The sequence below is a fragment of the Nonomuraea sp. NPDC050310 genome (assembly GCF_040655795.1).
In the GTDB taxonomy this organism is placed as follows: Bacteria; Actinomycetota; Actinomycetes; order Streptosporangiales; family Streptosporangiaceae; genus Nonomuraea.
Map to the genome: position 1 here is coordinate 389792 of NZ_JBFAKP010000001.1, position 56314 is coordinate 446105.

Genomic DNA, 56314 nt, shown 5'->3' on the forward strand with positions numbered 1-56314 from the left:
CGTAGTTGAGACCGCCCAGGGCCCGGCTGGGCGCGATGCCGCACATCTCGGTGAAGGTGCTCACCCCGATGCCGAGCTGGACGGGGTCGCCGCGGTCTCGCCGGTCGGCCTGTTCGGCGCGGAGCTTGTCGTAGCCGAACAACGACAGGGCCCGGTCGGTGGCGGCCTCGTAGTTGCCCGAGTCGTACTCCAGCCCCACGATCGTGGTGTACGGGAACTCCTCGTGCTTGATCCAGTTGCGCCGCCGTACCTCGATGGGGTCGATCTTCAGCTCGTGGGCCAGCTCGTCCATCAGGCGCTCGATGGCGTAGGTCGCCTCGGGGCGGCCGGCGCCGCGGTAGGCGTCGGTGGGCATCTTGGTGGTGAAGACGCCGGTGCAGGAGAAGTCGTAGGCGTCCATCTTGTAGATGCCGTTGTACATCAGCGCGCCGAGCAGCGGCACGCCCGGCGTGATCAGCATCAGGTAGGCGCCCATGTCGGCGAGCAGCTCCACCCGCACGCCGCGGATGCGGCCGTCGGCCTCGGCGGCCAGCGAGACGTGCTGGATCTGGTCGCGGCCGTGGTGCACGGTGAGGTTGCCCTCGGAGCGGCTCTCGGTCCACTTGACCGGCTTGCCGAGCTTGCGGGTGAGCAGGAGGCAGAGCACCTCCTCGGCGGTGACCTGCAGCTTCGAGCCGAAACCGCCGCCGACGTCGGGGGCGATGACGCGCAGCCGGTGCTCGGGGATGCCGGTGGTCAGGGCCAGCATGACCCGCAGGACGTGCGGGATCTGGGTGGCCGACCACAGGGTGAAGCTCTCGCCGTCGGTGGTGGCGACCACCGCGCGCGGCTCCATCGCGGTGGGGATCAGCCGCTGCTGGACGTAGGTCCGGTCGACGACCACCGGCGCGTCGCGGAAGGCGGCGTCGATGTCGCCCACGCCGAGCTTCCAGGTGTAGGCCCGGTTGCCCGCCTCGTGCACCTTGGGGCTGCCCTCGGCCAGCGCGTCGTTCATGTCGAGCACCGGCGGCAGTGGTTCCCAGTCGACCTCGATGGCCTCCAGCGCGTCGGCGGCCTGGTAGCGGTCGGTGGCGATCACGCAGGCCACCGCCTCGCCCACGTACCGCACCTCGTCGACGGCCATCGCCGGGTGGTCGGGGATGACGATGTCCTCGCTGACCGGCCAGGCGCAGGGCAGGCTGCCCTGCTCGGCGGCGAAGTCGCGCCCGGAGAAGGCGGCCACCACGCCCGGCAGTTCCAGCGCGCCGGAGACGTCCACGCGGCCGATCCGCGCATGGGCCATCGGGCTGCGCAGGAACGCGACGTGCAGCAGGCCGGGGAGCTGGATGTTGTCGGTCCACTGGGTGCGGCCGGTGAGCAGCCGGGCGTCCTCCTTGCGGCGCCGGGCCCGGCCCACCTCGTGGCCGTTCTGCTTCTGCTCGCCGGTGACCTCTATCTGCTCGGCGATCAGGCCGGCGTCGAGCTCGCTCACGGGGTGTTCACCGCCCTGTCGGCCTTGCTCATCTCCTGGGCGCCCCGGCGGACGGCCCGCACGATGTTGCAGTAGCCCGTGCACCGGCACAGGTTGCCCTCGAGGCCCTCCCGGATGGCCTCCTCGGACGGGTCTGGATCGTCCCGCAGGATGTCGATGGCGGCCATGACCATGCCGGGGGTGCAGTAGCCGCACTGCAGGGCGTGTTCTTCGTGGAAGGCCTGCTGCATCGGGTGCAGCGAGCCGTTGCTCGCCAGCCCCTCGATGGTGACCACGTCGCTCCCGTCGGCCTGGACCGCCAGGACCGAGCAGCTCTTCACGCTCTTGCCGTCGAGGAGCACCGTGCAGGCGCCGCAGTTGCTGGTGTCGCAGCCGATCGGGGTGCCGGTCTTGCCCAGCCGCTCACGTAGGAGATGGACGAGCAGGAGCCGCGGCTCGCACTGCTGCTCGTACTTGATGCCGTCGACAGTGACGGTAACTAGGGGCATACGTCCTCCCTTGAAGGGATATGGCGGACAGATGCCAAGCTACGCCGGGGGAACCGGAGGTCAAGGGTCACTTACCTCCGGATTGCCTGCACGGCCTACTTTCCGCGCACCAGCCGGGCGATCACCGCCACCACCCCGGCGATCCCCAGCCCGCCGACCGTCACCGCGGTCAGCACGATCCAGTCGCGCAGCTCCCCGGTGACCACCAGGATGCCCAGGACGATGAAGAGCAGGCCGCTGAGCAGGGCCATCCAGTCGGTACGGTGCACCCGCCGGGGGCGCTCCTCCATCTCACGCCGCACGCCGCACCACCACGTCGCCGACGCCGCCCTTGATCCGCAGCACGATCGTGGCCGCCGCGCCCTCCGGGGGCGTCTCCGGCTGCAGCACCCTGTTCACCTCGATGTCCGTGCCGTCGATGACGGAGTGGTCCACCCGGATCTCACCGATCCGGGCGGTGGCGTGCACCTCCACCTGGACGGTGGGCGGCAGCACCACGATCAGCTCGCCGATGGTCACCGACGCGTTGAAGGTCGTCCGCGACCCGGCCGCCAGCGGCAGCCGCGTCAGGTCGAGCGTCGCCTCGCCCAGGCCGACCTGGTAGGGGTCGGCCACCTCGGCCATGCTCGTCGGCGTCCACACGGTGTCGGTCAGCCGCTTGGGCACGCCGCCGAGCACCAGGCCGGCGGAGATGGTCAGCGCCAGGACGGTGCCCAGCGCGACCAGGCCGGCGCCCCTTCCCCACCAGGTCGCCACCAGCAGGCCGGCGCCTACGGTGATCAGCATCGCGCCGCCGACGACGGTCAGGCTCGGCATGCCGGACGCGGACGTGATCTGGCCGGCCACGACGACGCCTCCAATGAATAGAGCGAGCAGGAAGGTGAGCACGCCGATGTACGACCTCGGCCGCTTGGCCGGGCGGCGCGGGCGGATGATCGTCTCGCCGGGGTGGAGGCCCGGGTCGTGACCGGCGCGCCGGCGCGGGTCCAGCGGCTGGTAGGGGCCGTGCGGGGCGAACGGCTCGCCGTAGGCGAGGTTCGGGTGGGGTCGCGTCACGTACGGCGAAGCCCCCGGCTCGGCTTCTGCGGCCACCGGCTCGTCGATCGGCTCGGCCCTTGCGGCCACCGGCTCGTCGATCGGCTCGGTCAGCGGCTCCGGCTCAGGCTGCGGACGGGCGGCCTGGGGGCTCGGCTGGGCCGCGGGCGGCGGCGCGGGCCGGTAGGCCGGGGCCGGCTCGTACGCGCGGGTGTCGAAGGGCGCGGCGGGGGTGCCGAAAGGAGTGGCACCGGTGTCGAAGGACGTGAACGGCTCGTACGGCGGCGCCGGAGCCACCGGAGGCTGCCGGGTCGCCGCCCGCCGGCGGTTGAGCCGCTCCGGCATGGACCGCGCGATCCCTAGCAGATCCACCCCGTTGGCGTGCGCGGCCAGCAGCCCCACCGCCATCAGGATGGCCACCACCAGGGTCCCGGTCCCGAACGCGACGGTCGCCAGGTTGACGGTGAGCCCGAACCCCAGCACCGCGGTCAGCAGGGCGAACACCGTGTCACCGGAGAAGTCCCGCCGGGTCCACTGCTCGACGTACCCCGGCCCGCCCCGCGGCGCCTTCATCAGCAGGAAGGCGGCAAGATAGAGGTAGACCCCCACGCCGGAGCCCAGCACCAGCACCGCGAAGGCCGCACGGAAGACCACCGGGTCGATGCCGGTGTAGCGGCCCAGCCCGGCGCTGACTCCGGTGAGGATGCGTCCCTCGGAGCTGCGGGCCAGGGGCCGGAGTGGCGGCGGCGGTGCTGCTGTCATAGGACCATCGTGGCGTGAGCGCGCCTCGCCCGCATCGGGGACTCCCCTGAGCCGACCCCTAGGCGGCGGTGTCGGGACAGCTCAGGGGATATCCCTGATGTCCCGCACACCGGGCCCGTGTGACGATTCAGGCTGCACGAACGTTGTACTAGCGTCGAGAGGACCACAGATGCAGGGTTCGATTCGGCGTGATGAGGTGAGTTCCGTCGACAAGGACGTAGCCGAGCCGTTCCACCGGATGATGCGGCCGATGGACGGCCGCCTCGTGGGCGGGGTCGCCCACGGGCTGGCCCGCCAGCTCCGGCTCGACCCGGTGGTGATCCGGCTGGCCTTCCTGCTGCTGAGCGCGGTGGAGGGCGTCGGCCTGGTGGTCTACGCCGTCCTGTGGATGATCACACCGCGGGAGCCGTACGAAGGGCCGTCGCCGGCGCGCGACTGGAGCCAGCTCAGCGCGTTCACCGCCATCGGCATCGCGGTCCTGGCCTTCGGCTGGCTCACCGGCGCCTCGCGGGGCGGGGTGGCGATGTTGCCGTTCGCGGTCTGCGGCATCGGCGCGCTGATCCTCTGGCAGCAGGCCGATCCCGACCGGCGCACGAACTGGGTCAGCGGCGCCACCAAGGGCATGCGCAAGCACCGGGTGCGGACCCTGCTCGGCGTCATCCTGGTGATCGGCGGCGCGATCGGCTTCCTGGTGACGCAGGACGCCCTGGAGGCGGCGCGCAACGGCCTCATCTTCACCCTGGTCGTCGTGGGCGGCCTCATCTTCATCGCCACCCCGTGGCTGGCCGGCCTGTGGAAGGAACTGCAGCTCGAACGGCGTGAGCGCATCCGCCAGGAGGAGAAGGCCGAGATCGCCGCGATGGTGCACGACTCGGTGCTGCACACCCTGACGCTGATCCAGCGGGTCGCGCACGACCCGCGCGAGGTCACCAGGCTGGCCCGCGCGCAGGAGCGGGAGTTGCGCAACTGGCTCTACCAGCCGGCCCAGGACGCCGACTCGACCTTCGCGGCGGCCGTGCGCCGGATCGCCGCCGAGGAGGAGGACGCGCACGGCGTCTCGGTCGAGATCGTCTGCGTCGGCGACACCGCGCTCGACCCCAAGCTCGACGCGATGCTCAAGGCCTTCCGGCAGGCCATGGTCAACGCCGGCAAGTACTCCGAGAGCCCGGTCATCTCGGTCTACGCCGAGGTGGAGGGCGAGGAGGTCTTCATCTCGGTCAAGGATCGGGGCAAGGGCTTCGACCTCGACGAGGTCCCGCTGGACCGGATGGGCATCCGGGAGTCCATCATTGGCAGGATGGAACGGCACGGCGGGACCGCGCGGGTGCGCAGCGAGCCGGGCGAGGGCACGGAAGTGATGCTGACCATGAAGGTGGAGAGATGATTCGGGTACTGATCGTCGACGATCACCGGCTGTTCCGTTCCGGCGTCCGGGCCGAGCTCGGCGACTCCATCCAGGTGGTGGGCGAGGCCGAGGACGTGGAGTCGGCGGTCAAGGCGATCGCCGAGCTCACCCCCGACGTGGTGCTGCTGGACGTGCACATGCCCGGCGGCGGCGGCCAGGAGGTGCTGCGCCGCGTCCTCGGGTCGGGCTCGCAGGTGCGCTTCCTCGCGCTGTCGGTCTCCGACGCGGCCGAGGACGTCATCGGCGTCATCCGCGGCGGCGCGCGGGGCTACGTGACCAAGAACATCAGCGGCCGGGAGCTGACCGACGCCATCCGCCGGGTGTCGGAGGGCGACGCGGTCTTCTCGCCGCGGCTGGCCGGGTTCGTGCTCGACGCCTTCGCCTCCTCCGAGGCCCCGCCGATCGACCCCGAGCTCGACTCGCTCACCCAGCGGGAGCGCGAGGTGCTGCGGCTGATCGCGCGGGGCTACGCCTACAAGGAGATCGCCAAGGAGCTGTTCATCTCGGTCAAGACGGTCGAGACGCACGTGTCGAGCGTGCTGCGCAAGCTCCAGCTCTCCAACCGGCACGAGCTCTCCCGCTGGGCGACCGCCCGCCGCCTGGTCTGACCCCTTTTGGTACGGCAGGCGCACCGTCTGACCTTGTACGGCGAGCGGTCGCGGCCCGGGTTCAGGCCGGTTCCGGGGCGCGACGCCAGGCCGCGGCCACGATCAGGCCCGCCACGGCCAGGCCCGCGCCCAGCCACACCGCCCCGGAGGCGGACAGCGCGTCCACGGCCACCCCGCCGAGCACCGAGCCGAGCGCGATGGCCAGGTTGAACACCATCGTGAGCAACGCCAGCCCCGCCTCACGCACCCGGGCGCCCGCCTCGAACACCCACAACTGCACCGCGACCCCCACCCCGCCATAGGCCAGGCCCCACGCCAGCAGCGCCGGCCAGCCGAGCACCGCGGTCAGCGGGGCGGTCACCGCGATCCCGGCCGCCATCACCAGCAGCACGCGCCGCGCGCCCCCGGCCGCCCGCGGCCCGAGCACGAAGTTCCCCAGGATGCCCGCCGCGCCGTACGCCAGCAGCAGCAGGCTCGGGTCGAGGTCGGAGACCCCGGACAACACCGGCCGGACGTAGGTGTAGGCGGCGAAGTGCCCCGCGATCAGCAACCCGGTGACGATCATGATGGGCCGCAGCGCCCGCGAGCGCAGCGCGTCCCGCAGCCGGGCGCCGCCGTCGGCGGGCAGCGAGGGCAACAGAGCGGCGAGCGCGACGAGCACGAGCGCGGCGACGATCGCCATGGCGCCGAAGGCCCACCGCCAGTCGAACCGGTCGGCGAGGAAGGTGCCCGCCGGCACGCCGAGCACCGAGGCCACCGCCACCCCGCCGGTCACGATGGCCACCGCCCGCCCGGCCGCCGACGGAGGCACCAGGCGGGGTCCGACGCTGCCGGCCAGCGCCCAGAACCCGCCGATCGCCACCCCCACCAGCACCCGGGCGGCCAGCAACACGGCGAACGACGGGGCGAGCGCGGCGGCCGCGTTCGCCACGATCAGCAAGCCGGCCAGGCTCAGCAACACGGTCCGGCGGTCCACCCGGCCGGCCGCGGCGGGCAACGAGGCGGCGGCCAAGGCGGCGACCAGGCCGGGCACGCCGACCATCAGCCCCGCCGTGCCCTCGCTCACCCCCAGGTCGCGGGCGATCGGGGTGAGCAGGCCGACGGGCAACATCTCGCTGGTGACGACGGTGAAGGTGCCCACCGCCACGGTGAACACGGCGGGCCAACGGGCGGTACGGGATCCGGGAGGAGTCTGTAGAGCAACCATGCAGCTCAGCCTGCTTCGTGCGGAATCGCGGAACAATGACGAAGCTCGAAGGCTTGCATTAGTCGGGCTAAACGATCGCGACGGAGGTGGCCATGGAGTTCCGGCAGATCGAGTGCTTCGTCGTGCTGAGCGAGGAGCTGCACTTCGCGAGGGCGGCCGAGCGGCTCTACCTGTCGCCGGGCCGGGTCAGCCAGTTGCTCAAGGAGCTGGAGCTGAGCATCGGCGGGCGCCTGGTGGACAGGACCAGCCGGCGGGTGGCGCTGACCCCGCTCGGGCGCGGGCTGCTGGCGGAGCTGCGCCCGGCCTACGACGCGTTGCTGGCGGCGGTCGAGGGGGCCAAGGCCGCCGCGCGCAAGGTCGACGGCACGCTGCGGGTGGGTTTCCACGGCGCGCCGACGCGGCTGGCGGTGGCCGGGTTGCGCACCTTCCAGGAGCGGTACCCCGAGTGCGAGGTGGAGCTGGTGGAGGTGCCGCTGTCCGATCCCTACGGGGCGTTGCGGCGCGGCGAGGTGGACGTGGTGTTCACCGTGCTGCCGACGGGGGAGAGCGACCTGGAGGAGGGCGCCGAGCTCAACCGCGAGCCGTACCAGCTCGCGTTGCCGGTGCGGCATCCGCTGGCCGGGCGGGAGGTCATCCAGGCCGAGGAGCTGGCGGGGGTGTCGCTCATCGGGCTGCCGCCGAGCGCGCCGCGCGGCTGGCGGGAGCGGTCTGCTCCGCCGTACACGCCGCTGGGGGTGCCGATCCCGCGCGGCGCCCAGGTGTCGACCAGCCAGGAGGGGCTCACGCTGGTGGCGCTGGGGCGCGGGGCGATGTTGCTCTGCCGGCCGTCGGCGCTGTTGCACCGGCGGCCGGACGTGCGGTTCGTGCTGGTGGAGGGGCTGCCGGCCTCCTCGCTTGGGCTGGTGTGGCGGGCCGGGGAGCGGACCGCGAGGCTGCGGGCGTTCGCCGACACGGTGGCCGAGCAGGCCGCGCCGCGGCTGGCCGCAGTTTCCTGATCCTCTTGGCAGGCGCGCGTCCCCGTGGGACATTCCCGATATGGGCAGGGACGTGCCAGTCGTCGTGTTCAGTCGAGAAGACCGCCGGAAATATCGGGAGAAGGTGCGCGGCTGCCTGGACGTCTTCGCCCGGATGCTCCGCGAGGCCCGCTTCGAGTTCGACCGCCCGCAGGCCGGGCTGGAGATCGAGCTCAACATCACCGACGAGCACGGCGAGGCCGCCATGCGCAACGCCGAGGTGCTGGAGGCGATCGAGCGGCCCGACTGGGCCACCGAGCTGGGCCAGTTCAACGTGGAGATCAACGTCCAGCCGCAGAGCCTGGCCGGCCAGGGCGCGCTGCACCTGGAGAACGACGTCCGCACCCGGCTCAACCACGCCGAGGAACGGGCCCGCTCGGTGGGCGGGCACCTGCTGATGATCGGCATCCTGCCGACGATCCGCGAGTCCGACCTGGTCGCGGGCAACCTGTCGGCCAACCCCCGCTACGCGCTGCTCAACGAGCAGATCTTCGCCGCCCGCGGCGAGGACCTGCACCTGCGCATCGAGGGCGTCGAGCACCTCGACACCTACGCCGACAGCGTCGCCCCCGAGGCCGCCTGCACCAGCGTCCAGCTCCACCTCCAGGTCTCGCCCGAGCAGTTCGCCGCGCACTGGAACGCCGCCCAGGCCATCGCCGGGCCGCAGGTCGCCCTGGCCGCCAACGCGCCCTACCTGTTCGGCCGCGAGCTGCACCAGGAGACCCGGATCGACCTGTTCACCCAGGCCACCGACACCCGCCCGAACGAGCTCAAGGAGCAGGGCGTGCGGCCCCGGGTGTGGTTCGGGGAACGCTGGATCACCAGCGTCTTCGACCTGTTCGAGGAGAACGTCCGCTACTTCCCGGCGCTGCTGCCGCTCTGCTCCGACGAGGACCCGCGCGAGTCGCTCGACCGGGGCGAGATCCCCGACCTCGACGAGCTCACCCTGCACAACGGCACGATCTACCGCTGGAACCGGCCGGTGTACGCGGTCGTGGACGGCACCCCGCACCTGCGGGTGGAGAATCGCGTCCTGCCCGCCGGGCCGTCGGTGCTCGACGTCGCCGCCAACGCCGCCTTCTACTACGGCCTGATGCGCGTGCTCCCGCACCTGGAACGGCCGATCTGGAGCCGGATGTCGTTCGCCGCCGCCGAGGAGAACCTCAACGCCGCCGCGCGGCACGGCATCGACGCCCGGCTGTACTGGCCGGGCATGGGCGAGGTGCCCGCCACCGAACTCGTGCTGCGCCGCCTGCTGCCGCTCGCCTACGAGGGGCTGCGGGAGTGGAACGTCGACTCCGACGTGGCCGCGCGGCTGCTCGGCGTCATCGAGGGCCGCTGCCTGACCCACCGCACCGGCGCGACCTGGCAGGTGGAGCGGGTGCGCGCGGAGAAGGGCGCCGACCGGCACGAGGCGTTGCGCCGGATGACCCTCGACTACATGGAGCTCATGCACACCAACGAACCGGTGCACACCTGGTCGGTCTGACCGCGCCGGCGGGGCCTCCCGGTGGTGTACGGGCGTGTCCATCCGCAGGATGATGCGCGCGCGGGCCGCTGGTCCTAGCGTTGAGCCATGGGAATCGCCGACGAGGCCGACTGGCTGCGCAGGGGGGCATGCCGGTCAAGTGATCCGGAGCTGTTCTTCCCGCTCGCCCCCTCTCGCCTGCAGGAGGTGCAGGCCAAGGCGGTCTGCGGCCGGTGCCCGGTGCTCACCGAGTGCCGCGAGTACGCGTTGCGCGCGGGGGAGTCGGAGGGCATCTGGGGCGGGCTCACCCCGGACGAACGCCGCCGCCTGCGCTTCCCCGCAGGCTGGCGCACACCCGCGGCGTCGTAGTCTGCAGGGGTGCCACGGTCATCGCCTTCGCCTTCGCCTGAGCCCTCCTCGCGGCCGCTCGCGGTGCTGGGCGCGTCCGTGGCGGTGCTCGCCGCGGCCAACGTGCTCAACAACCGCCTCGCCCGCCGCTGGGCGCCGCTCACCTCGGCCGCCGCCACCGGCGCGCTGGTCGCGATGGCCCGCCGCAGCGGCCTGACCTGGGCCGAGCTCGGCTTCGAGCACGGCCGCCGCGGCGCAATCGCGGGCGGCGCGCTCGCCTTCGGCGTCGCCGCCGTCTACGGCGCCGGCATCTCCGTCCCCCGCACCCGCGCCCTGTTCCGCGACGAGCGGGCGCTGTCCCTGACCCGGGCGCGGGCCTTCGAGGAGGCCCTACTCCAGGTGCCCGTCGGCACCGTCCTGCTGGAGGAGGCCGGTTTCCGCGGCGCGCTGTACGGCATGCTCCGCCGGCAGTACGGCACGCCGTGGGCCACCGCCGTGTCCTCCACGCTGTTCGGCCTCTGGCACATCCTCCCCGCGATGGACATGGCCCGCGCCAACCCCGCGCTGGCCGCGGTGACCGCAGGCGAGGAGAGTCCCGGCCGGGCCGACACCGCCCGGATCGTCGCCGGCAGCGTGGTCTCGACGGCGGCGGCCGGCGTGCTCTTCTGCGAGCTGCGCCGGCGCGGCGGCCTGCTCACCCCGTCGCTGCTGCACTTCGCGACGAACTCGCTCGGCTACCTCTTCGCCCGGATCGCCCCCAAAGACGACACTCAGGCCGTCGGAACGACCTGGAAGCCCTCGGCGTAGTGCCCGTCGGGCAGGCCGGCGCGCCTGCCCCACTCCTGGAAGCGGGCGCGGATGTTCTCCTCGAACCCCTCGACGTGCGCGACCTGGCTGGTGTGCGAGAGCAGCGCCTTGATCTTGCGGTCGGCGGCGTCGGTGACGTCCACGAAGTGGTCGGGCGTCGGACCGCTGGTCAGCCAGACCTCGCGGACCGTCCACGCCTCCAGCCCCTCCTCCAGGAAGAGCTCGGGAAAGGCGTAGGGGTTGCGCGCGTCGGGATACACGGCGTCCAGCGCCGCGCCGCCCACGGCCCGGTGGTCCGGGTGCGAGGGCGCGATGAACTGGTAGTTGCGGTCGGGGTGATGCGTGATCACCAGGTCGGGACGGACCTGCCGGATCACCCGGGCGATGTCGCGGCGCAGCTCCAGGGAGGGCACGACGGTGCCGTCGGAGTAGCCGAGGAAGCGCACGTCCGTGACGCCCACGTGGCGGGCGGCGGCGATCTGCTCGGCGCGGCGGAGCTCGGCCATGCCGCCGTTGTCGAGGGTGCGCTCGTTGCCTCCGGCGTCCCCGTCCGTCACCACGAGGTAGATCACCTCGACGCCCCGGTCGGTGAACCCGGCGACCGTCCCGGCTGCGCCGAAGTCGATGTCGTCGGGGTGGGCGGTGACGGTCAGCACGCGCTTGATCTCGTTCTCCGGAAGCATGTTCGTATCAACCGTCGCCGTCTGGCGCACATTCCGTCGGTGGCGGGTCTTACCCTAGGGGCGTGCCGACCCAAGTCTCGATAGACAACCCCTTGCTCGACGGTCTCAACGCCCAGCAGCGCGAGGCCGTGATCCACCATGGCAGCCCGCTGCTCATCGTCGCGGGGGCGGGGTCGGGCAAGACGAGGGTGCTGACGCACCGCATCGCCTACCTCCTGGCCGAGCGCGACGCGCACCCGGGGGAGATCCTCGCGATCACCTTCACCAACAAGGCCGCGCGGGAGATGAAGGAGCGCATCGACAAGCTGGTCGGGCCGCGCTCCAAGGCGATGTGGATCATGACTTTCCACAGCGCGTGCATGCGGATCCTGCGCCGGGAGGCCAAGCGGCTGGGCTTCCCGTCGAGCTTCTCCATCTACGACCAGGCCGACTCGCAGCGGCTGATGGCGATGGTCTGCCGCGAGATGGAGCTCGACCCCAAGCGCTACCCGCCGCGCTCGTTCTCCGCCCAGGTCAGCAACTTCAAGAACGAGCTGATCGACTACGAGACCGCCGTCGAGCGGGCCGGGTCGCACCTGGAGCGCACCCTCGCCGAGGCCTACAAGTCGTACCAGCTCAAGCTGACCGAGGCCGGCGCGATGGACTTCGACGACATCATCATGAACACGGTGACGTTGTTCCAGCTCTTCCCCGACGTCGCCGAGCACTACCGCATGCGCTTCCGGCACGTGATGGTCGACGAGTACCAGGACACCAACCACGCCCAGTACATCCTCATCAGGGAGCTGGTCGGCCGGCCGTCCCTGCACACCGCCGACGGCGAGCTGGTTCGCTCCGGCGCCGACCAGTCCGAGCTGTGCGTGGTCGGTGACGCCGACCAGTCGATCTACGCCTTCCGCGGGGCGACGATCCGCAACATCCTGGAGTTCGAGCGCGACTACCCCGACGCGCGCACGATCCTGCTCGAACAGAACTACCGCTCGACCCAGAACATCCTCAACGCCGCCAACGCCGTCATCTCCCGCAACGAGGGGCGCAAGCCCAAGAACCTCTGGTCGGAGCAGGGCGACGGGCCGCTGATCGTGGGCTACGTCGCCGACAACGAGCACGACGAGGCGGTCTTCGTCGCGCAGGAGGTCGACCGGCTCCACGACGAGGAGCAGGTGCGGCCCGGCGACGTCGCGGTCTTCTACCGCACCAACGCCGCCTCCCGCGTCTTCGAGGAGATCTTCATCCGCACCGGCCTGCCGTACAAGGTGGTCGGCGGGGTGCGCTTCTACGAGCGCAAGGAGGTCAAGGACCTGCTGGCCTACCTGCGGGTGGTGGCCAACCCCAACGACGTGGTCTCGCTGCGGCGCATCCTCAACGTGCCCAAGCGCGGCATCGGCGACCGGGCCGAGTCGATGCTGGAGGCGTTCGCCGCGCAGCAGCGCATCCCGTTCTGGGAGGCGCTGAAGCGGGCCGAGGAGGCGTACGGCCTGGCCGCGCGCTCGCTCAACGCCATCCGCGAGTTCGTCGCGCTGATGCAAGACCTCATCGGCAAGGCCGAGGGCATGCCGCCCTCCGCGCTGGCCGAGGAGATCCTGGTCTCGACCGGCTACCGCGCCGAGCTGGAGACCTCCCAGGACCCGCAGGACGAGTCGCGCCTGGAGAACCTCAACGAGCTCATCTCGGTCGCCTCCGAGTTCGAGGAGGCCAACCCCGAGGGCACGCTGGTGGAGTTCCTGGAGCAGATCTCCCTGGTCGCCGACGCCGACCAGATCCCCGAGGCGGACGGCGGGCAGGGCGTGGTCACCCTGATGACCCTGCACACCGCCAAGGGCCTGGAGTTCCCGGTGGTCTTCCTCACCGCGATGGAGGACGGCGTCTTCCCGCACGTACGCTCCCTCGGCGAGCCCAAGGAGCTGGAGGAGGAGCGGCGGCTGGCCTACGTGGGCATCACCCGGGCGCAGAAGCGGCTCTACCTCACCCGGGCCGCCGTGCGCAGCTCGTGGGGCGCGCCCTCGTTCAACCCCGCCTCCCGCTTCGTCAGCGAGGTGCCCGGCCACCTCCTGGAGTGGCGTACCGATCCCGACAAGTCCGCCTGGTCGGCGGCGACCAAGCGCGAGAGCGCCGTCGCCGCCCCGGCCGCCAAGAAGAGCGGCAGGACCGTCCCGTCCCTCTCGCCCGGCGACCGGGTCTCCCACGACGCCTTCGGCCTCGGCACCGTCGTGTCGGTGGACGGGGTGGCGGAGAAGACCAAGGTCAAGATCGACTTCGGCACGGGCGGCGAGAAGACCTTGCTCCTCGCCTACGCACCGCTGGAGAAGCTCTAGCCGGGCGCATGATCGGAACTCGGCCCCGAGCAGGTTGGGTAGGGTGCCGATGTGCGCGTACTGATAACGGGTGGAGCGGGTTACATCGGCAGCACGGTCGCCTCGGCGTGTGAGGAGGCCGGGATCGTTCCGGTCATCCTCGACAGCCTGGTGACCGGGCGGCGGGAGTTCGCCGAGGGGCGGGAGTTCTACGAGGGCGACATCGCCGACGGCGAGCTGATCGACCGGATCTTCCGGGAGCACCCGGACATCGAGGCGGTCGTGCACTGCGCCGCGCTGATCGTGGTGCCGGACTCGGTGGCCGACCCGATCGGCTACTACGAGGCGAACGTGGTCAAGACGCTCGACCTGGTCAAGCACCTGATCAGGAACGGCTGCGAGCGCATGATCTTCAGCTCGTCGGCGTCGATCTACGCGCCCGGTGACGACCTGACCGTGGACGAGGGCTCCGCGCTCGACCCGCAGAGCCCCTACGCCCGGACCAAAGCCGTGTGCGAGGGCATGTTCGCCGACATCGCCGCGACGCAGCCGATCCGGGTGCTGTCCCTGCGGTACTTCAACCCGATCGGGGCCGACCCCAAGATGCGCACCGGGCTGCAGCTCGCCCGGCCCTCGCACGCGCTGGGCAAGATGATCCAGGCCTACGAGGAGGGCGTGCCGTTCGAGCTCACCGGGGTCGACTACGCGACCCCCGACGGGTCGGGGATCCGCGACTACATCCACGTGTGGGACCTGGCCGAGGCGCACGTCGCGGCGCTGCGGCGGTTCGACGAGCTCGACGTGTCGGTGATCAACCTCGGCACCGGGCAGGGCACGACCGTGCGCGAGCTCGCGGAGCTGTTCAACGAGGTCGCCGACCGGCCGATCGAGATCGTCGAGCGGGACCGGCGGCCGGGTGACGTCATCGGCTCCTACACCCGGGTCGAGCTGGCCGAGCGCGTGCTGGGGTGGAAGGCCCGCTACTCGGTGGCCGACGGGATCCGGCACTCGCTGGAGTGGCGCGAGCTGCGCGCCGAGCGCCTGGGTGCCTGAGCCCTCCAGGCAGGTCAACGTCGCCGCGGTTCAGGAGACGACGGCGCCCGCCTGGATGACGTGCCGCAGGTGGCGCTCCGGGCGGGTCAGCACGGACAGATCGGCCAGCGGGTCGCCGTCGAGGACGAGCAGGTCGGCGTGCGCACCGGGCGCTAGGGTGCCGAGCCGGCCCTCCTGGCCGAGCAGCCGCGCCGCCGTGCTGGTGGCCGAGCGGAGCACCGCGGCGGCCGGCTGCACCCGGGCGCGCAGGGTGAACTCCTGGAGCTGCGCCACCCGCATGGGTCCGAGCAGGTCGGAGCCGTAGACCAGGTTGACCCCGGCGCGGTGCGCCCGGTCGAGCGCGGCGAACCCGGCCTCGCGCACCTCCACGATCTTCCGGTACGAGCCCTCGGCGAGCCCGGCCTCCCGGCCGCGTTCGGCGAGCTGCTCGTAGGTGACCAGCGTGGGCACCAGGTAGGCGTCCCGGTCGAGGAGCAGCTTGAGCGTGGTGTCGTCGAGCAGGTTGCCGTGCTCGACGCAGCGCGCTCCGGCCTCCAGCGCCCGGTTGATGGCCTTCGCGCCGTAGGCGTGCACGGTCACGTACCGGCCGGCGTTGCCGGCCTCGGTGACCGCCGCGGTGATCTCCTCCAGCGTGTACTGCACCGCGGACACCTCGTCGTGGGGCGAGGCCACCCCGCCGGAGACGGTGAGCTTGAGGTGGGCCGCGCCCTTGCGCAGCTCGTCGCGGGCGGCCAGCCGTACTTCCTCCACGCCGTCGGCGATGCGGGCGAAGCCGGGCTGGTGGCCGCAGCACGGCCGGCCGTCCTCCGACAGCGGCCGGAGGTCGCCGTGCCCGCCGGTCTGGGAGAGCGCCTTGCCGCCGTGGATCAGCCGGGGCCCGCGGACCAGCCCTTCGCGCAGCGCCTGGGCCAGGCCGTGATCGGCGCCGCCGACGTCGCGGACGGTGGTGAAGCCGCGCGCCAGCATCTCCTCGGCGGCGCGCAACGACCGGATCGCCGCGTACCCGGGGGTCCAGGAGTCGCGTTCGCGCGGGTCGAGGGTGTTGGCGGTGAGGTGCACGTGCGCGTCGATCAGGCCGGGCAGCACGGTGGCCCCGGCGGCGTCGAGCACCCGGACGTCGCCGGGCACCGCGGGAGGCGCGCCCGTGCCGGTGGCGGCGATCAGCCCGTCGGCGAGCTCGATCCAGGACCGGTCACCGAGCTGCTCGGTGACCGGTTCGAGCGGATGCGCGTTGACGATCAGCAGGCGGTTCACACGGCTCTCACGGCTCATGCGGCGATTGTGGCATTCGCCGCCCCGGCCGTGACGATCACAGGGTACCGACCACCGGCGGTACGGCAGGCGGCTCCTCCCCGGTGGCCAGCTCGTCGGCGACCTGGTCGGGCGGTGGCGGGACGATCGTGACGGCGGAGCCCCAGCCGGAGTAGCGGGTGTCGGCGATGACCGTCTCGCCGGAGCTGGTGTAGGCGGTGACCAGGCGCTTGGGCAGCTTGGCCGCGTCCACGGTCAGCCGCCAGGAGAGCACGATCCCCGGCTTCTTGGGCTTGGACGCGGCCGAGGCGCGGAACCAGGGGGAGAGCTTGTACAGCGCGCCGAGCGTGATCGTGCCGCGATAGCCGTACGACGTGCGCTTGGCGGTCTTGAGCAGCGTGGCGCGGGTACGGGGCTCGGCGATGTTGAGCAACTGGCTGTAGGTGCCCGTCACGCCCGCGGCCGGGCCGCCGGGATAGCGGTACCAGGTTCTGCCTTCCGGGAGCAGCGTGCCGTACAACCCGCCGGACAGATAGGACGTCGTGCCGACGCGGATGGTCCGCTCCGGCGCGGCCAGCCAGGTGAAGGCCTCACCGGGCAGGTCGGCCGGGGTGATCGCCAGCCGGGCGGTCACGTCGGCGGCGGCGACGCCGGAGTCGCCGAGGCGGAAGGCGCCGGAGCGGCGCAGGAACAGGGTCCGCCGGCCGTCCTCCGCCAGGAAGACGCGCTCGGTGAACTTGACGGTCCGGGGCGGCCGGACGGAGGGTGCCGCGTGGGCCGGCGCGGCGGACAGCAGCAACGCTGCCGAGAGGAGCCCCGCAAGGAGTCGCTTCACCCGGGAAACGTTGCTGCTGCCGCGTATCGGCTAGGTCTCGACCAACCCAACGGGTATCACTGGGTGGGGACGACCTCGTACGCCGGCGGGTCGGCGGGCGCGCTGTTGAGGTCCTTGGCGTCGATGACCTCGTCCTTCGGCGGCGCCTGGATCTTCACCTTCAGGCCCCACTCGTAGTACTGCGAGTCGACGACGCTGCGCAGGTTGCCGAGCAGCCCGAAGTCCATGGTCATCTCGCTGCGGACGCGCGAGACGAGCCCGGAGCGGCCGGTGAAGATGCGGTAGGAGACCTTGATCTTGCTCATGAACTTGCCGAGGTCGCCCTTGAGCTTCTGGCCGGAGAGCGTGGCGAGCTGCTTGAAGCTCATCGAGCCGCGGTACTCGCCGCCCTTGACCAGCTTGGCCTTGGCCAGCGCGCCCCGAAGCACCTTCGCGTCGAAGATGTTGATCGGCTGGATGGTGGCGGCGACCGGGCGCTCACCGGAGTACTTGACCCACTTGATGCCTTCGGGCAGGTCACCGACCCACTTGGCGTCGGCGTAGGTGTCGCCCTTGACGTGGATCAGGTGCGAGCGACCCAGCGTGGGGTCGCGCTGGACGATGTCGTAGGCGGAGACGCCACGGGGGCCGAACCCGACCACGCCGCGGGAGGTGCCGGAGGCGTCCTTGCCGAACATGCTGGAGCTGTAGGACGACTCCTTGATCTTGACGCCCCGGCCCTCGGCGTACGCCTTCTTCAACGCCGCGACCGGATCGGGCGCGGCGGCCCGGGTCGGGGCGGCTTGCGCCGGGGCGGCGAACAGCAGGAGGGAGGCCGCCGCGGCGGCTACCCCCGCGATGATGCGCTTCATAGAGATCTTTCTCGAGGGGAGTGAGGACAACATCATCCAGAGTTGGAGTCACAACTGGATCTCAGGATCAACCGTTATCAACGGGATAAATGTGAAGCTTTCGTGCACGCGCGCGTTCCAGGAAGTGAGATCGCTGTCACATCGCGAGATATCTCCGCCCCGATGACCAGGTCAGGTCCGGCCAAAGGCTAGGCTTCACTGGCGGAAACGCCCGGCACACGGGGTGGCCCGGGCCGTCGGACATCATTCGGACAAGCAAGGACGGACCCTCGTGGACCTGTTCGAACATCAGGCGAAGGAGCTCTTCGCGGACTACGGCATCCCGGTGCCGCGCGGAGTCGTCGCGCACACCGTGGAGGAGGCACGCGCCGCGGCTGAGCAGCTGACCGGCCGCGTCGTCGTCAAGGCCCAGGTCAAGACCGGAGGGCGCGGAAAGGCCGGCGGCGTCAAGGTGGCCGACGACGCCGACGACGCCGTCAAGAAGGCGACCGACATCCTCGGGATGGACATCAAGGGCCACACGGTCCACAAGGTGCTCGTGGAGGAGGCCAGCGCGATCGCGGAGGAGTACTACTTCTCCTTCCTGCTCGACCGCGCCAACCGCACCTTCCTCGCCATCTGCTCCGCCGCCGGCGGCATGGACATCGAAGAGGTCGCGCACAACACGCCGGAGAAGGTGGCGAAGGTCCCGGTCTCTCCGCTGACCGGTGTCGACCGCGCCAAGGCCCGCGAGATCGCGGCCGCCGGCCTGCTGCCGGAGAAGGCGCTCGACGGCGCCGCCGAGCTCATCGAGAAGCTGTGGTGCGTCTTCGTCGACGAGGACGCCACGCTGGTCGAGGTCAACCCGATGATCCTCACCGCGGACGGCGAGGTGAAGGCGCTCGACGGCAAGGTCACCCTCGACGACAACGCCTCCTTCCGCCAGGCCGACCACGCCGCGCTGGAGGACAAGGCCGCCGAGGACCCGCTGGAGGCCGCGGCCAAGGCGAAGGACCTCAACTACGTCAAGCTCGACGGCAACGTCGGCATCATCGGCAACGGCGCGGGCCTGGTCATGTCCACGCTCGACGTGGTCGCCTACGCCGGCGAGCAGTTCCCCGGCAAGCCCAAGCCCGCCAACTTCCTCGACATCGGCGGCGGCGCCAGCGCCGAGGTCATGGCGGCCGGCCTGGAGATCATCCTCTCCGACCCCGCGGTGAAGTCGATCTTCGTCAACGTCTTCGGCGGCATCACCGCCTGTGACGCGGTGGCCAACGGCATCGTGGCCGCCTTCAAGCTCCTGGAGGAGCGCGGCGAGGCCGTCACCCGCCCGCTGGTCGTGCGCCTCGACGGCAACAACGCCCTCCTCGGGCGGCAGATCCTGCACGACGCCGCCCTCAAGGGCGTCGAGCTGGTTGACACGATGGACGACGCGGCCAAGCGCGCCGCCGAGCTCGCGGCAGGTGCGTAAACCATGGCTATCTGGCTCACTGAGAACAGCAAGATCATCGTCCAGGGCATGACCGGCGGCGAAGGCACCAAGCACGCCAAGCGCATGCTCGCCTCCGGCGCCCGCGTCGTCGGCGGCGTCAACGCCCGCAAGGCCGGCACCACCCACCTCGACCTGCCGGTCTTCGGCTCGGTCAAGGAGGCCATGGAGGCCACCGGCGCCGACGTCTCGGTCGTCTTCGTGCCCCCGGCGTTCACCAAGGACGCCGTCAAGGAGGCCATCGACGCCGAGATCCCGCTCTGCGTGGTCATCACCGAGGGCGTGCCGATCCACGACTCCACCGAGTTCTGGGCCTACGCCGTCGAGAAGGGCAACAAGACCCGCATCATCGGGCCGAACTGCCCCGGCATCGCCTCGCCCGGCGCCTCCAACGCCGGCATCATCCCCGCCGACATCACCACCGCCGGCCGGATCGGCCTGGTGTCGAAGTCCGGCACGCTCACCTACCAGCTCATGTACGAGCTGCGTGACTTCGGCTTCTCCACCGCCGTCGGCATCGGTGGCGACCCGGTCATCGGCACCACGCACATCGACGCGCTCCAGGCCTTCCAGGACGACCCGGCCACCGACGCCATCGTCATGATCGGCGAGATCGGCGGCGACGCCGAGGAGCGGGCCGCGGCCTACATCGAGCAGCACGTCACCAAGCCGGTCGTCGCCTACGTCGCGGGCTTCACCGCCCCCGAGGGCAAGACCATGGGCCACGCCGGCGCCATCGTCTCCGGCTCGGCCGGTACGGCGCAGGCCAAGAAGGAGGCCCTGGAGAAGGTCGGCGTCCGCGTCGGCAAGACCCCCTCCGAGACGGCGCGCCTCATGCGGGAGATCATGCAGGCCCGCTGAGCACCCCTGCCCTGCCTGGAACAGCCCCGTGCCGCCATGGCGCGGGGCTTTCCTGGCTTCAGACCGGCCACGGGAACGCGTCGTCAGGACACGGCGCGAACTCGTAGCCACGGTCCGGTACGGTCCCCCACAGGAAGGGCGCGGCCATCAGCTCCTCCTCGGCCAGCCTGAACCCGGTCAGCCGCTCCGACAGCAGGAAGGTCGGCCCCGTGGACGGATCCGCGCTCGGCGGATACAGCCGCCTGATCGCCTCCATCGTCTCCCGCAGCTCCTCCGGGACCGGCGCCGAGTAACCCTCCTGGGCGATGAAGCAGAACCGGATCTCCCCGTCCTCCGCCCAGTAGAAGTAGTCGAGCCCCTTGATGCCCAGCGCGTACTGGGCGACCACCCGCGTGCCCTCCGACAGGGGGAGCACGGCACCGGTGACGGCGAGCTGGCCGCCGTCCTGGATGTAGGTCCAGCCGCGCAGAGGCGCGACACCGATCGACAGCCCGGACCCGCCGGTGTGTCGGTCGGGGCCGTGGAAGGTGCCGGGGGCGAAGCCTGCCATCGTCCCGCCCAGCCGGGCCACCACCTCCTCCACCGGGAGTCGGACGTAGAGGTGGCTGAGGCCGCCGTCGTCGCCGATCAGCCAGCGGTGGTGGGGTGCCCGTTCGATCATGCGCCCATGCTGCCAGTCGCCACCGACAGGATGGCCGCGTCCCTTACCGGGGAGGCGGCAGATGGCCCCAGGAGAAGTCGAGGCCCCGCACCAGCTCCTCCGTCAGCCGGATCCCGGTCAGGTGCTCGACGAGCATGAACGCCGGCCCTTCGTAGAGCTGTGCCTCGGGGAACAACCGGTCGGCCTCGGCCAGGACGGCGGTGAGCTCGTCCGGTGGCTCCCTGAAGAACCCGTCATCGCTCCCGCACCCGAACCTGACCGCTCCGTCCTCGTACCAGGCGAAGTTGTCGGCGCCCTCGATGCTGAGCGCCGCCTGCGTGACGAGCGTGGTGCCTTCGGAGAGCCGGGCCAGGAGGTCCTCGTACAGGTAGCGCAGGTCGGATTCGATGACGAAGGTCCAGTCGCCGATCGCGGCGACACCGGCCGGCTCGCCGGGGGAGCACAACTGGTCGGCGTCCTCGGGGAACGGGCCGGGGATGAAGTCCGGCCACCGCCCGCCCAGCCGGGCGACGGCACGCTCGGGGGTGTCGCGGACGTAGAGGAAGGAGTAGCCGTATTCGCCGTACTCGCCGTAGAGCCAGGTGAAGTCAGGGGGTGGTGGCGTCATGTGGATCATGGTGGCAGCCGCCTCCGACAGTCCTGTGGATGCCGAAGCGGGGACTCCAGGTGGGTGGATGGGCGGGAGAATGGGGCTTCGCGGGGTGTCGGCGAGTGCACTTGACCGAAAACTTGAGAACATCGAATACTGTGACGGCGCTTCTCGACCAGCTACGGACGGCCCCCCGGTCGGTGCTCGGCAGATTCCCCGGTATGACGGGGGATGACGACGAGAGCCGGCGTCCGCTTCCCGTGTCCGGGATGCTCGCCGCCGCGATGACTCTGGGCGTGGGCCTGGCCGCCTTGACGACGCTGACCCTCGTGGGGTGGATCGCCGCGCCGAAGGGCACGCTGGGCACCGGGCTGCCGGGGGTGTTCCGCACGGCGGCGCAGGTGTGGCTGGCGGCGCATCATGCGGGGTTCGCGATTCCGGGCGGCCGGGTGGGGTTGCTCCCGCTGGGCCTGATGGTCCTGCCGGCGATCCTGCTGTACCGCGGCGGGCGGTGGATGGCGCGCGACGCCGACCTGCGCTTGCGGCTGCCGGCGGCCCTGCCGAAGAACAGCCCCAAGGAGCAGGCGACCGCACGGCGCCGGGCGCAACTGGTGCTGGTGGTGCAGGCCGGGGTGTCGCTGGCCGCGCCGTACGCGCTGCTGGCCGGGGTGATCGCGCTGGTGGCCCGCAACGAGGTGACCCAGCCGTACGTGGGCGAGGCGCTGCTGAGCCACTTCCTGCTGGCCTTCCTGTGCGGCGCGCTGGCGACGGCGCGCACGATCGGGCCGTTCCGCTCGATGTTGCGGCTGCTGCCGGAGCGGGTGCGGGCGGTGGCGCTGGGCACGGCGACGGCGACGGCGCTGATGCTGGCGGCGGGCCTGCTGGTGATCCTGAGCGCGATCCTGATCAACATCGGCCAGGTGAAGGACCTGACCTCGGCCCTGTCGCCGGGGTTCGTGGGCGGGCTGCTCCTGCTGCTGATCCAGCTCCTCTACCTGGCGAACGCGGCGATCTGGGCGATGGCCTACATCGCGGGGCCGGGCTTCGCGGTCGGCACCGGGACGCTGGTCGCGCCGACCGGGGTGAACCTGGACGGCATGCCGATCCTGCCGCTGCTCGGCGCGCTTCCGGACAGCGGGCCGGCGCCGGCCTGGGCGATGGCGGTGATCGCGCTGCCGTTCGCGGCCGGCGCGGTGGCCGGCGTGGTGGTGGTGCGGATCGCGCCGTCGCCGTCGTACGAGGCGGCACCGTTGTGGGGGTTCGTGACCGGGCTGACCACCGGCCTGGTGGCGGGCGGGCTGGCGGCGCTGTCCGGCGGGCCGATCCGCGGCGACCGGCTGGCGGCGATCGGGCCGTCGGCGTGGGAGGTAGCGCTCTCGGTCGCCCTGGAGGTGGGCGTGGCCGCGGGCATCTCGGCCGGGCTGGCCAACTGGGCGCTGCTCTACCGCGACGCGCGCAAGGAGCCCGGCAAGGTGCGCAAGGCGGGTGCGGCGCTGGCGCGGGTGGCGGGCAAGGTCGGCCTGGCCGACGCCGACCCCAAGCCGCTGCCCGGCCATTGGATGGACGCCACCGAGGCCGACACCCAGCCGATCCCGGTGATCCGCGACGACTGGATGGACGAGCACGCCTCGGCCGCGGCGGAGGTGGCCGCGCAGTCGACCCGGCGCGACATCGTGGACGAGACCGACGACCGCGGGGGCCACGTGATCTACATGGACCCCTACGCCTGGGACCGCGACTAGGGCTGGAGGTAGCGCAGCACGTCCGCCGGGAGCTTCTTCTCGGTCGCCTGCTTGAAGGCGGCGAAGCACTCGCCCTCGGCGGAGACCGTGCCGGCGCCCTTCAGGCACTCCTGGTAGGCGGTGAACTCGTCGGCGAGGTAGAACTGCAGGGCGGCGGCCAGCCCGGAGAACAGCAGCACGACCGACGAGACGGTGATCCCGCCCACGGCGGCGCCCACCGACTTGCCCTCCTTCCGGAGCAGCGGCAGCGCGCGGATCCCCGCCACCAGGGCGAAGACCGCCAGCACCAGGCCGGCCAACGGCAGCATGAACGCCATGGCCAGCGCCGCGATGGACAGCCAGACCGCCCTGCGCCCTGCCGCCTCGGCGGGCACGCGGACAGGTATCGTCACTGGGCCTCCCTCTCACTTCGCCGGTTTCCAGACCCGATACCCTGGCTACCCACCCAACACTGGAGCGTGCGTGTCCGATTCTGTGGGGCGGCGGCTGGTCGTCCTCGTCTCCGGCTCTGGAACCAACCTACAGGCCCTTCTGGACGCCACAGCCGATCCGTCGTACGGCGCGGCCGTGGTGGCCGTCGGCGCCGACCGCGTCGGGATCGAGGGGCTGGCCCGGGCCGAGCGGGCCGGGGTGCCCACGTTCGTGGAGCGGCTGAACGATCATCCCTCCCGCGCCCTGTGGGACGAGGCGGTCGCCGCCCGGATCGCCGCCTACGAGCCGGACCTGGTGGTGCTGGCCGGATTCATGAAGATCCTGGGCGCGCCCACGCTGGAGGCGTTCCCGGTGCTCAACACCCACCCGGCGCTGCTGCCCGCCTTCCCGGGCGCGCACGGGGTACGAGACGCGCTGGCCTACGGCGCCAAGATCACCGGTTGCACGGTCATGCTGGCCGACGCCGGGGTGGACACCGGGCCGATCATCGCCCAGGAGGCCGTGCGGGTCCTCGACGGCGACGACGAGGCCCGGCTGCACGAGCGCATCAAGAGCGTCGAGCGCGGGTTGCTCGTCGACACCGTGGGCCGCATGGCCCGTGAAGGCTGGACCGTCACCGGGCGGCACGTCCGGATCGGCGGCTGACAGGGCTGGACCACCGCCGGACCCACCCGGCGGCGGTGACAGACAGGGCATCTAACCAGGAGGGGTGTTTCTCAGCGTGGCTGAGCACAGCGAAGGCGCCGGCGCGAGCCGCATCGCCATCCGGCGCGCGTTGATCGCGGTTTACGACAAGTCCGGCCTCGAGGAGCTGGCCAAGGCACTCGACGCCGCCGGGGTGGAGATCGTCTCCACCGGCGGCACGGCTGCCGCCATCGCCTCCTACGGCGTGCCCGTCACCAAGGTCGAGCAGCTCACGGGCTTCCCCGAGTGCCTCGACGGCCGGGTCAAGACGCTGCACCCGCGCGTCCACGCCGGGCTGCTGGCCGACCTGACCAAGCCGCACCACGTGGCGCAGCTCGAGGAGCTGGAGGTCGAGCCGTTCCAGCTCGTGGCGGTCAACCTCTACCCGTTCCGTGAGACGGTCGCCTCCGGCGCGTCCGACGCCGAGTCGGTCGAGCAGATCGACATCGGCGGCCCGGCGATGATCCGCGCGGCGGCGAAGAACCACGCCACCTGCGCGGTCGTGGTCGACCCGGCCGGCTACGGCGAGGTCGTCCGCGCGCTGGGCGAGGGCGGCTTCACCCTCACCGAGCGTCGCCGCCTGGCCGGTCGCGCCTACGCGCACACCGCCGCCTACGACGTGGCCGTGGCGAGCTGGTTCGCCAACGTCTACGCCGCCGACGGCGACTGGCCCGGCTTCATGGGCGCCACCTGGGAGCTGGAGAGCCCGCTGCGGTACGGCGAGAACCCGCACCAGTCCGCGGCCCTGTACACCTCCGGCACGGGCGGGCTGGCCGGCGCCACCCAGCTCCACGGCAAGGAGATGTCGTACAACAACTACCTCGACACCGACGCCGCCTGGCGCGCGGCCTGGGACTTCACCGAGCCGGCCGTCGCGATCATCAAGCACCAGAACCCGTGCGGCATCGCCGTCGGCGCCGACGTGGCCGACGCGCACCGCAAGGCGCTGGCCTGCGACCCGGTCTCGGCCTACGGCGGCGTCGTGGCGGTTAACGGCACCGTCACCGCCGAGCTGGCCCGCCAGCTCACCGAGGGTTTCACCGAGGTCCTCGTGGCCCCGGGCTACGAGGACGAGGCGCTCGACATCCTCAAGGAGCGCTGGAAGAACCTGCGCATCCTGAGCTGCCCCGAGGGCCCCTCCGGCGCGGCCGAGTTCCGCCGCATCGACGGCGGTCTGCTCGTGCAGAGCACCGACCGGATCGACGCCCCCGGCGACGACCCGGCGAGCTGGGAGCTCAAGGCCGGTCCCGCCGCCTCGCCCGAGGTCCTGCGCGATCTGGCCTTCGCCTGGCGGGCCTCGCGTTCGGTCAAGTCCAACGCCATCCTGCTGGCCGCCGGCGAGGCGACCGTCGGCGTCGGCATGGGCCAGGTCAACCGGGTCGACTCCGCCCGCCTCGCGGTCTCCCGCGCCGGCGAGCGGGCCGCCGGGTCGGTCTGCGCCTCCGACGCCTTCTTCCCCTTCGCCGACGGGCCGCAGGTGCTCATCGAGGCCGGGATCAAGGCCATCGTGGAGCCGGGCGGCTCGATCCGCGACGAGGACGTCATCGCCGCCTGCGAGCAGGCGGGCGTGACCCTCTACTTCACCGGGACCAGGCACTTCTTCCACTGATCCCCGCGTTCACCGGCGCCGGTCGTGCTTCTGGTACGGCCGGCGCCGCCGTTCCGGGGGATAGGTGACCCTTGCTCAAGGGATAGGTCGAAACCGGTCAAACCTCCGCCAAGTTCGGCTAGCCTGTGCCGACGGCACTCGCCACGTATCCCTCGGGAGCTCCCCTTGCTCGATGTCATCCTGCATGCCTACGTGACCATGACCGGCTTCTCCACCAGTCCGATCGTGCTCGTGGCACTCGCCTTCATCGGGGCCTACCTGGGCAGCAAGCTCGTGGAGATCATCCCGGTAACCCGCCGGATCATCGAGCGGCGCGAGGCACGCTGGGCCGAGCGGCAGTAGGGGTCAGGCCACGGCCGACCAGGCCAGTTTCGCGGCCCCGGCCAGGCCGGCTCGCACGCCGAGCGTGGTCGGGGCCACCTCCACCGAGCGGAGGAAGGCCAGGCCGCTGAGGTCGTCGAGGGCCTTGCGGAGCGGGGCGAAGAGGATCTCGCCTGCGCCGGCCACGCCGCCGCCGATCACCACGGTCCGCACGTCCACCGCGGCGGCCGCCGAGACGATCATCGCGGCGAGCGCCCGCGCGCCCCGCTCGAAGGCGGCCAGCGCGATCGAGTCGCCGTTCGCCGCCGCCTTGGCCAGGTCCCGGGCATCGGGCCGGTCGCGGGGCGGCTGCCAGCCGGCGGCCAGGGCCCAGCGGGTCAGGTTGGGGCCGCTGGCGTACCGTTCCACGCAGCCTCGGCCGCCGCAGTCGCACGGCTCGCCGTACGGGTCCACGCTCATGTGCCCGACGTGCCCGGCGTTGCCGGTGGGCCCGAGCAGCGGGACGCCGCCGAGCACGAACCCGCCGCCGATCCCGGTCGAGACGACGACGCCGAGCAGCGAGGCCGCCCCGCGTCCCGCGCCGACCCAGTGCTCGCCGAGCGCGAAGCACTGCGCGTCCCCGGCCAGGACGGCGGGCAGGCCGGTGAGCGCGGCGAGCTCGTCCCGGATGGGGAAGCCGCGCCAGCTCGGGATGTTGACCGGGCTGACCGCCCCGGTGGCCAGGTCCAGCGGGCCCGCGCAGCCGATGCCGACCGCGCGGGGGGTGGCGCCGGGCAGCAGCTCGGCGACCAGATCGGCCAGCGTGCCCAGCACGTCCGCCGCCGGGGTCGGCCGCGTCGCGGACCGCAGCACGGTCCCGGCGGGGTCGACCAGGGCGCCGGCCAGCTTCGTGCCGCCGATGTCGAGGGCGAGGACGCAGTCCATCAGTGCTTGTGGTGGTTGTCGGGCTGGCGGGGATCGCCGGGATGCTCCAGGCCGGGCACGAGTTCGACCCGTTCGGCCCGCAGGGTGTCGAGCCACTGGGCGAACGTGCGCCGCCGGGCGGCCTCGCCGAGGCCCGCGTCCGGCTCCGCCGTACCGGCTGGGGGAGCGGGACGGGCGACGGCGAGGTGCCAGCCGAGGTGGTCGGCCACCGGCCCGGCCAGGGTCCCGTACGGCAGGCGGTCCAGCTCCGCGGCGATGGCGGCGGGCAGCGTGCCGAGGGCGGTGACGCCCAGGTCGTCGAGGTCGTCCTCGGCGACGCCCTCGGGCGGGGGCGCGGCGTAGAGCCGGTGCCGGATCCGCAGCGCGGCCGTCGCGGGCGCGGCCTCGGGCTGCTGCCAGGCGGCGGGCACCTGGGCCGGCACGTGCTCGTACAGGGCGCGCACCCACGGGTTGCCGTTGACCGCCGAGGCGTTGATCGAGCCGAGCTCGACCGCGGCCAGGCGGTCGAGCGGCGGCAGTTCGGCGGGGGTGAGGCCGAGCGCCCGGGCCTCGTCCTCGCAGACCAGCTCGGTGAGGATGACCTGGGTCAGCCAGCGGGCGAGCTGCCGGTCCTCCGCGCTGCCGGGGGTGGGCAGCGCGGCGTGCAGGGGACCTTCGCGCAGGTCGGCGAGGCGCCGGTCGAGCGGCAGGCGGGGGATCGGGTGGCCGTTCACCCAGCCGATGACCGGGCCGACACCGGGCGCGGTGGCCGCGCCGGTCGCGGGCGGCCGGGTGCGCACCGGGACGTACCCGGGATCGTGGTCATGCCCGTGCCCATGTCCATGCCCGTGCCCATGACTCATCGGGTGACCTCCAGCCGGACGACGGGCGCGTACTGGCAGCGGCCGAACCACATGACCTTCACCAGCGCCCACGAGTGCCCGGCGGCCATGTCCAGCGGCACCTCGACCGGGAAGGCCACCTCGACGCTCTCCCCGGCCTCGACGGTGAAGCCCTGGACGACCGACGGCAACATCTCCCACGTCCCCCACGGCGAGGCGAGCTGCGCCTCGCCGCGGATCGGCCCGGCGCTCGTGTTCGCCAGCCGTACGCCGACGGTGGCGGAGGAGCCGGGACGGAGGGTCAGCGAGTCGGTCACGGAGGTGACGACGAGCCCGGTGGGCCGGGCGGTGTCGAGCCGGGTGCCCTGGGCGGCCACGGCGTCCTCCGGGACCGGCCCGGGCACCGGAAGCTCTGGGACGGGCCCGAGGGCGACGGTGAGCACGTCCTCGACGCTCTGCCCGGCGAAGTCGGTGCGCGCGGCGACGAAGTGCAGCCCGCCCGCACCGGGAGCCGGGGTGACGGTGACCGGGAAGCGCAGGTGCCCGCCCGGCTCGACGCGGAAGGCGCGCTGAGCCGGGCTGACGCTCCAGCCGGCGGGCGCCTCCAGCGTGACCACGCCCTCGTGCGCGGCGTCGACCAGGTGCGAGGCGACGACCACCTCGGCCTCGAACGGCTCGGCGGAGGTGACCAGGCCGGGCGTGATCGCCACGGAGACCGGCAGGTAGCCGAGCGGCGCGGGCCCCTTGTTGTGCAGCCAGTAGCGGCTGTAGACCGGCTGGGCGGCCTCGGCGGTGAGCCCGAGCTCCTCGCCCTCGGCGGTGAGCGGCACGGGCGCGAGGTAGGTGGCCACCTCCGATCCGGCCAGCTCGAACGAGGCCGGCCCGCCCCGGTTCTCCAGCAGGTCGGAGGCGAGCAGCGAGCCGACCGGGAGCACCGGCGAGTGCAGCGCGGCCCGCGCGCCGAGCCCGGTGGACTCGACCAGGCGCAACGTCACCCCGTCGGCGGCGTCGGCGGCCAGGCCGTGCGCGTGCGGGTTGCCGGCGGCCTTGACCGTGCTGACCAGCACGTCACGGGCCGGATCGACGCGCAGCAGCGAGTGCGTCGCGGGCAGGTCGCCGCCCGGCCCGTCGACCAGGCGCGGCAGCAGCGGCGTGATGTACTCCTGCCCGGCGGCCGGCAGATTGAGCTCACGCCAGTCGCCCGCGCCGCCGACCAGCGAGTAGGCGAACTCGTGCGTCCAGTGCTGGAGCTGGAACCCCGAACCGTCCGGCGTGGTACGGCGAGGCGGATCGAGCCAGACGCCCGACGGCCAGCCCGTGCACGAGCGCATGAGCGACAGGTGCAGCGCCCCCGACGGATCGACCGCGAACCCCGGCAGGCCGTAGGTGAGCAGCGCGACCGTCCGGTCCTCCAGCACCTCGCTCCCCTCGGGGCAGGTGGCGGCGATCCGCGCGTCGTCGAGGTCGGCGACCAGCTCGGCCGCGTCGGCGACGATGAGCGCCGGCAGCGAGCGCAGGCCGCGCAGGTCGGCGCTGGGCTGCCACACCTCCGCCAGGGGCCGCTCGGCCGGCACCCAGACCCGGCCCTCGGCGGCGAGCGTCTCGGCGAAGGCGGGGGAGACCTGGCCGAGCAGCTCGGCGGCCAGCGGGTTGTGCTCCGGGCCGCCGAGGATGATGCGCACGTCGGGCAGGTTGGAGTCGACGTCGAGCCAGCCGTACCGGGAGCCGGGCGCGCTGGAGGTGGTGGCGGTGACGCCGGCGCGGGCCAGCGCGACGACCAGGTCGCGGGCGGCGGGCGCGTCCGCCAGCGCGGGCACGACCACCTCGGCCACGCCGATCGCGCGGGCGCCGGCCTCGCCGAGCTCGACCCGCGCGGTGGAGGAGAGCCCGAACCAGGTGTTGGCCGGGTTGTCGAGGGTCCAGGGGTGCTCGGCGGCGTCGGCCTCCGGCAGGGCGAAGCCGCGGCCGATCACCGCTCCGGCCACGTCCGAGACCGGCAGCGCGCCGGGGACCGCGGCCGGGAAGCGCACCCGGAGCAGCCGGTCGGCGCCGGTGTAGTCGAGCACGCGGGTGGTGAAGTCCACCTTGTCGGACCCGGCCCAGAGGGTGACGATCTGCTCGTAGGCGAGCTCGTCCAGCTCGCCGGTGATGATCAGGCGCTCGCCGAGCGCGGACCGCTCCCGCCGGACCGTCGCCGGGCGCTCGGCCGAGCCGCTGACCTCGCCGGTCGGGATGAGGTGCCAAGGGCCCTCGCCCATGTCCGGGTGCTGCGGGTACTCGGCGTGCAGGCGCAGCTCGTTGCCCTGGCCGGTGAGCAGCTCCTGGCCGGCGGCGAGGTCGAGCACCGAGCTGAGCGTGCCGCCGCGCGCCGGGTCGGCCGTGACGCGGTAACGCTCGTTCTCGACGACCGAGCCCTCCGCCGGCTCCCAGCCGCCGGGCGTGCCCTCGACCAGCGGGTAGGTGCGCCAGCCCATCGAGGGCACCTCGCGGGCGAGGAAGGTCAGCACGCCGTCCTCCAGCAGCGCCTCGCCCTCGACCGTCAGGCCCGGCGCCGGCCGAACCCGGACCAGGCCGTCACGGGCGAAGGACAAGGTGTTGGTGACCACGACGCTGCGGCCGTCCACGGAGATCTGCGCGGTCAGCGCGTCGAGCGCGCGGTCCCGCGCGTCCGTGGCCAGGTCGTGGGCCTCGCGCCAGCCGGTGAGCAGGTCGATGTAGACCTGGTCGGACTCCGAGCCGGTGATCGCGTCGTGGTGGGCGCCGTAGGCGAGCTGCCGCCACACCTTGTCCAGCGCGGCGTGCGGGTAGCGGCCCAGGCCGAGCAGCGAGGCGAAGGCCGCCAGCTTCTCGGCGTCGGTCGCGGCCACCTCCGCGGCGCGCTGGGCCTGCTTGGTGTCGATGTAGGAGACGTCCTTGCCCGTGTAGATCGGGTTCATGTCGCGCGTCTGCGGGCTGAAGGTGGCCTGCTCGGCGGTCACGGCATCGAGGAAGTCGCGCGGCGTGCCGCAGACGAAGCGCGGCCACACGTACCGGTCGGCGACCCAGCGGTGGATCTCGGTGACCCACTTGTTCGGCGGCGAGTAGTCCGTGCCGACCGGGAGCAGGATGTTCTTGGTCGCCGCGACCGGCTTGAGCGCCTGGTAGAGCTCGAAGACCGCGCTCAGCGCCTCCTCCAGCGACGGCGAGGAGTCCATCCACCAGCCCGCCGAGTAGTGCGCGGGCATGTAGTGCGTGAGCACGCCCAAGCCCGAGGGCGAGATCCACTCGAACTCGCTCGGGAACTGCATCAAGGTGGCGTCGTTCTTGGCCTCCTTGAAGTTCTTGCTGATCGGGCCCCACTGGTGGAACGGACCGCGCGCCCAGGCGCTGCCGGTCAGCCCCGCCGCGGCCAGGTAGCCGGGGAACTGCGGGTCGTGCCCGAACGCGTCGAGCTGCCAGGCGGTTCTCGGGTCGCCGCCCAGGATGTCGCGCTGGTAGCCGATGCCGTAGACGATGTTGCGGATCGTCGTCTCCGCGCCGGTCAGGTTGGTGTTCGGCTCGTTGTAGGTGCCGCCCATCAGCTCCACCCGGCCGTCGGCCATCAGCTTGCGCAGGTCGGCGCGGCGCTCGGGATGGGTGTCGAAGAACGGCTTCAGGTAGTCGATCTCGGCGAGCACGAACTTGTAGTCAGGGTCGCGCAACGCCAGCTCGATGTGCGCCTCGACCAGCGCGAACGCGTTGCGCTCCCACAGCGGCCGGGTGCTGGCGTCCCCGGACAGGAACTCCCACGGGCTGGTGTAGGCCGCCTGCGTGTTCCACCAGACCGGGTCGTAGTGGAAGTGCGAGACCAGGTACATGGTCCAGCCCGGCTCCTCGACCCTCACCTCCGCGTCGAGGCTCTCGCCGCCGGCGGTGACAACGCAGGACACGACCTCGCCCGCCGGCCGGTCGATCCGCAACGGGACCTCGACCGTGCCCACCCCCGCGGGCACGACCACCGGCCTCGCCGTCCTGACCCCCTCACCCCGGACCTCCAGCTCGACGTCCTGGCCTGCCGGTTCGACGGTGACTCTCAAGACCTGGTACGGCTCCGCTTCCGTGCCGACGAACAGGTCGGTGGAGGTGGCGGACAGCAGGCGAAAAGGCACGGGGACTCCCTGACTGTACGGGTCTGACGACCGCCACACTAGGGCCTTGATCGGTGAATGGCAACGTTGTCATTTGGAGCTCTGACGTTCACCGTCCGCCGGTTCATCCGCCCCTGCTGTCCATCGTCCGCCGGGGCACGTGACTCTGACGTCCCTCGTCCGCCGGGGCTCCCGGCCCAGCCGGCCGCTCGATGCCGCCGTCGCCGCCGGGAACCACCACCTTCGCCACCACCCCGCTGCTGGAGCACCCCATCTGTACCGCCTCCACCGCCTTCTCCAGCCACGGCGGGCACCCCGAGCGCCGCCCCTCGCCCGCCTGACCTTCGCAAACCTGACAACGCTGTCATCCCCAGCCCGTTACCATGAGCAACAACAGCTCGCAGATAGGGATAACGTTGTCAGCCCTGCACCGCCGCCCGACCATGAAGGACGTGGCCGAGGCCGCCGGAGTGGCCCTCAAGACCGTCTCACGCGTCGTCAACGGCGAAACCACCGTCGCCCCCGACACGCTCGAACGCGTCCAGGAAGCCATCCGCCGCCTCGGCTACCGCCGCAACGAGGGCGCCCGCGAACTCCGCCAGGGCCGCACCCAGGCGATCGGCCTCGTCGTCCGCGACATCGCCGACCCCTTCTTCGCCGCCATCGGCCGGGCCGTCGAGCACCGCGCCGAGGAGGACGAACTGGTCGTCATGATCGGCTCCTCCCACGACGACCCGGCCCGCGAGCGCCAGGTCGCCCTGGGCTTCACCGCCCGCCGCCCCAACGGCCTCATCCTCGCCCCCATCGCCAAGCGCCAGGACTACCTCCTGCCCGACATCGCCGAGGGCCTGGCCATCTGCGCCGTCGACCGCCCCGCGCAGGGCATCGCCTGCGACGCCGTACTCAGTGACAACGCCGCCGGCATCCGCCTGGCCGTGGAGCACCTGCTCCACCACGGCCACCGCCGGATCGGCTACCTCGGCGACGACCCGGCCGTCTTCACCGCCCGCGAGCGGGTCGCCGGCTTCCGCGCCACCATGGCCGGGCACGACGTGCCCGTCAACGAGCACGAGGTACGGCTCGGCAGCCCGGGCCCCGACTTCGTCGCCGCCGCGCTCCGTACCATGTTCGACCCATCCGACCCGGTCACCGCTCTGGTCACCGGCAACAACCGCATCACCGCAGAGGTCCTCAAGCACCTCGCCGGCCGCCCCGAGCAGCCCGCCGTGGTCGCCTTCGACGACCTCGAACTCGCCGAGCTGCTCCGCCCCGGCCTCACCGTCATCGCGCAGGACCCGGTCGCCATCGGCGATGCCGCCATGGACCTCCTCGCCAAGCGCCTCGCCGACCCGACCCGCGAACCCCGCGAACTCCGCATCCCAGTCCGCCTCATCCCTCGGGGCTCAGGAGAGGCACCCCCGACCAACTGAGCCCTCTGCCCCTACCAGCCACCCCTTCGCGCCCCCGCAGGTCCGCGCGGTCACCCCACCGGTCACCGGGGCGGCGACGGCGAGCCGACCATTTAGCGGGTGGCGGTGGCGAGCCCGCCTCGACCGGTCAGCGTGGGGCGATGGCGAGCCACCCCTCGACCGTCGCCCGAGCGATGGCCTCGATCCGCCGCCCGTAAGCCTCATGCCCGTCCGGCACCATGCTCCCGTCCTTGACCGGCAACTCACAGAACGCGGCCCCGAACCCCGCCGGCCGCCCCTCCGGAAGCGCCGCGTATCCCTTCAACGGCTCCTCATCCCACCCCGCCCGAACCCGATGGTTGTTCCGCGCCACCTGATGCGCCGCCACCCGATGCAGCGCCTCCAACCCCTGGTCAAGAAAGAACTGCAACTGCCGGAACTGACTGTCCAGGTACTTCGGATGCCCCTGATCCGGATGCTGCAACAGATAGGCACACACCACCGGCCCATGCCACCGGGACATCACCGGATCAAGATGCTCCTCAGACAAGATCGCGTGGTAGTACTCCACGCAAGCCCCCCGGGCCCCGCACTCACACCCAGCCCGCTCACCCTCACCCACAGCGTCCTCCTCCGCCCACCCGTATCCGCGGGAAAGCCATCTCGCCTAGTCCAGCCCCACCCGCCCACCCCACGCAACCGAGAATCGACCGCTCCCCGCAAACTGCCCCGAACCACAACCCACCCCCACGCATCTCACCCATCATGAGACTCCCTTTGATCACCCTCGCCGCCGCCGCAACGCTCACCCTCACCGCCCTCCCGGCCGCCGCCGCCACCTCCTCCCAGCCAGCCGCCCCCGGCTGCAACCGCCCCGCCGTCTCCAACCTCGACCCCGGCTGGGGCGTCATGCGCGGCTCCTACAACCTCAAGAAGGGCCCGTACTCCGGCAAGCGCTGCGGCACCGTCACCAAACTCCACCAGGGCGCCGTCCTCCTCTTCTTCTGCTGGACCACCAACGAGTACGGCAAGATGTGGGTCCACACCGGCGTCAAGGGCACCTCCCTGCGCGGCTGGATGTCCCTGGACAACATCAAGGTCACCAAGACCTCCGGCATGCCCGACTGCGGCCTCGCCAAGCCCTAGCCGTACGGCCGGCCACCCCTTGGCCAGCCCCAAGCCGTACGGCCAGCCCGCCCTCGGCCTCCGGCCTTCCGCCTTCCACCTTCGACCGAAACGGCGAACCTCCGTCTGACAGGGTGCCCCCATGACCGACCGCGACCTGGACGACGGCGTGATCCGGCTACGGGAGTGGACCGACGAGGACGCCGCTTGGTACGCCGAGACCGTCCGCGACCCGCTCATCCAACGGTTCACGACCGACCCGCCCACCCTGACCGCCGCCGAGGTCCAGGCAGCGATCTTCCGCATGCGCGAGTCCACCACCGAGGAGGGCTTCCTCATCTGCGACTCCACCACCGGCCACCGCCTGGGCAACATCGCCCTCCGCCACGACGGACAGGTCGGGGAGCTCTCCTACTGGGTAGCCCCCACCGCCCGCCACCGCGGCGTAGCCACCCGAGCCGTCAGGCTGTTCACCGCCTGGTCCTTCCGCGAGGTGGGTCTGAGGGAACTGTGGCTCCGCGCCCACCGCGACAACCTCCCCTCCCAACAGGTGGCCTTGAACGCCGGCTTCCACCGCGACCCCCAACGCGACAAGACCCACGAGGCCAAGGACGAACTGTGGCCAATGCTCGGCTACCGCCTACCCCATCCCACCCCGTAACCGAGCCCTCCCAGTACCGGACGGTGCCGTTCTCAAGCCCTCGAGACGTACGGCTGCCGAGCCGGCCAACCTCTGCCCGGCCAGCCATGAGTCCACGGCCAATCCTCAAAACACAGCCCCTCCGGAACCCGCCCCGCACTCGGGGGTCCGGGGGCCGGGAGGCCCCCGGATAGGGGGTGTGGGGGAGCTTGGCTCCCCCAGGAGAGGAGCCCGAGCCGGAACGCGCGAAGCGCGCCCCACCCGACGGCCCAGCTTTTCGGGGGTCAGCGGCCGCGGAAGGTTTCGAGGGCTTCGCGGGTGGCCTTGAGGGCGGCTTCGGCGGTGTCGTAGGTGCGCTGGGCCAGTCCGACGAAGATGCAGTCCACGATGAGGAGCTGGCTGATCCGGCTGGCCAGCGCCCCAGGCCGGAAGGAGGTTTCCCGTCCGGCCGAGATGAGGGCGTGGTCGGACAGAAGGGCCAGCGAGGAGCGCGGGTTGTTGGTGATGGCCACGATGAGCGCCCCGGCCTTCTTGGCGGTGCGGACGGGCACGAGGACGTCGGTGGTCTCGCCGCTGTAGCTGACGGCGACCACGACGTCGCCGGGCTGGAGGAGGGCGGCGCTGGTGAGGGCCAGGTGGGCGTCGCTGAAGGGGCGGCTGGACAGGCCGATGCGCATGAGCTTCTGGGACAGGTCGGTGGCGACCAGGCCCGAAGTGCCGACGCCGTAGACGTCCACGCGGCGGGCGGTGGTGATGGCGGTGACGACGGCGCCCAGTTCGTCGGGGTCGAGCTGGGCAGCGGTGTCGGCCAGGGCGTCGGACTCGGCCCGGGTGACCTTGGCGATGACGTCGGTGAGGGGGTCGTCGGGGCCCAGGTCGCCGGGGACGAGGCGTTCGGGCTGGTCCCGGGCGACGGCGGCGGCCAGGGCGAAGCGGAGCTGGGAGTAGCCGGAGTAGCCCAGCGCCCGGGCGGTACGGACGATGGTGGCCTCGCTGGTGCCCGAGATGGCGCTGAACTCGGTGATCGTGCTGCGCACCACCACGCCGGGGTCGTCCAGGATTATCCGGGCGATGGACTGGGCGGCGGGCGTCAGGGAGGGGAGTACGGCACGCACCGCGCTCACCGGGTTGGCGGGTTCCGTCATGAGGTCTCCTTCGTCGACCTCGTGGCCGGGTCGCGGGGGGCGGTGGGGGTGGAACGGGTCATGTGGTGAGCCAGTCGGCGACCGCCTCGGCGCCGACGCGCGACAGGCCGTGGGTGGCGATGTAGGTGGCGCCGATGGGGTGGTCGGGGATGCCGGTCTCGACGACGATCGCGTCGGGGCGTTGGGTGACGAGGTCGGACAACGCCTGCCGTACCCACTCGTGGCGGGCGGTGTCGTGCACGAGGAGCACCACCGGGCGGTCGTCGAGGGTGGGGAGGGGGGCGCCCAGGGGGACGCGGATGTGGTCGGTGCCGGGGAGGCGGGCGGCGAGGGCGACGGTGAGGCCGGTGGGGGTGCCTGGCTCGACGGCCTGGTTGTGGCGGGGGCTGATCTCGACGACCAGGGGTGGGGCGGCCAGACGGGTGGTGCCGGTGATCTCCAGGGCGGCCCGGGCGGCATAGGCCCCGGCGGGCTCGCCCTCCCCGGGAGTCGCGGGAGGTCCACCGAGGGGGACGGCGGGGCGGGGGTGTTTGGTCCACCAGGAGGCGAGGGTTTCGACGCGGGCAGCGGCTTCGGCGAGGCGTTCCTCGGAGAGTTCCCCGCTGCGGACGGCGGCGACGATGGCGTCGCGGAGGGCGTAGAGCTCGTCCTCGGTGACCAGGCCGGCGCAGATGGCGTCGGCGCCGGCGGCGAGGGCGCGGACGGCGATGTCGCCGGGGGAGTGCAGGGCGGCCACGGCGCGCATCTCGATGGCGTCGGTGACGAGCAGCCCGTCGAAGCCGAGCTGGTCACGCAGGAGGCCGGTCAGGGTGGTACGGCTGAGCGTCGCCGGCCCCGAGGGATCAAGCGCCGGAATCAGCAAATGTCCGCACATGATGGCTTTTACGTCTGCGGCAATCGCCGCCTCGAAAGGAGCGATGTCGCGCTCGAGCAAGGTGTCCAAGGAAGCGTGCACGGTGGGCAAAGCAAGGTGCGAGTCGGTGACCGTGTCGCCATGCCCCGGAAAGTGCTTGGCGCAAGCCGCCACCCCCGCCCCCTGATGCCCCCGGATCCAGGCGGCCCCGTGCCGCGAGACCAGCGAGGCGGTGGGCCCGAAGGACCGCACACCGATCACCGGGTTGGCCGGGTTGGCGTTGACGTCCACCGAGGGCGCGTAGTTGAGGGTGATGTCGCAGGCCGCGAGCATGGTGGCGATCTCCCGCCCGACCCGCTCGGTGAGCGCGAGGTCGTCCACCACGCCGAGGGCCCGGTTGCCGGGGAAGGAGCTGCCTTCGCGGGCTTCGAGCCGGGTGACCACGCCGCCTTCCTCGTCCACGGCGACGATCGTGTCCGGGTTGGCCGCCCGGATCTGGTCGACCAGTTCGCGCCGGGGCAGGTTGCGCGCGAACAGCACGACGCCGCCCAGCCCCTGGTCCAGCGCATGGCGCAGCCAGTCGGGCGCGGTGGTGCCGTCGAATCCGGGTTGCAGGACGGTCAGGGCCAGCCGGCTCAGCATGACATTTTCCTTCATCAATATTGATCGGAAGGTAATTTTCTGTCATCGTCACCCTCGATGACAACACCCCCCAGGAGTTCACGATGAGCGCGCCCTCCCGACGCACCGTACTCCGCGGCCTCGCCCTCGCCGCCGCGGCCACCGCCGTTCCGTTCTCCGCGACCCAGGCGAGCGCAGAGACGGCGGCCTGGACGCCGCCGCTGCGCCAGATGCGCGGCATGTGGATCGCCTCGGTGCTCAACATCAACTGGCCGTCGAAGCCGGGACTGACCGTCGACGAGCAGAAGGCGGAGTACCTGGCCTGGCTCGACCTGGCCGAACAGCGCAAGCTGAACTCGATCTTCCTGCAGATCCGGCCCACCGCCGACGCCTTCTGGCCCTCGCCGTACGAGCCGTGGTCGCAGTACATCACCGGCACGCAGGGCCAGGACCCGGGCTACGACCCGCTGGGCTTCGCCGTGGAGGAGACGCACAAGCGCGGCCTGTCGCTGCACGCGTGGTTCAACCCCTACCGCGTCTCGATGCAGGCCGACCCGAACAAGCTGCACCCCGACCACCCGGGCCGCAAGAACCCGACGTGGATCCTGCCCTTCGGCGGCAAGCTCTACTACAACCCGGGCATGCCCGAGGTGCGCAAGTTCTGCCAGGACGCGATGATGCACGCCATCGAGAACTACGACCTCGACGGCCTGCACTTCGACGACTACTTCTACCCGACCAACTCCACCGCCTTCAACGACGCCGAGGCGTTCGCGAAGTACGGGGCGGGCTTCCCGGACCTGGCGGCCTGGCGGCGCAACAACGTCGACCTCATGGTCCAGGAGATGCAGCAGCGCGTGCTGGCCTCCAAGCCGGAGATCGCGTGGGGCATCAGCCCGAGCGGCATCTGGCGCAACAAGGGCACCGACCCGCTCGGCTCGGACACCAACGGCGGCCAGTCGTACGACAACCTGCACGCCGACACCCGCGGCTGGGTGAAGAAGGGCTGGCTCGACTACATCGCGCCGCAGCTCTACTGGTACATCGGCCAGCCGCCGGCCGACTACGCCAAGCTGGTGCCGTGGTGGTCCGACGTGGCCGACGGCACCGGCACGCTGCTGTGGATCGGCCAGGCCGCCTACAAGGCGGGCGACCCGGCGCAGGCGCCGCAGTGGCAGGACCCGAAGGAGCTGTCCAAGCACCTCACGCTCAACCAGAGCCACCCGCAGATCACCGGCGACATCTGGTTCAGCGCCGGTGACGTGCGCGCCGACCGGCTCACCTCGATCACCACGGCCGTGGCCGACCACTACCAGCGGCCGGCGCTGTCGCCGGTGCTGCCGCGGCTCGCCTCGGGCCGGCGTCCGCACCGCGCGGTCGTCGCCCAGGCCCGCACCACGTCGGGCGGCGTCGAGGTGAAGGTGGTGGCCACGGGCCCGCAGGAGCCGTTCCAGTTCGCCGTCTTCCGCTTCGACTCCCGGCCCTCCGCCGAGCAGTTCGAGAACGCCGCCAACCTGGTCGCGGTGCTCCCGGGCGACCGGCACATCACCTGGACCGACCCGGAGGGCAAGCGCGGGCAGTACTACTACGCGCTCGCCGTCGACCGCGCCAACCGGGTGAGCCGGCCCAGCAACGGACACCGGGTGATCTTCTAGATGCGCGTCCTCGGCCTGATCTCGGGCACCTCCCACGACGGGATCGACAGTGCCGTCGTGGACTGGTCACTGGACAACGGCGTCCTGACCGGGGTGGTCGAGCAGGCCGGGGAGCTGCCCTACCCGCCCGAGCTGCGGGCCCGCATCCTGCGGGCGCTGCCGCCGGGCCGGGTGGACCTGGCGGAGGTCTGCGCGCTCGACACCCTGATCGGGCAGGCCTTCGCCGAGGCGGCCGTCCAGGCCGCCGAAGGCCGGGACGTCGACCTCATCTGCTCGCACGGGCAGACGCTGTTCCACTGGGTCGAGGACGGGCGCGTGTACGGCACGCTCCAGCTCGGCCAGCCGGCGTGGATCGCCGAGCGCACCGGCACGCCGGTCGTCTCCGACGTGCGGGCTCGCGACGTCGCCGCCGGCGGCCAGGGTGCGCCGCTGGTCTCCTACCTCGACCTCCTCATGCTGCCGCCCCGCTGGGGCGCGCTGAACATCGGCGGCATCGCCAACCTCACCGTGCGGGACGCCGCCCTGGCGTATGACACCGGGCCCGGGTGCGCGCTCATCGACGCGGCGGCTCCGCCGTACGACCGGGACGGGGCGCTCGGGGCGGCGGGGGAGGTACGGCAGGACCTGCTGGCCAAGCTGCTGGAGGAGCCGTACTACCGGCTGGAGCCGCCCAAGAGCACCGGCAAGGAGCTGTTCACCCCCGACTACCTGCCGACCGGGCTGCCGCAGGCGGACCTGGTCGCGACGCTCACCGCGCTGACCGCCGAGACGGTGGCCGCGGAGGTCAGGCGGCACGACCTGGCCGGCGTCGTCGTCTCGGGCGGCGGGGCGCGCAATCCCACGCTGATGGGGATGCTCCGCGACCGGGTGAGCGCCGAGGCGACGGTGAGCCCGTTCGCCGACGAGAAGGAGGCGATCGCCTTCTCGCTGTTCGGCTGGCTGACCGCGCACGGGCTGCCGGCCACCGTGCCCAGTTGCACGGGCGCGTCCGGCCCGCGCGTCCTGGGCACGATCACCCCGGGCGCGGGACCGCTCAAGATTCCGGAGCCGGTAGCGGAGGCACCAGTCCGCGCAGTTCTGACACGGTGACCAGGCGGTAGCCGCGCTTCTGCAGCGCCTTGATCACCTTGGGCATCGCGTCCACGGTGGTCTTGTGGATGTCGTGGGCGAGCACCACCTCGCCCCGGCCGGTCTGCTTGAGGATGCGCCCGGCCACCCGCCGGGCGTCGCGGACCAGCCAGTCCTGCGGATCGACGTCCCACAGCACCTGGACGAGCCCCATCTCCCGCATGACGCCGCGCACCTTCGCGTTGGTCGCCCCGTACGGCGGGCGGGCCAGCGTCACGCGCGCTCCGGCCGCCTCGATGTCCGGGATCGGGCCGTGCAGTTCCTTCTTCACCCGGGTGGCCGACAACCTGGTCAGATCCGGGTGGTTCTGGGTGTGCGTGCCGATCTCGTGGCCCTCCTGGACCATCCGCCGCAGCAGCCGGTGGTTGCCGCGGGTGTTCTGCCCGGTCACGAAGAACGTGGCGCGGGCGCCGTGCTTCTCCAGCAGGTCGAGCAGCCGGCCGGTGTGCACGCTGGGACCGTCGTCGAACGTGAGCGCCACGCACTTGTCGACCTTGCAGTCCACGCGCTTCTTGACGGTCGCGTGCGCTGCCGAGCCGTACAGGAAAACGGCAGCGCAAAGCGTTCCGGCGACCAGCAGTCGCATTCATTACCCCCAGTAGGAATCCCGCCCCTACTGGTGTGATGCGCGCAAGTCCCGAAAGGTTCTCAGGAAGCGCGACGTCCTACCGGTTGCGACTCCGGGGTCGCGCCCGCCGAGCGCTGCGGCGGCACCACGGGGGTCGGCCGCACCAGCCCCAGCGCCACGACCTCGTTGGCCAGGCGCGTGCGCCGGTTGGTGCCCTCCGGGATGCGGAACTTCTGGTAGAGCCGCAGCAGGTGCTGCTTGACGGCGGCCTCGGTGACGACGAGGTCGTCGGCGATCTCCCGTGCGGTGGCCGGCGCGACGAAGGCCTCGTCCGAGAGGGCGGGCCGGCAGAGCGAGGTGAGCACGTCCACCTCGCGCCTGGTCAGCTCGGGAGCGGCGGCCCGGCGCAGCTCCACCTCGGGCGCGAAGTCCTCGCGCGGGATGCCGTTGACCCGGCAGCGGGCCGCGCCGAAGGAGACGACGTCGCCGTCGTCGAGGACCCTCCGGGCGATCGGCCTGCCGTTCACCCGCGTGCCGTTGCGGGACAGGCCCAGGTCAACGACGTACAGGTAGGGTCCGCGGCGCACGAACTCGGCGTGGAGCCGAGACACGCTCGGGTCGGTGAGCCGGATGTCCACCCCCCGGCCCCTCCCGACCGTCGTGATCTCGGGGCGCAACGGGACCACGTCGCCGGTGTCCTCGATGCGAATGAAGGGCCCCTCCACGGCGGTTCCTCCTTGGGAAGGCTGCCATTACTTTCGCTACAGCTCCGGCTTACCCAGACGGGGCGATGGGGAATCGCCTTTGCCATAAGGAGAATCCCGCGTGAAATTGGCGTGGGGCGTCTCCGTCGGTTTTGCCTGCTCACCGGTAGACTTCGAGCGAGATAAGCGGAGGATCCACTTATGGCGGACAAGCCCACCAAAGGCCTCGCCGATGTCGTCGCCGCGTCCACCGCGCTGAGCGACATCGACGGGAAGGCCGGTCGCCTCTTCTACCGCGGATACGACATCCACGATCTGGGCGGCCGCGCGAGCTTCGAAGAGACCGCCTACCTGCTGCAGCGCGGCAAGCTGCCCACCAGGCAGGACCTGGCCGGATACGGCGAGGAACTGGTGCGCGGCCGCGAGCTGGGCGCGCTGGTAGCGCAGAACGTCGAGGAGATCGCCGAGAAGCAGAAGCCCATGGAGGCGCTGCGCTCGCTGGTCTCGCTCGCCGGGGCCGACGACCCCGACAAGGACTCCATCGAGCCGGACGCCAACCTGCGCAAGGCGGCCCGGCTGGTGGCCCAGCAGCCCCTGCTGGTCGCGCGCTACCACGCCGCGCGCAACGGCCGTGCCGTACCCGATCCCGACCCCGAGCTGAGCATCGCGGGCAACTTCCTGCTGCAGGTGACCGGCCGCCGGCCGGAACCGCGGCACGTCGAGCTGTTCGACGAGTGCCTGGTGCTGCACGCCGACCACACGATGAACGCCTCGACCTTCGCCGCCCGCGTCTGCGCGGCGACGCTCTCGGACATGCACTCGGCGATCGTCGCGGCCATCGGCACGCTCAAGGGCCCGCTGCACGGCGGCGCCAACGAGCAGGTCATGAAGACGCTGGAGTCCATCGAGGAAGGCCGTGTCGCCGAGACGGTCCGGGAGAAGCTCGCCGCCGGCGAGAAGATCATGGGCTTCGGTCACCGCGTCTACAAGACCGAGGACCCGCGGGCCACCCACCTGCGCCGGATGTCGGAGGAACTGTCGGCCTCAGGCGACCCGAAGTATTACCGTATGTCGAAGGAAATGGAGGAGGTCGTCTTCGAGACGAAGGGCCTCTACCCCAACGTCGACTTCTACGCTGCCTCGGTCTACCACTACCTCGGCATCCCGACGGACCTGTTCACGCCGGTCTTCTCGGTCAGCCGGATGTCGGGCTGGACGGCCCACGTGATCGAGCAACACGCGGACAACCGCCTGATCAGGCCGGACAGCGAGTACATCGGCGAGCGAGACCAGAAGTGGAAGCCTATTGACGAGCGATGAGACCTGGGGCCCGTACCCGCTGGTGACGGCGGGTGCGGGCGTCGCCCTGCTCGGGATCTTCTTCGTGGACGCTGAGTGGGGCGCGTTCGCCCTCGGCTCGGTGCTCCTCGTCGCCGCCGCGCTGCGCTTCGCGGGGTACGGCGGGCAACTGGCGGTCCGGAGCCGGCGCGCGGACATGATCGTGACGAGCCTGCTCGGCGCCGGCCTCGTGGGCGTGGCCCTGTTCATGGAGTTCGGCCACGTGCTGAAGCCCGCCCTGCTGAAGCTGCTGGGCGGGCCCTGAACAGCGGTTACAGGCCGGCGAGCGCCTGGTTGAAGGTCTTCGACGGGCGCATCACGGCCTCGGCCTTGGCCGGGTCGGGCTGGTAGTAGCCGCCGAGGTCGACGGGGGAGCCCTGCACGGCGAGCAGCTCGCCGGCGATGGTCTCCTCCTGCTCGGCCAGCGTCTTGGCCAGCGCGCTGAAGGCCTGGGCCAGCTCGGCGTCGTCGTTCTGCGCGGCCAGCTCCTGGGCCCAGTAGAGGGCCACGTAGAAGTGGCTGCCGCGGTTGTCGATGCTGCCGAGCTTGCGGGCCGGCGACTTGTTCTCGTTGAGCAGCGTCGCGGTCGCCCGGTCGAGGGTGTCGGCCAGGATCTGCGCGCGGGCGTTGCCGGTGCTCTGCGCGAGGTGCTCGAAGCTGACCGCGAGCGCCAGGAACTCGCCCAGGCTGTCCCAGCGCAGGTAGTTCTCCTTGACGAGCTGCTGCACGTGCTTGGGCGCCGAGCCGCCGGCGCCGGTCTCGAACAGGCCGCCGCCGTTCATCAGCGGGACCACCGAGAGCATCTTGGCGCTGGTGCCCAGCTCCAGGATCGGGAACAGGTCGGTCAGGTAGTCGCGCAGCACGTTGCCGGTGACCGAGATGGTGTTCTCGCCGCGGCGGATGCGCTCCAGGGAGACCTTGATCGCCTCGACCGGGGCCAGCACGCGGAGGTCGAGACCCTCGGTGTCGTGCTGCGGCAGGTAGGCGTCGATCTTCTTGATCAGGCTGGCGTCGTGCGCGCGCTCGGCGTCGAGCCAGAAGACCGCGGGGTCGCCGGTCGCGCGGGCGCGGGTGACGGCCAGCTTGATCCAGTCCTGGACGGGGGCGTCCTTGGTCTGGCACATGCGCCAGATGTCGCCCTTGCCGACCTCGTGCTCGAAGAGCACGTTGCCGTCCTGGTCGCTGACGCGGACCACGCCGGCGGCCGGGATCTCGAAGGTCTTGTCGTGGCTGCCGTACTCCTCGGCCTTCTGCGCCATGAGGCCGACGTTGGGCACCGAGCCCATGGTCGCCGGGTCGTAGGCGCCGTTGGCGCGGCAGTCGTCGAGGACGACCTGGTAGATGCCGGCGTAGCTGCTGTCGGGGATGACGGCGAGGGTGTCGGCCTCGTTGCCGTCGGGGCCCCACATGTGACCCGACTGGCGGATCATGGCCGGCATCGAGGCGTCGACGATGATGTCGCTCGGCACGTGCAGGTTGGTGATGCCGCGGTCGGAGTCGACCATCGCCAGCGCAGGGCCCTCGGCGAGCTCGGCCTCGAAGGAGGCCTTGACCTCGTCGCTCGCGTCCTTGAGGATGCCGCCCAGGCCGTCGTTGGGGTTGAGCTGCGAGCCGTACTTCGCGAAGGTCTTCGGGAAGAAGGCGCGCACGACGTGACCGAAGATGATCGGATCGGAGACCTTCATCATGGTGGCCTTGAGGTGCACGCTGAACAGCACGCCCTCCTCCTTGGCCCGGGCGACCTGCGCCTTGAGGAACTCCTGGAGGGCGGCGACGCGCATCACGGCGGCGTCGACGATCTCGCCCTCCTGCACCTTGACCGGCTCGCGCAGCGCGCTGGTCCCCTCGGGGGTGACCAGCTCGATGCTGAGGGCGCCGGCCCGCTCGACGATCGCCGACTGCTCGGTGGAGCGGAAGTCGTCGGCGGTCATGTGGGCGACGTTGGTCTTGGAGTCGGCGCTCCACTTGCCCATGCGGTGCGGGTGGGCCTTGGCGTAGGCCTTCACGCTCGCGGGGGCGCGGCGGTCGGAGTTGCCCTCGCGCAGGACCGGGTTGACCGCGCTGCCCTTGACCTTGTCGTAGCGGGCGCGGATGTCGCGCTCCTCGTCGGTCTGCGGGTTCTCCGGGTAGTCCGGCAGGTCGTAGCCCTGCTCGCGCAGCTCGGCGACGGCCGCCCTGAGCTGCGGGATGCTCGCGGAGATGTTGGGCAGCTTGATGATGTTCGCCTCGGGCGTCTTGGCGAGCTCACCCAGCTCGGCCAGCGCGTCGCCGATGCGCTGCTCCTCGGTCAGCCGCTCGGGGAAACTGGCGATGATCCGCCCAGCCAGGGAGATGTCGCGGCTCTCCACCCGCACCCCGGCAGTGGAGGCATACGCCTGGATCACAGGCAGGAACGAGTACGTCGCCAGGGCAGGGGCCTCGTCGGTATGCGTGTAAATGATGGTCGAATCAGTCACGGGATTTCCGCTCCACGTATGCGAGATTGCTTGACATCAAGATATCCGGTGGCGGGCTTCGCTGCGACAGCCCGGTATTCGATCATTTGCGGCTAGGCTCCCGAGTGAGACGAGGAGGCGCAGTGGAGATCGACTTCACGACCCCCAGCGTGGCCCGCATGTACGACTACTACCTCGGTGGCAAGGACCACCTGGAGGTGGACCGGGTCGCGGCCGAGCAGGTCCTGGAGACCTTCCCCGAGATCAAGACCATGGCGCGGGAGAACCGCGCCTTCCTGGGACGGGCCGTCCGGGTGATGCGCGAGGCCGGGATCGACCAGTTCCTCGACCTCGGCACCGGCCTGCCCGCCGCGGGCAACGTGCACGAGATCGCCGGCCCCGAGGCCAAGGTCGTCTACGTCGACCACGACCCGGTCGTGGCCGCGCACGGCCGCGCCCTGCTGGAGAACACCGGCGCGGTCCTGCTCCAGGAGGACGTACGGCAGGCGAAGACGGTCCTGGCGGAGGCCGCCCGGCACCTCGACTTCGACCGCCCGGTCGGCGTGCTGTTCATCGCGATCCTGCACTTCCTGCCTGAAGGCGCCCACGATCTGGTCGCGACCTTCCGCGAGCGGCTCGCCCCCGGCAGCTTCCTGGCCCTGACCCACGGCACCTGGGACGAGGAGGGCGACTACGACGGGGTGAACGTCTACAAGCGGACCAACGCCCCGCTCAGCGTCCGCACCCGCAAGGAGATCCTCGACTTCTTCGGCGACTTCGAGGTGCTCGAACCCGGCCTGGTGGACGTGCCGCAGTGGCGGCCGGAACTGCCCGAGCTGGCCGCCCAGATCGAGCGGCTGGGACTGTCGGCCGGAGTCGCCCGCAAGCCGTAAGTGATCTATGGGGTAGCTCTGGGTAGAACCTCCGGCACATGGAGTAGTCGGGGGGTCTCTCATGCGCGCACGGATCATGATCGTGGCCGTCGCCCTGGTGAGCGGATGCAGTTCACAGGTGGCGACACAGGCGGTTCCGCAACAGGACGCGGCGAAGGTCAAACAGGCCAAGGACGCGGCGGCGGCGAAGGCCGCTGCCGCCGCCGCGGCGAAGGTGAAGGCGAACGAGCTCGGGCAGATCCCGGTGCTCATGTATCACAGGATCGTCGACAAGCCGGGCAGTGACGACGACCGCACGCCGGCCAAGTTCAGGGCCGACCTGGACCGGCTGGCCGCCGACGGGTACGTGCCCATCACCGCGGCCGAGTACGTCACCGGGAAGATCGACATCCCGGCGGGCAAGCACCCGGTGGTGCTGACCTTCGACGACTCCTCGCCCTCCCAGCTCACGCTGGACGAGATGGGCGTGCCGAAGAAGGACACCGCCGTCGCCATCCTGCGCGAGGCGGCCGCCAAGCACCCCGGCTTCCGGCCGGTGGCGACCTTCTACGTGACCCGGGACATGTTCGGCAAGACCACCAGGGAGGAACAGGCCCAGACGCTGCTGTGGCTCAAGGACAACGGGTTCGACATCGGCAATCACACGCTCGACCACGTCAACCTGCGCACCCGCTCCCAGGACGAGGTGTCCAAGCAGCTCGGCTCGATCGGCAAGATGGTCGGCGACCTGGTGTCCCACAAGCCGGTCACGCTGGCGCTGCCGTACGGCAACCAGCCGCGCAAGCAGGCGTGGGCGCAGAAGGGCGACGGCTACGAGCACCAGGGCGTCTTCCTCGCCGGCTACACCCCGGCGCAGGCGCCTTTCAGCAAGAGCTACGACGCGCTCAACATCCCGCGGATCAAGGCGATGGACAAGAAGGGCGACTGCTCGCAGTTCTGCTCGACGGCGTGGCTCGACTGGCTCAAGGCCAACCCGGACATGCGCTACACCTCGGACGGCAACCCGGCGACGGTGGCCTTCCCCAAGTTCAAGGTGCCGTTCCTGCGCAAGACCTTCACCACCAAGGCCCTGGCCTACTAGCCCTGAGCCTGGACCTCGGCCGGGGTCCAGGCTCAGGTGAAGTGGATCCCGGCGGCGCGCAGGCGCTCGATCAGCGGCTCGCCCATCGCCGACGCGGTGGTGAGCTGCCCCGCGCGCTCCGGGGTCCGGTCGAAGGCCAGGCACAACGCCGACTCGGCGAGCATCTTCGCCGTCTCGTCGTAGCCCGCGTCGCCGCCGGACACCCGCGTCACCACCCGCTCGCCGCCGCCCCGGCCGACCAGCGTGGCCTCGAACCAGTGCCGGGCCCGCTGCTCGGGCGACGGCCCGGTGCCGCGCGGCAACCGCTTGGCCAGCCACTCCCGCGCCGGCGGCACCTGAGCCAGCGCCGCCACCCCGGCCGCGCCCGCCACCGCGGCCACCGCCTGCGGCAGCCGCTTGACCGCGTAGTACTGCCGGTAGGCGAAGTCCGGCCCGTACCGGTCCAGCAGCCGCGCCGACCGGCCCACGATCCGCACGTCGATCGTCGGCATCGGCAGCGCCCAGCCGCCCACGTGCCGCACCCCGCCGGGCCGCGAGCTCACCCGCCGGCCCTCCGGCACCGGATCGGCCGCCTTGCGCTGCCCGTGCGCCTCCACCATCTGCGGCACCCGCGACATCATCGCCAGCGCCGAGGCGAACGTCCCGCCCGACGCGCCCAGCTTGCCGCGCAGGAACCCGTCGATCCTGATCGGCACGTCCTCCGGCAGCCGGTTCACCGTGTTCAGGACGCCCAGGTCCCACGGGATCGAGTCGAACCCGCACGCGTGCACCAGCTTGGCCCCCGTGCTCGCCGCCAGCGCGTCGTAGCGCAGGTACATCCAGTCCACGAACTCCGGCTCGCCGGTCAGGTCCACGTAGTGCGTCCCCGCCTCCGCGCAGGCCCTCACCAGCGGCTCGCCGTACTCCAGGTACGGCCCCACCGTCGTGGCCACCACCCGGGTACGGCGAGCCAGCTCCCCGGGCTCCCGCGCGTCCGCCACCAGCACCGGCACCCCGAGCCCCAGCGCCTCCAGCTTCCCCCGATCCCGCCCGGCCACCGCCCACCGCACCTCAGGCCCAGCGGCCTTGGCCAGGTAGCGAGCGGTCAGGGCTCCGGTGAACCCGGTGGCGCCGAAGAGCACGATGTCGAACACCTGGCCAGGATGTCACTGGTAGTCGTTCAGGACCAGGGTGCCCGGCGCGGCCTCGTCGGGTCCGAAGGGCGTGCTCGTCCCGGTCGCCGGATCGAGCACCCAATGGCGGGTGGACCGGAGGACGACCAGCCGCGAGTGATCCAGCCAGCCCGCGACCTCGTCGGCCTGGAAGGTGTGGAGGACCTTGCCGGTGGCCAGATCGAGCACCACACCGGGAGCCGCCGCCCGCCGGCCGTCGGGGGAGATGCGGAGCGGTCCGGCGAGGCCGGACGGGATGGGCGTGGCTCCCATCCGCTTTCCGTCCGGCGAGTACTCGATCAGCTCGGCCCGGTGGAGGCGGCCGGGCTCGGCGGACCGGCGGGCGACGGTCAGCAGCACGCCGCGGCCCGTCCAGCCGTGGAAGACCGGGTCGGCGCCGACCTTGACCGTGCGGGAGCGCCCGCCGGCGACGGGCCGGAGGGTGAGCACCCTCTCGTAGAGGTGGGCCAGCGTCGTGCCGTCCGGGGAGACCGCGACTTTCCCGGACGGGTGCTCGCTCTTCTTGCCGCTGGTCAGGTCGTGCACGACGACCACACCCTGCTCCCACAACCCGACGAGGGCGAAGCGGCCGCTCAGCCGCAGGGAGTCGCCGCCGCCCGGCAGGGCCCAGTGGCGAGCCGCCGTGTCCGCCAGCCGCCAGGTCAGGCAGTCCCTGTCGATGAAGCCGTCCAGGCAGCCGGGGCGGTAGCCGTACCGGATGGGGCCGGCCTGCCGGTCGAGCTCGGCGACCTGGGACGTGCGCCGGCCCGGGGCGGGATCGCGGCCGGCGTCGGCGAGCGGGAGCAGGGACCAGGCCGCCGCGGCGGCGAGCAGCAGGGTCAGGACGAGGCGGCGGATCATGAGCGGATCTCGCGGTGCACGGTGTGGCGGGCGTAGTCGGCCGGCGCCCGCGAGAGCTTCCCGGAGGCCAGATCGAGGATGCGCAGGGTGTACCAGTCGCTGATGAGAGCGCGGTCCGGGCCGTCCCAGCCCCGGAAGTCGACCGAGGCGCCGGTGTCGAGCCGGTGCCGTGCGCGGACCTTGCCGGTGGCGACCTCCATCCGGGCGGCGTCGCCCCACCGGGTCAGCACGAACACCTCCTTGCCGCCGGGTACCAGCCAGGCGGGCTGGGACGGGTCGAAGGGCGCACGGGACACCACCCGGCCCTGGAAGTCGTAGGCGACGAGCTCGCCGTCGAGCGCGGTGCGCGGCGCGGTGAGGCCGACGACGGCCCGGTCGCTCAGGCCGACGACGCGCACGAGGCCGGGGATGGGCAGCTCCTTGCCCGAGGTCAGGTCGATCAGGTGGCCGGTGGTGGCGAGGTGCCGTCCGTCGGGCGAGAAGGCGGGCTCGCCGTCGCCCGGCAGGTCGCGAGCCGTGTCCTTGAGGAAGTCCCGCAGGACGAGGCGGCCGGTCGTCCGGTCCCGGTAGACCACGGCGGTTCCGTCCGGGTGGATCACGAAGGGGTCGGCGTCGGCCTCCGGCAGCGGGCGCCCGCCGTCCAGGACCCAGTGGGTGCAGCCGGCGTCCGAGCAGGCCTGGCGGGTGGCGTACTGCACGCCCATGTGGACCTGGGCGCCGGGCGTGGGCGCGGGCGGGATCAGCGCCACCGCCGGTGCGAGGACCAGGCCGGCGCTCGCCGGGATCCACCAGGGCCGCGAGCTCGGGCGGCCGGTCGCCGGGCGGGTGCCGATGAACAGCGCGACGAGCGAGAGCGCCGAGGCCGCGATGCCCGGGGCGGGTCCCAGCGGAGCCGCGCCGAGCGCCAGCCACACCGTGCTCACCCCGCCTCCGGTGGCCAGCACCTGGGCCGAACGGGCGCGGACGGCGGTCTCGTCGACGTACTCGTGCGCGGTGTGCAGGCGGCTCAGCAGGGACAGTACGGCGAGCAGCACCGCCAGCGCGGCGAACGCGCCGAGCCGGGCCGTGAGCTCCGCCGGGTCGAGGATGACCACGCGGACGAGGAGGCCCACGGTGACACCGAGGCAGACCGACCAGAAGGCGGTGGCGGCGGGCGAGAGCAGGGCCACCCGCGCGGGCGGCGTCCTCGGCCTCGCGCGGGCCAGGCGGTGTTCGGCCACCAGAACCCCGGCGAACCAGCCGAGCAGCAGTGGTGAGGCGTAGATCCCGAATTGCAGCGCGGAGACGACCGCGCCCGCCGTCAGCCCGACGCCGCGCCACAGCCGTGTGACGCGGAGGTAGTGCCAGACGCCGGGGGAGAAGAAGCCGGGCGGCAATCGCTGGAGCCTGGCGAAGCGCGCCAGGCGGGCGGGCTGCGGCTGATCCGGCTCGCTCTGCACCCACAGCAGTCCTGCGGCGGTTCCTACCACGAGTACCGCCGCTTCGTAGATCACGGGGGTTACGGTAGCAACGGCATAGTTTGTCGATCTAGCACGCCGAATTTCCGGATCGGAGCGGGAGTACGGGAGAAGCGGTACGCGCGGTGGACGGTCGCGGGGCTGGCGCTGACGGCTGTGGTCGCCGTCATGCCCTGGGTCAAGGGGCTGGTCGTGCCCCAGCTCTCCGTCGAACTGGTGCGGGAAGGGCCGGGCATGACGTGGGACACCGGCCAGCTCCTGCAGGTGGACGTGCGAGTGCGCAACGACGGCCCCCTGCCCGTCGAGCTGACCGCGGTCGGGAACTCGCTCACGGAGTTTCGCCTGCTGAACGCCGACTTCCCGGCCCGCATCGGTCCCGGCGAGGTGGTCGACGTCGGCCTCCGTTACGCCGGGCCCCACTGCCGGAAGTCCAGGCGGGTGCCGTTCCGCCTTGCGGCGACCGTCGGAACCTGGTGGGGAAGCACCACGATCGAAGCGAAGCCGGGCGAGGACGGCTCGGCGCTGTCGGCTTCGTCGGAGAACTGTGACGTCTCGAAGCGTTAACGAGTCCCTGTGAACTTCCTGAGCGTCGTAAAGTTTGCCTCGTCAGGCTTTGTGCAACGTGGGGATGACGAATGCCGCAGATCGCGCCGCTGGTGGCGAGCGATCCCGCAGAGCTGGGATCGTTCCGGCTGACCGGGCGCATCGGCGAAGGCGGCCAAGGGATCGTCTATCTGGGCGAGACCGCGCAAGGGGAGCGCGCGGCGATCAAGTTGCTGCACGTGAAGTTCACGGGTGACGCGATCGCCAGGTCGAGGTTCGCGCGGGAGTTGAAGGCCGCCCAGCGGGTGGGGTCGTTCTGCACGGCCGGGGTGATGGAGGCCGACCTCGAAGGGGACACGCCGTACATCGCCAGCGAGTACATCGACGGGCGGCCGCTGCGGGAGATCGTCGAGACCGACGGGCCGCTGCGCGGCAGGCAACTGGAGATGCTCGCGATCGGCACGGCGACGGCGCTGGTGGCGATCCACCAGGCGTCGATCGTGCACCGCGACTTCAAGCCGGACAACGTGCTGATCGCGGCGGACGGGCCGCGGGTGGTGGACTTCGGGATCGCCCGGATCATCGACTCGACGGGCACGATCACGAGCCGGGCGATCGGGACGCCGGCCTACATGGCGCCGGAGCAGATCTCCGGCGACGAGGTCGGCCCGTACACCGACGTGTTCGCCTGGGGCGCGACGATCGCGTACGCGGCGACCGGGCAGGCGGTGTTCGAGGGCGGGTCGATCGCGGTCGTGCTGAACCGCATCCTCAACCACGAGGTCGACGTCAGCGCCATGCCCGAGCCGTTGCGCGGCGCCGTACGGGACGCGCTGGCCAAGGAGGCGGATCGGCGGCCGACGGCGGACCAGATCCTGCTGCGGCTGCTGGGCCGGCCGGACGCGGCCGGGGCGTCGAAGGCGGTGCTGAGCCAGGCCGCGGTGCTGGTCAGCGACGACACGGCGCCGTTCCCCCGGCAGCGGGCGACCGTGGCCGAGTCGACGGCGCCCCAGGGCTCCACCGCTCAGGGCCCGGCGTCCCCCTCGCCGGGGCCGACCACTCCGGGGGCCACGTTCCAGGAGCCCACGGCCCCGCCGCAGCCGGCCCACGTGCAGTCGCTGCTGGACGTGCCCGTGCCGGCGGACCCGGCGACGGAGCGGTCGCAGTGGCCGGTACAGGCGCCCGTCACGCGCCGCAGGAAGGGCCCGTGGATCGGGCTCGGCCTGGTCCTGGCGCTGGTGGCGGCGGCCGTGGTGGCACTGGCGATGAACGGCGGGCTGCCGCTGATGTTCGGCGCCGAGGCGGGCGAGCAGCCCACGCAGGAGCCGACCACGGGCGGCAAGGGCGGAAAGATCCCGGCCGCGCTGGCCGACCGGGTGGCGAAGACCGGGAAGATCGTGATCGGCGTCAAGGCCGACCTGCCCGGCCTCAGCCTGGAGGACCCGAAGTCGGGCACCTTCACCGGCATGGAGGTCGAACTCGCCCGCCGCATCGCCACCGAACTCGGCGCCACGCCCGAAGGCATCACCTTCGTGCCGGTCGCCCGCGCCGAACGCGCCAAGATGCTGGCCCGGGGCGACGTCGACATGGTGATCGCCACCTTCGTGCCGGACAAGAGCGAGCTCACCTTCGCCGGGCCGTACTACCTGGCCCACCACGACGTGCTCGTGCGCGCGGAAGGCGAGATCAGCGAGCTGCGCGACCTGGAGGGCAAGAACCTCTGCAACCCCAACAACAGCCCCTCGGTCTACAGCGTGCAGAGCCGGCTCAAGGGCGTGAAGCTGATCCCCGGCCGCGACTACGCCGACTGCATGGACCTGCTGCGCGCCGGCACCGTGCACGCCGTACCGGGCGAGGACCTGCTGCTGGCCGGGTTCGCGCAGCGGGAGGCGATCCAGTACGAGGTGCTGGGCCTGCGGCTGACCAACGAGCCCTACACCGTGGCCCTGCCGAAGAACGACGCGCGCACCTGCCGGGCCGTCCAGGGCATCATCGCCGGGCTCTACCGCGACGGCGAGATGGGCAAGCTGCTGAAGCAGTACTTCAACCGGGTGCGATTCGACCCCGAGGACAGGCAACCCACCCTGACCCCGTGCGGCTGACGGGCGGTAACATCCAACCGCAACCATCCATCCGCGAACGAGGGGACGCCCATGGGCACGCCCGTCAAGGTAACCGTCACCGGAGCCGCCGGCCAGATCGGCTATGCGCTGCTGTTCCGCATCGCCTCGGGTCAGCTCCTGGGGGCCGATGTCCCGGTCAAGCTGAGCCTGCTTGAGGTTCCCCAGGCGGTCAAGGCGGCCGAGGGCACCGCCATGGAGCTGGACGACTGCGCCTTCCCGCTGCTGTCCGGCATCGAGATCACCGACGACGCCAACGTCGCCTTCGACGGCGCCAACGTGGCGCTCCTCGTCGGCGCGATGCCGCGCAAGGCCGGCATGGAGCGCGGCGACCTGCTCTCCGCCAACGGCGGCATCTTCAAGCCGCAGGGCAAGGCGATCAACGACCACGCCGCGAGCGACATCCGCGTCCTGGTCGTCGGCAACCCCGCCAACACCAACGCCCTGATCGCGCAGCAGCACGCTCCCGACGTGCCCGCCGACCGCTTCACCGCGATGACCCGCCTCGACCACAACCGCGCGCTCTCCCAGCTCGCGGCCAAGCTCCAGGTGCCGGTCGCCGAGATCAAGAACATGACCATCTGGGGGAACCACTCCTCCACCCAGTACCCCGACCTGTTCCACACCGAGGTCGGCGGCAAGATCGCCGCCGAGCAGGTGGACGAGGCCTGGTACCGCGACACCTTCATCCCCACCGTCGCCAAGCGTGGCGCGGCGATCATCGACGCCCGTGGCGCCTCCTCGGCCGCCTCCGCGGCCAACGCGGCGATCGACCACGTGTACGACTGGGTCAACGGCACCGACTGGACCTCCGTGTCGCTGCCTTCCGACGGGTCGTACGGCGTGCCCGAGGGGCTGGTGTCGTCGTTCCCGTGCCGGTCTGTGGGTGGGAAGTGGGAGATCATCCAGGGGCTGGAGATCAACGAGTTCTCCCGTCAGCGGATCGACGCCTCGGTGGCCGAGCTGGCCGAGGAGCGGGACGCGGTGCGCGAGCTGGGGCTCATCTAGCCTCCCCTTCGTACCCTCGCACTCAACTGAACGGGACGCCCGGCACGCAGCCGGACGTCCCGTCTTTTCATCTCCTTACCGCCCAGGCACCTTCGCCGACCCCCCTCCCCCACCGCACAGGGTCATGCCCCGCCGCCCCAGCTCCTCGCCGCATTGGGAGGGAGGACCGGCGGACGCCCCTGTGCAGCGGCCAGCCCCCCGCCCACCTATGCGGCGAGATGTGGGTACGGCGGGGCATGACCCTGTGCGGCGGCCAGCCCCCGACCGCCTGTGCGGCGGGGTGTGGGTACGGCGGGGCGTGATCCTGTGCGGCGGCCAGCCGCCGACCACCTGTGCGGCGGGGTGTGGGTATGGCGGGGCGTGATCCTGTGCGGCGGCCAGCCCCCGACCACCTGTGCGGCGGGGTGTGGGTATGGCGGGGCGTGATCCTGTGCGGCGGGGAAGCCGGTGACTACCTCTGTGGCGGGCAGCCGGTGACCACCTGTGCGGGAGGATGTGGGGGCGGTGGGACGTTTCTTTGGCCCCACAAGCGTGTCGGAGATCAAGTTCTCCCAGGTCACCGCGTTGAATTGAACCATGAGGCGCTTTCTCGCCAGTCTGGTCGGACTTGTCGTGACAGTGGCGCCGGGGGTCGTTCGCGCCGAGGCGTGGGGCGGTGCGGACCTGTCCGTGCGGGTGACTCCGGAGCCCCGAGTGGCCCAGCCCGGGCAGCCCATCCTGTACCGCGTCACGGTACGCAACGCGGGCCCGGGCGACGCCGTGCTGCCGGTTCTACGGGTGACGATCCCCACCGGGGTGGACGTGGTGAACGTGAACGTGGCCACGTGCCGCCCCGGGCGGACGGTGAACGAGGTGGTCTGCCCGTCGCCGACGGACGTGCTCGCGGGAGGGTCGGGCGAGGTGCGCATCGGGGGTGTCGTCCAGGCCAAGGCGAAGGGGCCGCTACGGGCGACGGCGACGCTGACGTCCGAGGTGAAGGACGACAACGAGGCCGACAACACCCATGTGGCCAGCACGCCGGTGGACGAGGGCGCGGATCTGCGGCTCCGGTTGAGTCACGCAGGGCCGTACGAGCTGGAGGCCGAGGTGCGCAACCGCGGGCCGCGGGCGGCGCAGCGGGCTTTCGTGGCCTTCCGTACCGGTGCCGGGCGGTTCCTGTCGGCGACCGGGGCCGCCTGCCATCACCGGGCGGGGCACGTGTTGTGCCGGTTGCGGGAGATCGGCTCGGGCGGGGTGGCCCGGCTGCGGCTGGCGTTGCGCCCGTCGCGCCAGCCGGTGACGGCCAATGTGTACTCGACGCGGCTCGGCGACCGCCACCCGGCCAACAACGTCGCCCGCCTACGCCCCCGCCCCTGAGCAGCCCGCCTGAACCTACGCCCCGGCCCTGAGCAGCCCGCCTGAACCTACGCCCCGGCTTTGAGCAGCCTGCCGGTGAACCTACGCCCCGCCCCTGTGCCGTCGGCCTGAACCTTGGTGCCCCGGCACAGGCAGGGCCGGCTCAAAGCTTGGCGGCCGCGGTTACCGCGGGTTCGGGGCGGGTGCGGGCTGCCCAGCGGGCCACCGGGGGGACGGCGAGGCCGGCCAGGAGGAAGACGGCGCCGAACAGCAGCCACCCCGGCCACCCCCAGGCGATCAGCACGGTCGACAGCAGGGCCGGCGCCGCCACCGTCCCGAGCTGCTGCCCGGTGCCGTACATCCCCTGGTACTGCCCGAGCGCGTCGTCGGGCGCGAGCTCGTAGGACAGCCCCCACGAGCCCGCCGACTGGGTGAGCTCGCCGAAGA

At 71.8% G+C, this 56314-nt stretch carries 53 protein-coding genes (2 of these 53 cut by a window edge); 28 read left to right on the top strand and 25 right to left on the bottom strand.

The genetic code is table 11. The annotated features are described in order from the left end of the window. The 4 genes from AB0I67_RS01995 to AB0I67_RS02010 form a co-directional block, all read right to left on the bottom strand. Positions 1-1471, bottom strand: the 5' portion of a protein-coding gene (locus tag AB0I67_RS01995) for a xanthine dehydrogenase family protein molybdopterin-binding subunit (RefSeq protein WP_357916082.1). 911 nt of this gene lie to the left of the window's left edge; only the first 1471 of its 2382 coding nucleotides appear in the window; it begins with the start codon at positions 1469-1471; its stop codon lies beyond the left edge, outside the window. Further along, positions 1468-1959, bottom strand: a complete 492-nt coding sequence (locus tag AB0I67_RS02000) for a (2Fe-2S)-binding protein (protein WP_357916085.1) — start codon at positions 1957-1959, stop codon at positions 1468-1470. The genes AB0I67_RS01995 and AB0I67_RS02000 overlap by 4 nt, the downstream gene beginning before the upstream one ends. 95 nt (positions 1960-2054) lie before the next feature. Then, entirely contained in the window at positions 2055-2261 is a 207-nt protein-coding gene (locus AB0I67_RS02005) for a hypothetical protein (RefSeq protein ID WP_357916088.1), read from the bottom strand. Beyond that, the gene (locus AB0I67_RS02010; RefSeq protein ID WP_357916091.1) at positions 2251-3756 is read right to left on the bottom strand and encodes a PspC domain-containing protein; all 1506 of its coding nucleotides are present in this window, start codon (positions 3754-3756) and stop codon (positions 2251-2253) included. The genes AB0I67_RS02005 and AB0I67_RS02010 overlap by 11 nt, the downstream gene beginning before the upstream one ends. Positions 3757-3994: 238 nt before the next feature. Here AB0I67_RS02010 and AB0I67_RS02015 point away from each other — a divergent pair, with 238 nt between their 5' ends. Both AB0I67_RS02015 and AB0I67_RS02020 read left to right on the top strand, forming a co-directional pair. Beyond that, complete coding sequence (locus AB0I67_RS02015; protein ID WP_357918356.1) at positions 3995-5140, top strand: PspC domain-containing protein; 1146 nt, start codon at positions 3995-3997, stop codon at positions 5138-5140. Further along, the gene (locus AB0I67_RS02020) at positions 5137-5769 is read left to right on the top strand and encodes a response regulator transcription factor (protein WP_357916094.1); all 633 of its coding nucleotides are present in this window, start codon (positions 5137-5139) and stop codon (positions 5767-5769) included. The genes AB0I67_RS02015 and AB0I67_RS02020 overlap by 4 nt, the downstream gene beginning before the upstream one ends. A gap of 61 nt (positions 5770-5830) precedes the next feature. Here AB0I67_RS02020 and AB0I67_RS02025 read toward each other — a convergent pair whose 3' ends face one another. Further along, positions 5831-6925 carry an MFS transporter gene (locus AB0I67_RS02025; protein ID WP_357916097.1) on the bottom strand — a complete coding sequence of 365 codons (1095 nt, stop codon included), beginning with the start codon at positions 6923-6925 and terminating at the stop codon, positions 5831-5833. Positions 6926-7068: 143 nt separating this feature from the next. Here AB0I67_RS02025 and AB0I67_RS02030 point away from each other — a divergent pair, with 143 nt between their 5' ends. The 4 genes from AB0I67_RS02030 (at position 7069) to AB0I67_RS02045 (ending at position 10612) form a co-directional block, all read left to right on the top strand. Next, positions 7069-7971 (top strand): LysR family transcriptional regulator, encoded by a 903-nt coding sequence (locus AB0I67_RS02030; RefSeq protein WP_357916100.1) that lies wholly within the window; start codon positions 7069-7071, stop codon positions 7969-7971. A gap of 64 nt (positions 7972-8035) precedes the next feature. Continuing rightward, the gene (locus tag AB0I67_RS02035; protein WP_357916103.1) at positions 8036-9478 is read left to right on the top strand and encodes a glutamate--cysteine ligase; all 1443 of its coding nucleotides are present in this window, start codon (positions 8036-8038) and stop codon (positions 9476-9478) included. 87 nt (positions 9479-9565) lie between these two features. Then, entirely contained in the window at positions 9566-9826 is a 261-nt protein-coding gene (locus tag AB0I67_RS02040) for a WhiB family transcriptional regulator (RefSeq protein ID WP_357916106.1), read from the top strand. 78 nt (positions 9827-9904) lie between these two features. After that, a complete protein-coding gene (locus AB0I67_RS02045; protein WP_357916109.1) occupies positions 9905-10612 on the top strand; it encodes a CPBP family intramembrane glutamic endopeptidase in 708 nt (235 codons plus the stop codon). Here AB0I67_RS02045 and AB0I67_RS02050 read toward each other — a convergent pair. Continuing rightward, the gene (locus AB0I67_RS02050; RefSeq protein WP_357916112.1) at positions 10576-11295 is read right to left on the bottom strand and encodes a PIG-L deacetylase family protein; all 720 of its coding nucleotides are present in this window, start codon (positions 11293-11295) and stop codon (positions 10576-10578) included. The two genes, AB0I67_RS02045 and AB0I67_RS02050, sit on opposite strands and share 37 nt — an antisense overlap. Positions 11296-11387: 92 nt before the next feature. Here AB0I67_RS02050 and pcrA point away from each other — a divergent pair, with 92 nt between their 5' ends. Both pcrA and galE read left to right on the top strand, forming a co-directional pair. After that, positions 11388-13610, top strand: coding sequence for a DNA helicase PcrA (pcrA, locus tag AB0I67_RS02055; protein WP_357918359.1), 2223 nt, complete (start codon positions 11388-11390; stop codon positions 13608-13610). Positions 13611-13661: 51 nt separating this feature from the next. Next, the gene (galE, locus tag AB0I67_RS02060) at positions 13662-14642 is read left to right on the top strand and encodes a UDP-glucose 4-epimerase GalE (protein WP_357916115.1); all 981 of its coding nucleotides are present in this window, start codon (positions 13662-13664) and stop codon (positions 14640-14642) included. A gap of 30 nt (positions 14643-14672) precedes the next feature. Here galE and AB0I67_RS02065 read toward each other — a convergent pair whose 3' ends face one another. The 3 genes from AB0I67_RS02065 to AB0I67_RS02075 are packed head-to-tail and all read right to left on the bottom strand — an operon-like array spanning position 14673 to position 17579. Next, a complete protein-coding gene (locus AB0I67_RS02065; RefSeq protein ID WP_357916118.1) occupies positions 14673-15914 on the bottom strand; it encodes an amidohydrolase family protein in 1242 nt (413 codons plus the stop codon). A gap of 37 nt (positions 15915-15951) precedes the next feature. Beyond that, positions 15952-16728, bottom strand: coding sequence for a hypothetical protein (locus tag AB0I67_RS02070; protein WP_357916121.1), 777 nt, complete (start codon positions 16726-16728; stop codon positions 15952-15954). Between the two features lie 56 nt (positions 16729-16784). Beyond that, entirely contained in the window at positions 16785-17579 is a 795-nt protein-coding gene (locus tag AB0I67_RS02075) for a hypothetical protein (protein ID WP_357916124.1), read from the bottom strand. Between the two features lie 271 nt (positions 17580-17850). Between AB0I67_RS02075 and sucC the strand changes: the two genes are divergently transcribed. Then, positions 17851-19029 (top strand): ADP-forming succinate--CoA ligase subunit beta, encoded by a 1179-nt coding sequence (gene sucC / locus AB0I67_RS02080; RefSeq protein ID WP_357916127.1) that lies wholly within the window; start codon positions 17851-17853, stop codon positions 19027-19029. 3 nt (positions 19030-19032) lie between these two features. Continuing rightward, a complete protein-coding gene (gene sucD, locus AB0I67_RS02085) occupies positions 19033-19908 on the top strand; it encodes a succinate--CoA ligase subunit alpha (RefSeq protein ID WP_357916130.1) in 876 nt (291 codons plus the stop codon). 58 nt (positions 19909-19966) lie between these two features. Here the strand turns inward: sucD and AB0I67_RS02090 are convergent, their stop codons facing one another. Together AB0I67_RS02090 and AB0I67_RS02095 are read right to left on the bottom strand one after the other, a co-directional pair. Next, the gene (locus tag AB0I67_RS02090; protein ID WP_357916133.1) at positions 19967-20569 is read right to left on the bottom strand and encodes a DUF6461 domain-containing protein; all 603 of its coding nucleotides are present in this window, start codon (positions 20567-20569) and stop codon (positions 19967-19969) included. 43 nt (positions 20570-20612) lie between these two features. After that, a complete protein-coding gene (locus AB0I67_RS02095; protein WP_357916136.1) occupies positions 20613-21176 on the bottom strand; it encodes a DUF6461 domain-containing protein in 564 nt (187 codons plus the stop codon). A 203-nt stretch (positions 21177-21379) separates the two neighbouring features. Between AB0I67_RS02095 and AB0I67_RS02100 the strand changes: the two genes are divergently transcribed. Then, positions 21380-22900 carry a DUF6350 family protein gene (locus AB0I67_RS02100; RefSeq protein ID WP_357916139.1) on the top strand — a complete coding sequence of 507 codons (1521 nt, stop codon included), beginning with the start codon at positions 21380-21382 and terminating at the stop codon, positions 22898-22900. On the opposite strand, the gene AB0I67_RS02105 is transcribed toward AB0I67_RS02100, so the two are convergent. Next, positions 22897-23292: a hypothetical protein gene (locus tag AB0I67_RS02105; RefSeq protein WP_357916142.1), complete on the bottom strand. Its 396-nt coding sequence runs from the start codon at positions 23290-23292 to the stop codon at positions 22897-22899. The two genes, AB0I67_RS02100 and AB0I67_RS02105, sit on opposite strands and share 4 nt — an antisense overlap. Positions 23293-23374: 82 nt before the next feature. Here AB0I67_RS02105 and purN point away from each other — a divergent pair, with 82 nt between their 5' ends. The 3 genes from purN (at position 23375) to AB0I67_RS02120 (ending at position 25967) form a co-directional block, all read left to right on the top strand. Beyond that, the gene (gene purN / locus AB0I67_RS02110; RefSeq protein WP_357918362.1) at positions 23375-23977 is read left to right on the top strand and encodes a phosphoribosylglycinamide formyltransferase; all 603 of its coding nucleotides are present in this window, start codon (positions 23375-23377) and stop codon (positions 23975-23977) included. Between the two features lie 76 nt (positions 23978-24053). Continuing rightward, entirely contained in the window at positions 24054-25625 is a 1572-nt protein-coding gene (purH, locus tag AB0I67_RS02115) for a bifunctional phosphoribosylaminoimidazolecarboxamide formyltransferase/IMP cyclohydrolase (protein ID WP_357916145.1), read from the top strand. Positions 25626-25790: 165 nt separating this feature from the next. After that, a complete protein-coding gene (locus AB0I67_RS02120; RefSeq protein ID WP_357916148.1) occupies positions 25791-25967 on the top strand; it encodes a hypothetical protein in 177 nt (58 codons plus the stop codon). Between the two features lie 3 nt (positions 25968-25970). On the opposite strand, the gene AB0I67_RS02125 is transcribed toward AB0I67_RS02120, so the two are convergent. From AB0I67_RS02125 to AB0I67_RS02135, 3 genes are read right to left on the bottom strand one after another with little or no spacing between them, the layout of a single operon-like run. Next, positions 25971-26870, bottom strand: a complete 900-nt coding sequence (locus tag AB0I67_RS02125) for an ROK family protein (protein ID WP_357916151.1) — start codon at positions 26868-26870, stop codon at positions 25971-25973. Continuing rightward, a complete protein-coding gene (locus tag AB0I67_RS02130; RefSeq protein ID WP_357916153.1) occupies positions 26870-27712 on the bottom strand; it encodes a hypothetical protein in 843 nt (280 codons plus the stop codon). Before AB0I67_RS02130 ends, AB0I67_RS02125 begins: the two co-directional genes overlap by 1 nt. After that, on the bottom strand, positions 27709-31818 hold the full coding sequence (locus AB0I67_RS02135) for an NEW3 domain-containing protein (protein WP_357916156.1): 4110 nt from the start codon (positions 31816-31818) through the stop codon (positions 27709-27711). The genes AB0I67_RS02130 and AB0I67_RS02135 overlap by 4 nt, the downstream gene beginning before the upstream one ends. Before the next feature lie 191 nt (positions 31819-32009). Between AB0I67_RS02135 and AB0I67_RS02140 the strand changes: the two genes are divergently transcribed. Both AB0I67_RS02140 and AB0I67_RS02145 read left to right on the top strand, forming a co-directional pair. Continuing rightward, positions 32010-32138 (top strand): hypothetical protein, encoded by a 129-nt coding sequence (locus AB0I67_RS02140; RefSeq protein ID WP_357916159.1) that lies wholly within the window; start codon positions 32010-32012, stop codon positions 32136-32138. A 42-nt stretch (positions 32139-32180) separates the two neighbouring features. Continuing rightward, positions 32181-33227, top strand: a complete 1047-nt coding sequence (locus tag AB0I67_RS02145; protein WP_357916162.1) for a LacI family DNA-binding transcriptional regulator — start codon at positions 32181-32183, stop codon at positions 33225-33227. Between the two features lie 127 nt (positions 33228-33354). Here the strand turns inward: AB0I67_RS02145 and AB0I67_RS02150 are convergent, their stop codons facing one another. Continuing rightward, complete coding sequence (locus tag AB0I67_RS02150) at positions 33355-33828, bottom strand: DUF5946 family protein (RefSeq protein ID WP_357916165.1); 474 nt, start codon at positions 33826-33828, stop codon at positions 33355-33357. Positions 33829-33971: 143 nt separating this feature from the next. On the opposite strand from AB0I67_RS02150, the gene AB0I67_RS02155 reads away from it, so the two are divergent. After that, positions 33972-34352, top strand: a complete 381-nt coding sequence (locus tag AB0I67_RS02155) for a hypothetical protein (RefSeq protein WP_357916167.1) — start codon at positions 33972-33974, stop codon at positions 34350-34352. A 121-nt stretch (positions 34353-34473) separates the two neighbouring features. Next, positions 34474-34992 (top strand): GNAT family N-acetyltransferase, encoded by a 519-nt coding sequence (locus AB0I67_RS02160; RefSeq protein WP_357916170.1) that lies wholly within the window; start codon positions 34474-34476, stop codon positions 34990-34992. A 263-nt stretch (positions 34993-35255) separates the two neighbouring features. On the opposite strand, the gene AB0I67_RS02165 is transcribed toward AB0I67_RS02160, so the two are convergent. Both AB0I67_RS02165 and AB0I67_RS02170 read right to left on the bottom strand, forming a co-directional pair. After that, positions 35256-36116: a MurR/RpiR family transcriptional regulator gene (locus tag AB0I67_RS02165; RefSeq protein ID WP_357916173.1), complete on the bottom strand. Its 861-nt coding sequence runs from the start codon at positions 36114-36116 to the stop codon at positions 35256-35258. 58 nt (positions 36117-36174) lie between these two features. Then, positions 36175-37611 carry a glycoside hydrolase family 3 protein gene (locus tag AB0I67_RS02170; protein ID WP_357916176.1) on the bottom strand — a complete coding sequence of 479 codons (1437 nt, stop codon included), beginning with the start codon at positions 37609-37611 and terminating at the stop codon, positions 36175-36177. 83 nt (positions 37612-37694) lie between these two features. Here AB0I67_RS02170 and AB0I67_RS02175 point away from each other — a divergent pair, with 83 nt between their 5' ends. Further along, positions 37695-39245 (top strand): family 10 glycosylhydrolase, encoded by a 1551-nt coding sequence (locus AB0I67_RS02175; protein WP_357916179.1) that lies wholly within the window; start codon positions 37695-37697, stop codon positions 39243-39245. Continuing rightward, positions 39246-40334 carry an anhydro-N-acetylmuramic acid kinase gene (locus AB0I67_RS02180; RefSeq protein ID WP_357916182.1) on the top strand — a complete coding sequence of 363 codons (1089 nt, stop codon included), beginning with the start codon at positions 39246-39248 and terminating at the stop codon, positions 40332-40334. Here AB0I67_RS02180 and AB0I67_RS02185 read toward each other — a convergent pair. Together AB0I67_RS02185 and AB0I67_RS02190 are read right to left on the bottom strand one after the other, a co-directional pair. Beyond that, entirely contained in the window at positions 40279-40959 is a 681-nt protein-coding gene (locus AB0I67_RS02185; protein WP_357916185.1) for a polysaccharide deacetylase family protein, read from the bottom strand. The two genes, AB0I67_RS02180 and AB0I67_RS02185, sit on opposite strands and share 56 nt — an antisense overlap. A 62-nt stretch (positions 40960-41021) precedes the next feature. Next, positions 41022-41666, bottom strand: coding sequence for an FHA domain-containing protein (locus tag AB0I67_RS02190; RefSeq protein WP_357916188.1), 645 nt, complete (start codon positions 41664-41666; stop codon positions 41022-41024). A 180-nt stretch (positions 41667-41846) separates the two neighbouring features. On the opposite strand from AB0I67_RS02190, the gene AB0I67_RS02195 reads away from it, so the two are divergent. Together AB0I67_RS02195 and AB0I67_RS02200 are read left to right on the top strand one after the other, a co-directional pair. Beyond that, on the top strand, positions 41847-42965 hold the full coding sequence (locus AB0I67_RS02195) for a citrate/2-methylcitrate synthase (protein ID WP_357916191.1): 1119 nt from the start codon (positions 41847-41849) through the stop codon (positions 42963-42965). Then, positions 42952-43248, top strand: coding sequence for a DUF3017 domain-containing protein (locus AB0I67_RS02200; protein WP_357916194.1), 297 nt, complete (start codon positions 42952-42954; stop codon positions 43246-43248). Before AB0I67_RS02195 ends, AB0I67_RS02200 begins: the two co-directional genes overlap by 14 nt. Positions 43249-43255: 7 nt before the next feature. On the opposite strand, the gene AB0I67_RS02205 is transcribed toward AB0I67_RS02200, so the two are convergent. Continuing rightward, entirely contained in the window at positions 43256-45439 is a 2184-nt protein-coding gene (locus AB0I67_RS02205) for an NADP-dependent isocitrate dehydrogenase (RefSeq protein ID WP_357916197.1), read from the bottom strand. A 122-nt stretch (positions 45440-45561) separates the two neighbouring features. Here AB0I67_RS02205 and AB0I67_RS02210 point away from each other — a divergent pair, with 122 nt between their 5' ends. Next, positions 45562-46311 carry an SAM-dependent methyltransferase gene (locus AB0I67_RS02210; protein WP_357916199.1) on the top strand — a complete coding sequence of 250 codons (750 nt, stop codon included), beginning with the start codon at positions 45562-45564 and terminating at the stop codon, positions 46309-46311. Between the two features lie 61 nt (positions 46312-46372). Further along, positions 46373-47392, top strand: a complete 1020-nt coding sequence (locus AB0I67_RS02215; RefSeq protein ID WP_357916202.1) for a polysaccharide deacetylase family protein — start codon at positions 46373-46375, stop codon at positions 47390-47392. 32 nt (positions 47393-47424) lie between these two features. On the opposite strand, the gene AB0I67_RS02220 is transcribed toward AB0I67_RS02215, so the two are convergent. From AB0I67_RS02220 to AB0I67_RS02230, 3 genes are read right to left on the bottom strand one after another with little or no spacing between them, the layout of a single operon-like run. After that, positions 47425-48525: a saccharopine dehydrogenase NADP-binding domain-containing protein gene (locus tag AB0I67_RS02220; RefSeq protein ID WP_357916205.1), complete on the bottom strand. Its 1101-nt coding sequence runs from the start codon at positions 48523-48525 to the stop codon at positions 47425-47427. A 12-nt stretch (positions 48526-48537) separates the two neighbouring features. Continuing rightward, positions 48538-49404: a hypothetical protein gene (locus AB0I67_RS02225; RefSeq protein WP_357916208.1), complete on the bottom strand. Its 867-nt coding sequence runs from the start codon at positions 49402-49404 to the stop codon at positions 48538-48540. After that, a complete protein-coding gene (locus AB0I67_RS02230; protein ID WP_357916211.1) occupies positions 49401-50897 on the bottom strand; it encodes a hypothetical protein in 1497 nt (498 codons plus the stop codon). The genes AB0I67_RS02225 and AB0I67_RS02230 overlap by 4 nt, the downstream gene beginning before the upstream one ends. Before the next feature lie 132 nt (positions 50898-51029). Between AB0I67_RS02230 and AB0I67_RS02235 the strand changes: the two genes are divergently transcribed. The 4 genes from AB0I67_RS02235 to AB0I67_RS02250 all read left to right on the top strand — a co-directional run bounded on the left by AB0I67_RS02235 (position 51030) and on the right by AB0I67_RS02250 (position 55888). Beyond that, positions 51030-51425 (top strand): hypothetical protein, encoded by a 396-nt coding sequence (locus AB0I67_RS02235; RefSeq protein ID WP_357916214.1) that lies wholly within the window; start codon positions 51030-51032, stop codon positions 51423-51425. A gap of 71 nt (positions 51426-51496) precedes the next feature. Then, complete coding sequence (locus AB0I67_RS02240; protein ID WP_357916217.1) at positions 51497-53506, top strand: transporter substrate-binding domain-containing protein; 2010 nt, start codon at positions 51497-51499, stop codon at positions 53504-53506. Between the two features lie 51 nt (positions 53507-53557). Next, positions 53558-54532, top strand: a complete 975-nt coding sequence (locus AB0I67_RS02245) for a malate dehydrogenase (protein ID WP_357916220.1) — start codon at positions 53558-53560, stop codon at positions 54530-54532. A 576-nt stretch (positions 54533-55108) separates the two neighbouring features. Continuing rightward, the gene (locus tag AB0I67_RS02250) at positions 55109-55888 is read left to right on the top strand and encodes a hypothetical protein (RefSeq protein ID WP_357916222.1); all 780 of its coding nucleotides are present in this window, start codon (positions 55109-55111) and stop codon (positions 55886-55888) included. 142 nt (positions 55889-56030) lie between these two features. On the opposite strand, the gene AB0I67_RS02255 is transcribed toward AB0I67_RS02250, so the two are convergent. After that, positions 56031-56314, bottom strand: partial view of an MFS transporter gene (locus AB0I67_RS02255; RefSeq protein WP_357916224.1) — the end only. It continues 937 nt past the right edge of the window; only the last 284 of its 1221 coding nucleotides appear in the window; the start codon falls outside the window, past its right edge; its stop codon occupies positions 56031-56033.

Coding starts and splice junctions, on each gene's coding strand:
- AB0I67_RS02000 (WP_357916085.1), bottom strand. CDS start 1,959: ATGCCCCTAGTTACCGTCACTGTCGACGGCATCAAGTACGAGCAGCAG.
- AB0I67_RS02010 (WP_357916091.1), bottom strand. CDS start 3,756: ATGACAGCAGCACCGCCGCCGCCACTCCGGCCCCTGGCCCGCAGCTCC.
- AB0I67_RS02015 (WP_357918356.1), top strand. CDS start 3,995: ATGATGCGGCCGATGGACGGCCGCCTCGTGGGCGGGGTCGCCCACGGG.
- AB0I67_RS02020 (WP_357916094.1), top strand. CDS start 5,137: ATGATTCGGGTACTGATCGTCGACGATCACCGGCTGTTCCGTTCCGGC.
- AB0I67_RS02030 (WP_357916100.1), top strand. CDS start 7,069: ATGGAGTTCCGGCAGATCGAGTGCTTCGTCGTGCTGAGCGAGGAGCTG.
- AB0I67_RS02040 (WP_357916106.1), top strand. CDS start 9,566: ATGGGAATCGCCGACGAGGCCGACTGGCTGCGCAGGGGGGCATGCCGG.
- AB0I67_RS02050 (WP_357916112.1), bottom strand. CDS start 11,295: ATGCTTCCGGAGAACGAGATCAAGCGCGTGCTGACCGTCACCGCCCAC.
- AB0I67_RS02065 (WP_357916118.1), bottom strand. CDS start 15,914: ATGAGCCGTGAGAGCCGTGTGAACCGCCTGCTGATCGTCAACGCGCAT.
- AB0I67_RS02075 (WP_357916124.1), bottom strand. CDS start 17,579: ATGAAGCGCATCATCGCGGGGGTAGCCGCCGCGGCGGCCTCCCTCCTG.
- sucD (WP_357916130.1), top strand. CDS start 19,033: ATGGCTATCTGGCTCACTGAGAACAGCAAGATCATCGTCCAGGGCATG.
- AB0I67_RS02090 (WP_357916133.1), bottom strand. CDS start 20,569: ATGATCGAACGGGCACCCCACCACCGCTGGCTGATCGGCGACGACGGC.
- AB0I67_RS02095 (WP_357916136.1), bottom strand. CDS start 21,176: ATGACGCCACCACCCCCTGACTTCACCTGGCTCTACGGCGAGTACGGC.
- AB0I67_RS02100 (WP_357916139.1), top strand. CDS start 21,380: ATGACGGGGGATGACGACGAGAGCCGGCGTCCGCTTCCCGTGTCCGGG.
- AB0I67_RS02125 (WP_357916151.1), bottom strand. CDS start 26,870: ATGGACTGCGTCCTCGCCCTCGACATCGGCGGCACGAAGCTGGCCGGC.
- AB0I67_RS02130 (WP_357916153.1), bottom strand. CDS start 27,712: ATGAGTCATGGGCACGGGCATGGACATGGGCACGGGCATGACCACGAT.
- AB0I67_RS02140 (WP_357916159.1), top strand. CDS start 32,010: ATGCCGCCGTCGCCGCCGGGAACCACCACCTTCGCCACCACCCCGCTG.
- AB0I67_RS02145 (WP_357916162.1), top strand. CDS start 32,181: ATGAGCAACAACAGCTCGCAGATAGGGATAACGTTGTCAGCCCTGCAC.
- AB0I67_RS02155 (WP_357916167.1), top strand. CDS start 33,972: ATGAGACTCCCTTTGATCACCCTCGCCGCCGCCGCAACGCTCACCCTC.
- AB0I67_RS02160 (WP_357916170.1), top strand. CDS start 34,474: ATGACCGACCGCGACCTGGACGACGGCGTGATCCGGCTACGGGAGTGG.
- AB0I67_RS02165 (WP_357916173.1), bottom strand. CDS start 36,116: ATGACGGAACCCGCCAACCCGGTGAGCGCGGTGCGTGCCGTACTCCCC.
- AB0I67_RS02170 (WP_357916176.1), bottom strand. CDS start 37,611: ATGCTGAGCCGGCTGGCCCTGACCGTCCTGCAACCCGGATTCGACGGC.
- AB0I67_RS02175 (WP_357916179.1), top strand. CDS start 37,695: ATGAGCGCGCCCTCCCGACGCACCGTACTCCGCGGCCTCGCCCTCGCC.
- AB0I67_RS02180 (WP_357916182.1), top strand. CDS start 39,246: ATGCGCGTCCTCGGCCTGATCTCGGGCACCTCCCACGACGGGATCGAC.
- AB0I67_RS02185 (WP_357916185.1), bottom strand. CDS start 40,959: ATGCGACTGCTGGTCGCCGGAACGCTTTGCGCTGCCGTTTTCCTGTAC.
- AB0I67_RS02195 (WP_357916191.1), top strand. CDS start 41,847: ATGGCGGACAAGCCCACCAAAGGCCTCGCCGATGTCGTCGCCGCGTCC.
- AB0I67_RS02215 (WP_357916202.1), top strand. CDS start 46,373: ATGCGCGCACGGATCATGATCGTGGCCGTCGCCCTGGTGAGCGGATGC.
- AB0I67_RS02225 (WP_357916208.1), bottom strand. CDS start 49,404: ATGATCCGCCGCCTCGTCCTGACCCTGCTGCTCGCCGCCGCGGCGGCC.
- AB0I67_RS02235 (WP_357916214.1), top strand. CDS start 51,030: ATGCCCTGGGTCAAGGGGCTGGTCGTGCCCCAGCTCTCCGTCGAACTG.
- AB0I67_RS02240 (WP_357916217.1), top strand. CDS start 51,497: ATGCCGCAGATCGCGCCGCTGGTGGCGAGCGATCCCGCAGAGCTGGGA.
- AB0I67_RS02245 (WP_357916220.1), top strand. CDS start 53,558: ATGGGCACGCCCGTCAAGGTAACCGTCACCGGAGCCGCCGGCCAGATC.
- AB0I67_RS02250 (WP_357916222.1), top strand. CDS start 55,109: ATGAGGCGCTTTCTCGCCAGTCTGGTCGGACTTGTCGTGACAGTGGCG.